This window comes from Streptomyces sp. NBC_01003 (assembly GCF_045162695.1).
Lineage (GTDB): Bacteria > Actinomycetota > Actinomycetes > Streptomycetales > Streptomycetaceae > Streptomyces.
Genome location: NZ_CP108707.1, coordinates 6,137,672 through 6,195,342 on the forward strand (window position 1 = coordinate 6,137,672; position 57,671 = coordinate 6,195,342).

A 57,671-nucleotide genomic window follows, 5' to 3' on the forward strand; every position below is an offset into this window, starting at 1 on the left:
CGACCCGTGGCCCTGTGGAGCACCGAGTGGTACGAGGCCCTGGCCCGCAGCCGCTACGTCGTCACCAACACGCAGTTGCCCGACTGGTTCGAGCGCGCCGAGGACCAGTACGTCGTACAGACCTGGCACGGCACCCCGCTCAAGCGCATCGGCCGCGACCTGGCGGACAGCCCGTCCGGCGACCAGCGTTACATCGCGACGCTGCCGGAGCGCGCCGCGCAGTGGAACCTGCTCGTCTCCCCGAACCGTTTCTCCACCCCCGTCCTGCGGGGCGCGTTCGGCTACCACGGCGAGGTCCTGGAGTCCGGCTATCCGCGCAACGACCTGCTGCACGCGGCGGACCGCGCGAAGGTCGCCGCCACGGTCCGCGAACGCCTCGGCATCCCCGAGGGCAGGCGCGTCGTCCTCTACGCCCCCACCTGGCGCGAGAACCAGCCGCGCAGGGGCGGCCGCTACGGGCTCGACCTCCGCCTCGACCTGGCGGCGGCCGAGCGGGCCCTCGGCGAGGACCACGTCCTCCTCGTGCGCCGCCACTACCTCGTCGGCGGCACCGTCCCGGGCGCCGCGTCCGGCTTCGTGCGCGACGTGACCCGTCACCCGGACGTAGGTGAACTCCTGCTGATCAGCGACGTGTTGGTGACCGACTACTCGTCGCTGATGTTCGACTTCGCGCAGACCGGCCGGCCGATGCTCTTCCACACCTACGACCTCGACCACTACCGGGACACGCTCCGAGGCTTCTACTTCGACTTCGTCGCGCAGGCGCCGGGACCGCTGCTCACCACCGGCGAGGAGGTCGTCGAGGCGCTGCGCGACCCGGCCGCCGCGACCGCCGGGCACCGGGACGCATACCGCCGCTTCCGCGAGGTGTTCTGCGACCTGGACGACGGACGCGCCGCCGCGCATGTCGCCGACGCCATGCTGCCGGGAGGCCGCCGATGAGCACGCCCGAGGTGTACGACATCAGCTGCGTCGTCGTCTGCGGCACGGACGCCGCCGCCCTGCGCGCCACCGTGCGGTCCGTGCTCGACCAGACCCTGGCCGCCACCGAGGCCGTCCTCGTCACGGCCGGGGCGGACGAGACGGCCGCGTCGCTCGCGGCCGGCGACCCGCACCGGATCCGGCTCGTCCACGCCGGTGCCGAGAGCCCGGCGTGCGTCCTGCGCGACCTGGGCCTCGCCGCCGCCCGCGGCCGGTACGTCATGGTCGCCGCCCCGGGCGAGCGGCTCGAACGGCACGCCTGCCGCAACCTCTTCGAGGCGGGCCGCCGCACGGACGCCGACCTCGTCGCGGGCCGCTGGGACAAGGCGCCCGCCTGGCACAGGGAGCTGCACGCCAGGTCCCGCGTCGTCGAGGACCTCGCGGACGCGCCCGAACTCGTCACGCGCGACAGCCTGAGCGCCGGGTTCTGCGTGCGGCGCGGCGCACTCGGCGCGCTGTCCGGCGCCGGACGGGCCTCCCTCGGCGTGCGGGCCGCCCTCGCCGCCCGGCGCATCGCGCTCGTCCCGAACCTGATCACCACCGGATGTGCCCCGGCCGACCCGGTACGGGACCTGCCCCGCGCCGCCGACGCCCAGCGCGGCACGCTGGAGCTCCTGGACGGCGACGCCCTGCGCGCGGCCCGCGAGAGCGCCTTCCTCACCGACCACGTCATCCCGTGCGTCCGCGCGTTCGTGGCGCTCGGCCCCGAAGACCGCCGGGAGGCGGCGGACTCTCTCGCCCCGAGCCTGCGGGGCCTCGTCACCCCGGACGCGCTGCGCGCTCTGCCGCCCGTCGAGCGCATCGGCGTACAACTCCTCGTCGACGGGGACGCCGACGGCGTGCAGGCCGCCGCGTACGCCCTGGCCCGGCCCGGCACCGTCGTCTCCCCGCTCGTCATGACGGGCGGCGGACGTGTCCGCTGGAGCGCGGAACACGCCGACGACGACACGTTCGACGTCACCGAACTCGGCCACCAGTACCGGCAGTTCACCGACCTCCGTCTCCTGAACCGCGTCACACACTGCCTGCGCCAGGGCGCGGTGCTTGCCGTCGAGGGGCGGCTCGTCGTGCCGCTCGGCCTCCTGGACGACCGGCCCGCGCTGGCCGCCCGCCTCGAGGTCTCGGTCCGCGACGGCCGTGCGCACACGCTCTCCGTGCCGGTGGCAGACGTACGCCAGGAGGACGGGGGTGTCGTGTGGCGGACCGAGCTGCCCCTCACCGGGGCGCTGCGCCCGCTCGGCATCGGCGACCGCGTATGGGACCCGCGGCTCGTCCTCACCGTGGACGGCGTTCCCGTCACCACCGACCTGGTCGCCGACAAGGCGTCCGTCCCCACCCGGGCCAGCGCTCTCCCGGCCCGCCCCCGCCTGACGCGCCTCACCGCCGACACCTGGCAGCCCTACGTCACGGCCAAGCACCACCTGGCCGTCTGCCTGTTGCCGCGCCGCCGCGCAGCCCGCACCGCCCAGACCGTCCTGCACTACGTCACCCACTTCAGGCCCGCCCGCAAGCTGAAGCCCGTACTGCGTGCCCTGGACAGGAAGCGCGAGGCGCTGCACTCCCAGCGGGTCAAGCTGCGCGTGTACCGGCGGATCCTGGCCAGGCTGCCCGTCAGCAAGGGCCTCGTCGTCTTCGAGAGCCACATGGGCAAGAGCTACGGGGACAGCCCGCGCGCCGTGCACGAGGAGCTCCTGGCGCGCGGCGCCCGGGTGCGCTGCGTCTGGTCGTACGCCACGTCCCCCGCCGGGTTCCCGGACGGCGCGCGGCTCGTGCGCCGCTGGTCCTGGCGCTATCTGTGGGCCCTGGCCCGCGCCGAGTGGTGGGTCGACAACCAGGGTTTCCCGCACGCCCTCGACAAGCCGCGCCACACCACGTATCTGCAGACCTGGCACGGATCCGCCTACAAGCGCATGGGGTTCGACGAGGCGCGGCACAGGACGCGGAACGCGCCCGAGCGCGAGAAGCTGCGGCGCGCGGTCGGCCGGTTCGACCACTTCATGGTCCGCTCGGAACACGACGTGCGGACTCTGGCCCACGCGTACCGCATCCCTGAGGAGCGGCTGCTGCGCGCCGGATACCCGCGCAACGACCGCCTCGTGGAGGCCCGCGGGCGCGACGAGCGCGAGGGCCGCTTCCCGCGCCCGGCGCCCGCCACGGAACTCGGCATCCCGGACCACCGCACGGTGGTGCTGTACGCCCCCACGTTCCGCGGCGTACCGAAGAAGGGGCGGGCCGTCCAACTGCCGCTCGATGTACGGGAATTCGCCGAGCGCTTCGGCGACACGCACGTCCTGCTCGTGCGCGCCCACTACACGGAGGCGGCGAGCCTGCCCGTCACCCCGCCCGGCACCGTCATCGACGTCTCCGGCCACCACGACGTGAGTGAACTCCTCGTCCTCGCCGACGTGTTGATCACCGACTACTCGTCGATCATGTTCGACTACGCCCTTCTCGACCGGCCCCTCGTCCACTTCGCGCCGGACCTCGATGCCTACGCGGCCGACCGCGGCACCTACTTCGACCTGCGGACGACCGCTGCCGGGCCCGTCGTCGAGACGCAGGAGGAGCTGCTGCGGACCCTCGACGGGCTCAAGGCGGCCGACGGCGAGTGGCAGGCCGCGCGCCGCGCGTTCGCCGCCGACTTCGGCTCCTACGACGACGGCGGCGCCGCCCGCGCGGCCGCCGACCTCATCCAAGGGAAGAAGGGCTGAGCATGACCGCATCGACCACCGCGACCGCCCCGCGCACGGGCCGCGACCTCTTCCTCGTCGCCAACACCGTCGACGAACTGGGCGGCGTCACCGCCTGGACCCACCAGATGGCCCGCCTCTTCCAGCGCGCGGGCCACCGCGTCCACGTCATCGGCGTCCACGAGGCGGAGCTCAAGCTCACCCTCCCCGCCGACCTCGGCTACGACGTGACAAGCCTCTACCGCGCCCACCCCCCGACCCCGCGCCCCGTGCGCGGCCTCGCCCGCCTCAACCCCGCCGCGCACCGCCGCGAAGCCGCACGCCTCGCGGAGAGGGGGCGCGCCGTCGCCCGCCTCTCGGAGCTCTTCCGCGCCGCCCGCCCCGGCGCCGTAGCCGTCGTGACCCAGGTGTGGCCCATGGAATGGCTGCGCGAGGCGGACACCGCGGGCCTGCGGATCATCGGCATGAGCCACGAGTCGTACGCCTATACGCGGGCCTGCCACCGCTACCGGTCCGTCAAGCGGAACTACCCGTCCGCCGACCGCTGGCTCGCCCTCACCCAGGAGGACGCCGACGACTGGATCGCCGACGGCATGCACAACGTCGGCGCCATGCCGAACGCCCTCGCCCACCTGCCCGAGATCCCCTCGCCGCGCACCGCGAAGGTCGTGTGCAGCATCGGCCGCCTCGCCGACCAGAAGGGCATCGACATGCTCGTCGACACCTGGGCCGAGGTCGCCCCGCGCCGGCCCGGCTGGACCCTGCGGATCTACGGTGCCGGGACCGACGAGCCGGACCTGCGGCGCCAGTGCACCGAGCTGGGCCTCGACGGCTCGGTGGAGTGGATGGGCCGCACGGACGACGTGGCGGGGGCGCTCGCCGGGAGCGCCGTGTTCGTCCAGTCGTCGCGCGGCGAGGGTTTCCCCCTCGCGCTGATGGAGGCCATGGCGAGCGCCGTGCCGTGCGCCGCGTTCGACTGCGCGCCCGGGGTGCGGGAGATCGTGCGCGACGGCGAGGACGGCCTCCTCGCGCCTCCCGGCGACACCGCCGCCCTCGCCGACCGCCTCCTGCGCCTCACCGGCAACCCGCGACTGCGGGACGCGATGGGGGAGCGGGCCAGGGTCAATGTGCAGCGGTTCTCCGAGGAGCGCGTCCTGGAACGCTGGGAGGAGCTGTTCGACCTGTTGGAGCGGTGAGGCCCGGCCCCGCGCCTTCCGTGCTCAGGCGCGCGGGCCGACCCGTTCACCCGCGGGCTCCTGGCGCGGCCCGGCGAGCGGCACCTCGCGCACGGACCGCGCCTCCTCGTCCTCGCCGAGCACGACGTGCCGCACGACCCGCTCGGCCGCCCGCCCGTCGTCGTACGGGCAGAAGCGCTCGCGGAACGCGGCCCGCAGCTGCGCCGAGCGCGAGCCGCGCCAGTGCCCCGTCGCGAAGATGTCGATCAGCTCGTCCTCGCTGCGGGCGACGGCGCCGGGCGGGGACGTGCGCAGGTCGAAGTACGTGCCGCGCGACGCCTCGTACGCCTCCCAGTCGTCGGCGTGGATCACGATGGGCCGGTCGAGGTTGGCGTAGTCGAACATCAGGGACGAGTAGTCGGTGACGAGCGCGTCCGCCGCAAGGCACAGCGACTCGACGCTCGGATGGCCGGAGACGTCGACGACACGGCCGGTGCCCTGCTCGAAAGGTGTCTGGTGCAGCGGGTGGGCGCGGGTCAGGACGACGAAGTCCGTGCCGAGCCGGCGCAGCACCCGCTCCAGGTCGAGAGCGCAGCGCTGGGTGCGGCGGTAGTCGCGGTGGGTGGGCGCGTACAGGATCGCCGTCGTGCCCTCCGGGATGCCGAGGCTCTCGCGGATGCGGGCCATGTCCCGCGAACTCGCCCGGTGGAAGGCGTCGTTGCGCGGATACCCGTACTCCAGCGTCGTGTACGCGGACGGGTAGACGCGCTCCCACACGAGGGTGGAGTGCCGGTTGGCGGACAGGACGTAGTCCCAGGTGTCGACGGAGCGCAGGAGCTGGTCGAAGTCCTGGCCGCGGGCCGCCGCCGGGTGGTCCTGGAGGTCGAGGCCCATCTTCTTCAGGGGCGTGCCGTGCTGCGTCTGGATCACGACCTGGCCGGGGCGCTTGACCAGCCTGCGGTCGAAGTCGACGTTGTTGACCAGGTACTTGGAGCGGGCCAGCGCCGTCCAGTAGGCGGCGGTCCCGGGACTCAGGGCGCGGGTGCCGGACGGCAGGGTGTGGTGGTGCTCGGGCCCGGCGATCCACGCGGTGGCGACATGCGGCGCGTACGCGCGGAACGCGGCTTCCAGGGCCCCCGGGTTGCAGCCGTAGCCGCGCCCCCAGTAGCTGGAGAACACGGCCCGGTCCGCGCGCACCGGGAGCCGCAGCTGCACGCGGTAGTGCGCCTGGAGGACGGCCGCCCGGGCCGTACGCCGCAGCCGGCCCGTGAACCCCCGGACCCGCCGCACGAGACGCATCGCCGCGGCCAGCGACCGGTACGTGCGGTGCGAACCGAGCCGCACCAGGCCGTGCCGGAGGCGGTCGCGGGCGGCGACGGACGCGCCCGGGACGCGGTAACGGCGGTAGTGCGCGCGGGCCCTGCGCAGGAAGTCGGGGCGGGCGCCGCGCGCCAGCCGGTCCGGGTTCGTGAACACCGTGGCGAAGTGCTCGACCATCCGCCGGAACAGCAACGGGCGCCACGCGTCCGCGAGGTCGGGGTGAGCGTCGAGGAACGCGAAGACACGGTCGTACTGGTCGAAGACGTCGAAGTGCTCGTGGGACGTGGTGCCCAGGATGTTGCCCCGGCGGCGCTGGCGGTAGTGGACGCAGACCCGGTCGAGGGTGGCGATCGTCCGCGCCGACATCAGGACCGGATAGGTCCAGGGGGTGTCCTCGTAGTAGCCGGGCGGGAAGGCGAAGCCCTGCTCCTCGATGAAGGCGCGCCGGTACGCCTTGTTCCAGACCACCATGAGGAGTTGGAGGATCTCGGGCCGGTCGGCGAGCGCGAACGGCGCCGGTCCGTCCTGTGTGAGACGGTCCGCGTACTGGTTGCGCACGGCCTCGCCCGTCCAGTACGTGCGGGCGTAGTCGTAGACCAGGACGTCGGGGCCGCCGGTCTCCTCGATGCGGTCCGTGATCGCCTGGAGCGCGCCCGGCGTGAGGGTGTCGTCGCTGTCGAGGAAGAGGACGTAGTCCCCGGTGGCGTGTTCGAGACCGGCGTTGCGGGCACGGCCAAGACCCACGTTCTCCGGCAGACGCACCGTCCGCACCCGCTTGTCCCGCGCCGCGAACTCGTCGGCGATCGCGCCGCTCGCGTCCGGCGAGCAGTCGTCGACCGCGATCACCTCAAGATCGGAACATGACTGTTCCAGGACGGATTCGAGGCACGCGTGCAGGTAGGCCTGCACCTTGTACACGGGGACGATGACACTGAACCGGGGCAAGACGCATCCATGGGTCGGCACGGGCATACTGCCCGGCAACGGCCGATGGAGTGATCCGGTTACGCCAGATGTGGCATACGAGGGACCCCTCGGTAGCCGAAGAGGGGCGAACCGTGACCGGTCCGCCCCTCAAATCGCCTGCGGATGCGGCTATTTCACCGCTCCTGCCATCACACCGGACACGAATTGCCGCTGGAAGGCGAAGAACACGGCCAGCGGGATCACCATCGAGATGAAGGCGCCGGGCGCCAGGATCTCGATGTTCCCGCTGAACTGCCGCACCTGCTGCTGGAGCGCGACCGTCAGCGGCTGCGAGCCGGAGTCGGAGAAGATCAGCGCGACCAGCATGTCGTTCCACACCCACAGGAACTGGAAGATGCCGAGCGACGCGATGGCCGGGCCGCCGAGCGGCAGGACCACCGTCGCGAAGAGCCGCGCCTCTCCCGCGCCGTCGAGCCGTGCCGCTTCCAGGAGTTCACGGGGGATCTCCGCGAAGAAGTTGCGCAGCAGGAAGATCGCGAACGGCAGCCCGAAGCCGACGTGGAACAGGATGACGCCGATGATGCTGCCGAAGATACCGATCTTCCCGAAGAGTTCGGACAGCGGGATCAGCGCCACCTGCACCGGCACCACGAGCAGCCCGACGACCGCCATGAACCAGCCGTCTCGGCCCTTGAAGTCCATGCAGGCGAAGGCGTATCCGGCCATCGACCCGATGATCACGACGAGGAGCGTCGCCGGGACCGTGATCCAGATCGTGTTGAACAGGGCGTGGGTGATCTCGTCCTTCTCCAGGAGCGTCTGATAGCTCTTGGTCGTCAGCTGGGCCGGGGCGGTGAAGACCTTCCACCAGCCCGACGCGGCGATGTCCGTCGGATCGCGGAACGAGGAGACCAGCAGCCCGAAGGTCGGCACCAGCCAGAACAGGCCGACCACGAGCAGGAAGGCACGCAGCGCCCCACCCGCCGCGCCGCTCGCGATCCGGGCGGCGAGCGAACGCTTGGCGCGCACGGACGTGTCGAGTGCGGTCACCGCTGACGCTCCTTCCGCAGCCGGCGGATGTTGACCCACATCACCGGGAGGACGAGCAGCAGGAGCAGCACGCCGATCGCGCTGCCCGCGCCGAAGTTCCCCTGGCCGCCGAACGCGGACAGGAACAGCTGGAGGGCCAGGACGTTGGCGTCGTCCTGGGAGGGCTGCGGCGCGATGATGTAGATCAGGTCGAAGATCTTCATCACGTTGATCATCAGCGTGACCAGGACGACGGTGAGGACCGGCGCGAGCAGCGGCACGGTGACCTTGCGGAACACCTGCCACTCGTTCGCCCCGTCGACGCGCGCCGCCTCCAGGAGGTTACGGTCGATGCCCGCGAGCCCGGCCGCGATCAGGACCATCGCGAAGCCGGCCCACATCCAGGCGTACGCGCCGATGATCGACGGCGTCACCAGGGTCGGTCCGAGCCACTCGACGCCGTTGTAGGCGGTCGCGAAGTTCGAGCCCGGGAGCCGGAGTTGGGCTCCGTCGGCCGACTTGGGCAGGGTGAAGGTGCCGTCGTCGCCGCTGGTGGCGGACGCGACGACCTTGCCGCCCTTCACCGCCTCCACCTTGACGCCCTTCAGGGCCTTCTCGCCCGCGTCGACCGCGCCCTTCTCGCCGCCTCCGCCGAGCTTGAAGTCCAGCCAGACCGTCCCGGTGACCTTGTCGCCCCCGGCGCTCGCCGGCTTGGCGTTCTGCGGGTTGCCGGGCACCTTGTCGGGTGCGATACCGACGAGCGGCAGGAACGCCGGGGTACCGGCCTGAGCTGTCTGCTTCGTCGTGAACGAACCGCCGCCGGACGCCTTGAGGTCGCTGCCGATGGCAGGGCGCGCCTTGGGGTACACGGAGGCGTCGGCGAACGCGTCGTGCACGGACGTCACGATCGCGTTGGCCGCGCCCTGGTTCGGGTCCTGCTCGTAGACCAGGCGGAAGATGATGCCCGCCGCCAGCATCGAGATCGCCATCGGCATGAAGACGATCAGCTTGAACGCGGTGCCCCAGCGCACCCGTTCGGTCAGCACCGCGAAGATCAGGCCGAGCGCCGTGCACAGGGCCGGCGCCACGGCCACCCAGATTGCCGTGTTCCTGACCGCGATCAGCGTCTGGTGGTCGCGGAAGATGTCGCTGTAGTTGTCGAGGCCGACGAATTCCGAGCCGCCGGAGTCGTAGAGGCTGCGCCAGACCGAGTACCCGATCGGGTAGACCACGAGCGCGCCGAGCAGGACGAGCGCGGGCAGCAGAAACAGCGCCGCCACCCACGGCCGGGTCCCGATCACGCTCTTGCGCGGTGTTCCGGACGGCGCCGGCGGCAGTGCGCCGGCGCCCCCCGCCTTCGCCACGGAGGACGACATACCGCGCCGTCAGCCGTTCTTGTACGCCTTGGCGGCGTCGGCCTCGAGTTGGCGCTGGGTCCCGGCGACGTCCTTCGGGTTCTTCAGGAAGTCCTGGAGGCCCTTCCACTCGCCGACGCCCTGCGTGCCGCCGAACGCCGCGGGCGCCTGGTCGGACATGTCGAAGCGGAAGTCGTCGCCCGCCGCGAGCAGCGCCTTCGCGATGTCCCGGGTGACCGCGTCCTTGTACTTGGCGGTGTCCATCTCCTTGTTGGGGGAGATGTAGCCGCCCTGCGCCGCCCAGATCTCGGCCGCGTCGGTCGAGGAGAGGAACGTGACGAGCGCCTGGGCGCCCTCGCCGCCCTTGAGCGCCACCGCCACGTCGCCGCCGCTGACCACGGGGGCCTTGTCGCCGACCGCCGGGAACGGGAAGACCTTGGCGTCCGTGCCGACCTTGGCCTTGGTGTCGGCGTTGATGTTGGCGGTCACGAAGTCGCCCTCGTAGACCATCGCCGCAGGGGTGTCACCGGAGAACGTCTGCGTGACGGACTTCGGGAACTCCGTGGCGAGCGCGCCCTTGCGGCCGCCCGCGATCAGGTCGTCCTTGCCCCACAGCTCGGCGAGCGTGGTCAGCGCCTCCTTCACGGAGGGGTCCGTCCACTTGATCTTGTGGGTGGCGAGCTGGTCGTACTTCTCCGGGCCCGCCTGGGAGAGATAGATGTTCTCGAACCAGTCGGTGAGCGTCCAGCCGTCCGCGCCGCCGATGGAGACGGCGGGGGAGCCGGCGTCGGACAGCGTCTGCGCGGTGGACAGGAAGTCGTCCCACGTCTTCGGGGTCTTGGAGATCCCGGCCGCCTCGAACGCGGCGGTGTTGTACCAGACCAGCGACTTGTTGGCGGCCTTCACATAGACGCCGTACTGCTTGCCCTTGTACGCCCCGAGGTTCTTCCACCCGGCCGAGAAGTTCTTGTCGACCTGGGCCTGCGCGTCACTGCCCAGCGGCTTGATCCAGCCCTTGTCGGCGAACTGGTGCAGCACGCCGACCTGCGGCAGGAACGCCACGTCCGGCGGCTTGCCGCCCTCGATCTTCGTACTGAGGAACGTGGCGGTGTTGTTGCCCGTCGGCACGAAGTTGACCTTGGCGCCGGTGCGCTTCTCGAACTCTTTGAGGACCTTGGTGAAGTTGTCCTGCTCCGGCCCGGTCCAGACGGCCGCGACCTCCAGGGTCTGCCCGTCGAGCTTGGGCAGCTTGACGGAGGCGCTGCTGCTCTCGCCGCCGCCGCTCGTGTCCTTGCCGCTCTTGTCCTTGCCGTCCCCGCCGCCACAGGCGGTCAGTGTCAGCGCGAGGGCGCCCGCGGTCAGAGCTGCCGCTGCGGCTTTCGCGGCCCCGGACGTCCTCGACGCCCTTGATGTCGTGCGTGTACGAATGCTGCGCATCGCTGCCCCGTTCTCGTCCCGAACGCTGAACGTACGCACCGAACGCTGAACGTACGTATGTGCGCTGTCCCGTGGCGTCTGGTTCTACGCCCGGCCAGGGAGGACAGGCAAGGGCGCCTGCGGTGTCAGCTCCAAGATCGTGACGGGGTCGTGATGTCGGCCTCGAACATGGGGAGTCGGAAATTTCCGGGCCGTCCTGCCGGAGGTCCCGTCACAGAAGCGACGGCACCTCCTGCGCCGCGACGGAACGGGCGGCCCGCTCCAGCGCGCTGGCCAGCAGGGCGAGATCGGTCGGCCCGTTCCCCAGCTCCCTCACGGGGCGCCGGGTCGGCGGGTCGCCCATCCGCGTCCAGTCGAGCTGCACCACCGTGGGCCGCTGCGTGGCCGTACGGGGGATGCGCCCCGTGACCCGGCCCGCCTGGAACGCCAGCTCGCGTCCGTCGGCGCCGGAGAGCCGGCCGCGGCCGGGCGCCGGGTCGTCGGGACCGGCCGACGGGGCGTCGAGCACGACCCGCAGCGCCACGCCCCACGCCGGCTCGGAAGCGGACGCGCGGGCCGCGACCAGATGCACCCCCAGGCGCTCACCGTCCCGGACGACGGCCTCCAGGGCCCGTACGACCGATCCCGCGGCGGGCCGCCCCGGCGAGCCGAGCGGGGGTGAGAGCAGCGCGTCCAGGTCGTCCACCAGGACCACGAGACGGGGCAGGGGCGGGGCCGGATCGGCCTCCTTGCGGGCGGCGGCGGGCCGCAGGCGCAGGGTCGAACTGGGCGGCGTGTCCAGGTCCCCGGCGCCCTGGTCGGCCGTGCGGGTCGGCGCGGGGCGCTGGGCGACCATCCGACCCGAGACCTCGCGCTGGGTGTGCCACTCGGCGAAGTGCCGGCGCCCGAGCAGCTCGGCGCGGCGCTTCAGCTCGGCGGCGAGCGACTGGGCGAACTCCCGCATGCGCACCGGATCGTTGGCGGCCAGATGGGTCGTGACGTGCGGCAGGTCCGTGCAGACGCGCAGTCCGTCGCCCCGGTCGGCGCCGCCGGTACCGTCCCGCCCGTCGACGAGGACGAGCCCGAGCCGGTCAGGACGCTCGGCCGCCGCGAGCGACGCGGCGATCGAGCGCAGCAGCTCCGTACGGCCACTGCCCGCCGGGCCCTCGATCAGCAGATGGGGGCCCTCGGCGGCCAGGTCCACGACGACCGGTCCGCGCGGTCCGGCGCCGAGCACGGCCCACGCGCGCCCGCCGAGCGCCTCCGTGTCGTCCCCGGCGGCGGCCCAGCGGGCCATCAGGGAAGCGGGCGTGGCCCGCGCGAGCCCCAACTCGTCCAGGAGGCGGGCGATTTGGGGCAGCGGTGCGGAGACTCTGGGGTGCGGCTCGCTGGGGCCGCTGTCGGTGCGCAAGGGGGCGAGGGCCCGCGCGAAGCGCTCGGCCCAGGCCACCGACACCGCGTCGATCGCGGCGACCGTGCCGTGCCCGACGACCTGGCCGTGCGACGTCCGCATCAGCCGCAGCGCCGTCGCCACATCACCGCTGAGCAGCGCGACGGCGCCGCACGACTTGAACGCGGGCGACACGGCGCACGCCATTTCATAGGTCTGCGTGACCGGCGACGCGGGCGAGGACGCGGGGGCCTCGGCGAGACAGATGACATGGATCCCGGCCCGGCCGCCTTCCGTCGCGAGCCGCACGGTGGCCTCGCGCAGCCCGGCCGATCCCGGGTCCCCGTCGACGACGAGGACGGTCAGCGGGCCGGTCCAGCGGTGCCCGGCGCCGGGGCCCTGGGGCGGCCAGGTCTCCTCGGCGGCGGGGTGCCCGGCGGGGTGGTCCGTCGTGCGGCCGTCCCGGTCGGCGGTGGGCCTGAAATCGGCGTGGCCGTCCGCCGGGGTGTCGCCCGGCCGGCTCCCCGCGCCCTCGTGCCCGTACGGCCCGGGCATCCGGCCACCGCGCTCGCCGGCGTCTGCGGCTTCACCCGAACGGGACCTCGGCACCATGGGGCCGAAGCCGGCCGGCTGCTGCCCGGCGCGGGCGGCCGTCGTCCCGGTGTCCGGGTGGCGTGACTCGTCGGCGATGTGGTCGTCGAGGCGGCGCAGGAGCTCGCCCGTGCGGGCCACGGCCTGCTCGCGGTCGTACGCCAGGAGGAGCCGGCAGTCCTGGCCGTGCGCGGGACGCAGATGGGGGAGCCAGCCGAGCCAGGACCACTCGGCGGCCCGGTCCTGGACGCTGCGCGACCGGTCCGTGCTGACCAGGACGATCTCCAGGGCGTCCGGCGAGTGCAGCGCCGCGAGCTGCGCGACGACGGAACGGGCCACGCCCGACAGCCGCGCCCGCGGCCCGGCGAGACCGAGCGCGCCCGCCTCCCGCAGCCCCACCGTCACCGGGACGCCGGGCAGCAGCCCTGTGCGGTCCGGGGCCGTCCGGTCGTCCGTGCCGAGCCGCACCGCGAGCGCCTCGGGGTGCTCGGGGCCGCGCTCCCAGAGCCGTGGCCCCGGGCCGAGCGCGGTGAGCAGCAGCGCGGCCGCGTCGGGCCAGGACTCGGAGGATCCCCTGGAGGAGGGGGCGAAGGTCTCGGGGACGTGCGGCGGCGGGCCGTGGTGGGCGCCGGTGTCGTACGGGGACACGTCCTCGCCCGTACGCCCGCCGGCCAGGCGCCGCGCCCAGGCGCCGAGCCCGCCGCGCCTGCGCTGCTCGCGCGGCACGGGTGTCCCGCGCGCGGGGGTGATGGTCGGCGTGCTCTCGGCGGCGGGCGGCCCGGCCTGCTCGGGCACGACGGGGCCGGATCCGGCGGCGAGCGCGGCGGGCCCGTACGCGTGCCGGGTCTCGCCCGCGAGACCGGGCTGGGAGGAGGGGGCTTCGGAGTCGCCCGCGTCCGGGGCCGTCACGCGCACGTGGCCCTCGCCGTCGGGCGCCGTCCGCAGCACGGGCCCCGGAGAACCTGAGGAACCAGTGAAAGACGAGGAACCCGCGGCGCCCTCGGGGGCCAGCCGCAGCGTGGACTCGCCGAGCCGCAGGAGCGCGCCGGGGGCGAGCCGCGCGGGGCGGTCGCCGACAGGGCTGCCGTCGACCGTCGTCCCGTTCGTCGAGCCCAGGTCCGTGACCGTCACCCGGCCGTCCGTGCCGAGCGTCACAGCGCAGTGCATCCGGGACACATCGGGGTCGTCGAGCGCGACATCGGCGTCCGCGGAGCGGCCCACGCGGATCTCGCCGCCGTGCAGCAGATGCACACCACCCGCGTCGGGCCCCGCCACCACATGGAGCTGCGCCGTCGCGCCCTCGATCTCGGGTCCCGGCTCGGCGGGAACACCCAGGGACAGCACGGCCCCGTCGGTCAGCGGCGGCTCGCCCAGCGTGCAGCGCTGCCCGTCGAGCCGCTCGGGTCCCGCATAGAGAATCGCCGTGCCCTCGCCGCCCGCGACGGCCGTCACCAGGGCGGAGGCCACCGCGGCGAGCGCGGTGCCCGCCGGGGCGGTCACCAGCACGTCGCACGACGCCGCGCGGTCTTGCGGGTCGGGGCGCGTCCCCAGGGGGTCTACGACGGTCAGCCGGATCTGCATCGCGTCAGCGGTCCCTTCTGCGCGGGCGCCCGGGAAGGGGCTGCACCGCGGTCACCCCACCGCAGATCCCCCACCGCACAACGGGCACGTAGGCCAGTACGAGAGGCATCCTCGCACTTGCCACCGACAACACGCCCGTCGGCCACCCGTAAGTGATCTTGATTGGTCGGCTCTGCCCGCAAAAGTGCCTGCATGATGCCGCTTGGGACCGCTCACCCCCTTGCCGGCGGCAACCAACAGCCCACCCCGAGCGTCTTTCCGTCGAACGCGGCTGTGGCGGGCGGGGAGTCGCGGAAGATCAACAGACAGTGGGTTGTTCGACGGCACTACAGTGGGTCGGAACACCCAAGAACGAGCAAGACCAAGCAGTACGCCAGTACGCAGCAAGCAGGGAGCGCATGACGTGCGGCCGGTAGGCAGTAAATACCTGCTCGAGGAGCCGCTCGGACGCGGCGCCACGGGCACCGTCTGGCGGGCCCGCCAGCGGGAGACCGCGGGGGCCGAGGCGGCCGTCGCCGGGCAGCCCGGCGAGACCGTGGCGATCAAGGTCCTCAAGGAGGAGCTCGCCAACGACGCGGATGTCGTGATGCGCTTCCTGCGCGAGCGCTCCGTGCTGCTCCGCCTGACGCACCCCAACATCGTGCGCACCCGCGACCTGGTCGTCGAGGGCGAGCTCCTCGCCCTCGTCATGGACCTGGTCGACGGCCCCGACCTGCACCGCTACCTCCGCGAGAACGGCCCCTTCTCCCCGGTGGCCGCGTCCTTGCTGACCGCCCAGGTCGCGGACGCGCTCGCGGCGAGCCACGCGGACGGCGTCGTGCACCGCGACCTGAAGCCGGCGAACGTCCTGCTGAAGCAGGACGGCGGTGAGATGCATCCCATGCTCACCGACTTCGGCATCGCCCGCCTCGCCGACTCCCCGGGCCTGACCCGCACCCACGAGTTCGTCGGCACGCCCGCGTACGTCGCGCCGGAGTCCGCCGAGGGCCGCCCGCAGACCAGCGCGGTGGACATCTACGGCGCCGGAATCCTGCTGTACGAGTTGGTCACCGGCCGGCCCCCGTTCTCCGGCGGCTCCGCGCTCGAGGTCCTGCACCAGCACCTGAGCGCCGAACCGCGCCGCCCGTCCACCGTGCCCGACCCGCTGTGGACGGTCATAGAGCGCTGCCTGCGCAAGAACCCCGAGGAGCGCCCCAGCGCCGAGAACCTCGCCCGCGGCCTGCGCGCCGTCGCCGAGGGCATCGGCGTGCACGCGAACTCCGCGCAGATCGCGGCGGCCGAGGGCGTCGGCGCCCTCCTGATGCCGGACCCGGCGCCCGCGCAGGTGCCGGGCGTGCCCGGCGCGGCCGACCCGACGCAGGTCCTGCCCAGCAACGCCGGCTCGTACGACCCGAACGCGGCGACGAGCGTCATGCAGTCCACCGGCACCGGCGACGCCGACCCCACCTCGGTCCTGCCGAACCGGGGCGCCGCCGACCCGACGGCCGTCATGCCGCCGGTCCCGCCGCACCAGCCGGGCGCGAACCCGGACGACCCGCACCCCTGGCAGAACCAGATGCGGGCGGCCCGCGACCGCAACGAGCAGACGCAGGTCCAGTACCTGAACCCGAACGAAGACCCGCTGCGCCGCCGGCCGCAGCGCCAGCAGGGGCGCCCGCAGCAGCCGCCCCAGCAGCCGCAGCAGCAGTACGCGCCCCAGCAGCCCCGCCGGCAGCAGCCGCACCCCCAGCAGCAGCAGTACGCGCCGCAGCCCCAGCAGCAGCAGTACGCGCCGCCGCAGCAGCCCCGCCAGCCGCAGCCGCAGGCGCCGCAGCGTGAGCCGCGGCAGCCGAGGCAGCGCAGTGCGAACCGGATGAAGATCCCGGGGCTCGGCTGCCTCAAGGGCTGCCTCTTCATGATCGTCATGCTGTTCGTGGTGAGCTGGCTCGTCTGGGAGTTCACCCCGCTCCAGGACTGGATCGGCACGGGCAAGTCCTACTGGGGCCAGCTCTCGTCCTGGTACCACACGGTCTCCGACTGGGTCGGCGACCTCGGTGGCGGGGGCTCGGGCAGCGGCGGGTCCGGCGCCTAGCGGGTTCCGGCAACTGAAAAACGCCCCACGGCCCCGCTTCAGCCGTGAGGTTGGAGATTTGTCGACTTCCGGGGGTGATTTCCCCCGTGGATGTGATGCTTGGCGTCCGAGCCGCGTAGCTTGGGCGCCAACACGCGTCTGTAGGAGCAGTCTTGGCACGGAAGATCGGCAGCCGGTACACCGCGAACCAGATCCTGGGACGCGGCAGCGCCGGCACGGTGTGGCTGGGCGAGGGACCCGAGGGGCCCGTCGCCATCAAGCTGTTGCGTGAGGACCTGGCCTCCGACCAGGAGCTCGTGGGCCGCTTCGTCCAGGAGCGCACGGCCCTGCTCAGCCTGGACCACCCGCGCGTGGTCGGCGTCCGTGACCTGGTGGTCGACGGGAACGACCTCGCCCTGGTCATGGACCTCGTACGCGGCACCGACCTGCGCACCCGCCTCGACCGCGAGCGGCGCCTGGCCCCCGAGGCCGCGGTCGCCATCGTCGCCGACATCGCGGACGGCCTCGCCGCCGCGCACGCCGCCGGGATCGTGCACCGCGACGTGAAGCCGGAGAACGTCCTCCTGGACATGCAGGGCCCCCTCGGCCCCGGCGGCTCCCACCCGGCGCTCCTGACCGACTTCGGCGTCGCCAAGCTCATCGACTCCCCGCGCCGCACCCGCGCCACGAAGATCATCGGCACCCCGGACTACCTCGCCCCCGAACTCATCGAGGGCCTCCCGCCGCGCGCCGCCGTCGACATCTACGCCCTGGCGACGGTCCTGTACGAGCTGCTCGCCGGCTTCACGCCCTTCGGCGGCGGCCACCCCGGCGCGATCCTGCGCCGGCACGTCACGGAGACGGTCGTCCCGCTGCCCGGCATCCCCGACGAGCTGTGGCAGCTCCTCGTCCAGTGCCTGGCGAAGGCGCCCGCGTCCCGTCTGCGCGCCTCGGAGCTGGGAGCCCGCCTGCGCGAGCAGCTGCCCCAGCTCGCCGGGATGGCGCCCCTCGACGTGGACGAGCCGGACACCGAGCCCGACCCGGAGCCGGAGGCCGCCCCGGCCGCGCCCGAGGCGCCCGCCGCCCGCCGCGGCGCCGTCCCCCTGGTCCCCGGCGCGACCCCGGCCGACTCGAACAGGGACACGCACACGTCGATGCGCGTCCCGGCCCCCGACGAGCTGGCGGGCGGCGCCCGCGGCACCGCCCGCGCCCCCGCGCGGCCGGCGCACCCCGCCCCGGCTCGGCCCGCCACCGCGCCTCCGCCCGCCGCCGCAGGATCACCCTCGGCGTCGCCGGAGCCGTCCTGGTGGCGGCGGCCGGCATCGGCACGTGGGCGGCCGTGGGCGGCGACGACGCGGACGCCACCCCCGGCAAGGACCCCGGACAGTCGGCCCCCGCCTCCCCCTGAGACGGCCCGGCAGAGCGCCCGGACCCGGCCCCGCGGCCACCAGGACCGGAGCACTTGCCCCAGCCGTTACGCTGGTGTCGTGGCAGTCGTCGACGTATCCGAAGAGCTCAAGTCCCTCTCCTCGACCATGGAGTCGATCGAGGCCGTCCTGGACCTCGACAAGCTGAGGGCAGATATCGCCGTGCTCGAGGAGCAGGCGGCCGCACCGTCCCTGTGGGACGACCCCGACGCGGCACAGAAGATCACCAGCAAGCTGAGTCACCTCCAGGCCGAGGTGCGCAAGGCGGAGACCCTGCGCGGCAGGATCGACGACCTGAGCGTGCTCTTCGAGATGGCCGAGGAGGAGGACGACCCGGACACCCGTGCCGAGGCCGAGTCCGAGATGACCTCCGTCAAGAAGGCGCTGGACGAGATGGAGGTCCGCACCCTCCTGTCCGGTGAGTACGACTCCCGTGAGGCGCTGGTCAACATTCGCGCCGAGGCGGGCGGCGTCGACGCCGCGGACTTCGCCGAGCAGCTCCAGCGCATGTACCTGCGCTGGGCCGAGCGCCACGGCTACAAGACCGAGGTCTACGAGACGTCGTACGCGGAAGAGGCCGGCATCAAGTCGACCACCTTCGCCGTGCAGATCCCGTACGCGTACGGGACGCTCTCGGTCGAGCAGGGCACGCACCGCCTGGTCCGTATCTCGCCCTTCGACAACCAGGGCCGCCGCCAGACGTCCTTCGCGGGCGTCGAGGTGCTCCCGGTCGTCGAGACGACCGACCACGTCGAGATCGACGAGTCGGAGCTGCGCGTGGACGTCTACCGCTCCTCGGGCCCCGGCGGCCAGGGCGTGAACACGACGGACTCCGCGGTCCGCCTGACCCACCTGCCCACCGGCATCGTGGTCTCCTGCCAGAACGAGCGCTCGCAGATCCAGAACAAGGCGACGGCCATGAACGTTCTGCAGGCCAAGCTCCTCGAGCGGCAGCGTCAGGAGGAGCGGGCCAAGATGGACGCCCTCAAGGGCGACGGCGGCAGCTCCTGGGGAAACCAGATGCGTTCGTACGTCCTGCACCCGTACCAGATGGTCAAGGACCTCCGGACGGAATTCGAGGTCGGTAATCCGCAGTCGGTGCTCGACGGCGAGATCGACGGTTTCCTCGAAGCGGGAATTCGCTGGCGCAAGCAGCAGGAGAAGTAACCTCAGGCCTTTTCCAGCTTTGTCGACAAGGCAACTGCCGCCCACCGGGCGGCAGTTGCCTTTTACGTCACAGTCACATGTCCGTACGTCGGTCAACTCCCTAGATTTCGGGCATCACGTACGCAACGACCTTGACGCTGACATGAAAACTGGGAAGGCTGACGCGTGGCATGCGTATCAGTGGGACGCGTGTGCACCGGGGGGCGGGTCAGCAGTGGCCGACCACCCCCGGGCAGCCCCCGTCCCGCGCGCTGCTCCATCAACGATTAGCTACTGGGGGTAGCAGGCAGATGACCAAGAAGACGCGCATCCGTGTCGCGCGGATAGCAGCCGGTGCGGTGATCGCGGCGGGTGCGTCGCTGACCGCCGCGGGCGCCGCTTCGGCCCTCGACATCGGCGTCAACCTTCCGGGCGCCGGCGTGAACGTGCACGCGGGCGAGGACGGTGTCGGGGTCGGCGTCGGTATCGGCGGCGACGAGGACCCGACGGACCCGCCCACCGACCTCCCGACGGACCCGCCCACCGACCCGACGGACCCGCCGACCGAGGACCCGACCGACCCGCCCACCTCGGAGCCGACGGACCCGACGGAGGAGCCCACCGAGCCGACCGAGGACCCGACCGCACCGACCGAGGACCCCACCGACCCGGGTAACGGGAACGGCGGCGGCAACGGTGGTGGCGGCGGCCACCACGGCGGCGGGAACGGCAACACCGACCCCGACGGCGGCAACAACCCGGTCGAGCAGGGCCAGGGCAAGGACAGCCTGCAGGACACCGGCTCCGTGCCGGCCGCCCAGCCGGCCCAGAACGGCAAGTCCGGCGGTGAGCTGGCCGAGACCGGCGCCGCCGAGACCACGTTCCTGCTGATCGGCGCCGCGACGATGATCGCCGGCGGCATCGGCTTCCGCCTGCTGCCCCGCCTCGTCGGCGGCGGCCGCACGGTTGCCTAAGCAGCCGTAGGCGCGTACGTCCTGTACGTCCGCACGTAACGCGAGAAGGGCCCGGAGCGTCGCTCCGGGCCCTTCCTCGTGTCCTAGACGGTCTGGTGCGCGAGGAGCGCCACCGCCGCGATGAGCACAGCCACCAGGGCTATCAGGGCCATCGGGTGAAGCCCCGCGAACGGGCTCTCCTGCTGAAGCCGCTCGCGGTTCGCCCGGCACACGGGGCAGCGGCCCTCGCTCACGGGCGCCGCGCAGTTCGCGCACACCAGCCGGTCATAGGTCATGCGCTCTTCCTCCTCCCGCGCGGCGGAGCCGCCACAGCGTAATTCTCTCCGCTCAACGCTCCGGGGACCGCAACCGTTCCCCCTACCACTGTGCCAGCTTCCAGGGATTTCGGCGCGCCTCCCCGAATGCTGCCCCTTTGGACCCGTTCCGTTCCCGCCATGACCCGGCCACGACCAGGCAATCAACGGGACAAAACGCTCATCCAAGGACGCCGACTGCGCCGCGGAGCCCGGTTCGCGTATGGTCACGCACACCTACCCCCGTCGCCCACGATGCACCGAGGCGCACCCGTGATCCGATTCGACAACGTCTCCAAGGCCTACCCCAAGCAGACCCGGCCCGCCCTCAGGGATGTGTCCCTCGAGGTCGAGCGCGGCGAATTCGTCTTCCTTGTGGGATCTTCCGGCTCCGGAAAGTCCACTTTCCTGCGGCTGATCCTGCGCGAGGAGCGCACCAGCCACGGCCAGGTGCACGTCCTGGGCAAGGACCTGGCACGACTGTCCAACTGGAAGGTGCCGCAGATGCGCCGCCAGCTCGGCACGGTCTTCCAGGACTTCCGGCTCCTGCCCAACAAGACCGTCGGCGAGAACGTCGCCTTCGCGCAGGAAGTCATCGGCAAGTCCCGAGGCGAGATCCGCAAGTCCGTGCCCCAGGTGCTCGACCTCGTCGGCCTGGGCGGCAAGGAGGACCGGATGCCCGGCGAGCTCTCCGGTGGTGAGCAGCAGCGCGTGGCCATCGCCCGCGCCTTCGTGAACCGCCCCAAGCTCCTGATCGCCGACGAGCCGACCGGCAACCTCGACCCGCAGACCTCGGTCGGCATCATGAAGCTGCTGGACCGGATCAACCGCACCGGGACGACCGTCGTGATGGCCACCCACGATCAGCAGATCGTGGACCAGATGCGCAAGCGCGTCATCGAGCTGGAGAAGGGCCGTCTCGTCCGCGACCAGTCGCGCGGCGTCTACGGCTACCAGCACTGAGCCCCGTGAGCACCAGAGCACTGAGAAAGGCCTGAGCAGACGCCATGCGCGCCCAATTCGTCCTGTCGGAGATCGGCGTCGGTCTCCGCCGAAATCTCACGATGACCTTCGCGGTCATCGTCTCGGTCGCCCTCTCACTCGCCCTGTTCGGCGGCTCGCTGCTCATGCGTGACCAGGTGAGCACGATGAAGGGCTACTGGTACGACAAGGTCAACGTCTCGATCTTCCTGTGCAACAAGGGCGACGCCGAGTCGGACCCGAAGTGCGCCAAGGGAGCCGTCACCGCCGAGCAGAAGCAGCAGATCGTCTCCGACCTGGACAAGATGCCGGTCGTCGAGAAGGTCTCCCACGAGTCGGCGGACCAGGCGTACAAGCACTACAAGGAGCAGTTCGGCGACTCCCCGCTGGCCAGCTCGCTGACGCCGGACCAGCTCCAGGAGTCGTACCGGATCAAGCTCAAGGACCCGGAGAAGTACCAGGTCGTCGCGACCGCCTTCGACGGGCGTGACGGGGTCCAGTCCGTGCAGGACCAGAAGGGCATCCTGGACAACCTCTTCGGACTCCTCAACGGCATGAACTGGGCGGCGCTCGCCGTGATGGCGCTGATGCTCGTCGTCGCGCTGATGCTGATCGTCAACACGGTGCGCGTCTCGGCGTTCAGCCGCCGCAGAGAGACCGGCATCATGCGCCTGGTCGGCGCGTCCAGCTTCTACATCCAGATGCCGTTCATCATGGAGGCCGCCGTCGCCGGAGTCATCGGCGGTGTGGTCGCCTGCGGCATGCTCCTCGTGGGCCGCTACTTCATGATCGACCACGGTCTGGCGCTCTCCGAGAAGCTGAACCTGATCAACTTCATCGGCTGGGACGCGGTCCTGGCCAAGCTGCCGCTCGTCCTCGCGATCGGCCTGCTGATGCCCGCGATCGCCGCTTTCTTCGCGTTGCGCAAGTATCTGAAGGTGTGACAAGACTCCCCGGAGTTGCAGGGCGCCGTGCGGCTCAACGAGCCGTACGGCGCTTCGCGTTGTCCTAGACTCACCGTCATGTCAGGCCCCGAGTTGTTCTCCCGGCCCCGCCGCTTCGGCCGCGGGGCGGCCCTGACATTGGTCTTCGCGAGCGTCCTCGCGACCGGCGTCGCGACGGGTTCGTGGAGCGCCGACGGCCACAAGTCCGAGGAGCTTCCGGCCGGTTCGGCCGCCGGCGCCGGACACGAGGACGTGAGAGACGCGGCCGCCGGGGCGATGGCCGACGGCAAGTCCCCTACGCAGGCTGCCGAGGAGGCCGTCAGCCGCAGCGGCGACCGCTGGGGCGCGGTGTACTCGCAGGGTGAGTACAAGGAGTTCGAGCAGGAGCTCGACGGCCAGTACACGGGCGTCGGCCTCTGGGCCCGGCGCACGGCCGACGGCCGCATTGAGGTCTCCAAGGTCGGTTCCGGGTCCCCCGCGGCCCATGCGGGCGTGCGCCCCGGCGACCGGCTCCGCACCGTCGACGGCCGGCCCGTCGACGGCCGCCCCGTCACCGAGGTCGTCTCCCTGCTGCGCGGCGAGCACGCGGGGACGGCGGTCCGCCTCGGCCTGGCGCGCGGCACGCGCGCGTGGACCGAGACCCTGCGCCGGGCGAACCTCGCCACCGAGTCCGTCAGCGTCTCCCGCCTCCCGGGCGGCACCGTCCTGATCAAGGTCGCGGCCTTCACCAAGGGCTCGGGCGAGCGCGTACGGTCCGCCGTGCGCGACGCCCCCCACGGTGACGGCGTCCTCCTCGACCTGCGCGGCAATTCCGGCGGCCTGGTCACGGAGGCGGTCACCGCGGCGTCGGCGTTCTTCGACGGCGGGCTCGTGGCGACGTACGACGTACGCGGACGGCAGCGCGCCCTGCACGCCGAGCGCGGCGGCGACACCTCCAGACCTGTGGTCGTGCTCGTCGACAGCGGCACGATGAGTGCGGCCGAGCTGCTCACCGGGGCCCTCCAGGACCGCGGCCGCGCGGTCGTCGTGGGCTCGAAGACCTTCGGCAAGGGTTCGGTCCAGATGCCCAGCCGGCTCCCCGACGGCTCCGTCGCCGAGCTGACCGTCGGCCACTACCGCACCCCCACCGGCCGCGGTGTCGACGGCCGGGGCATCACCCCCGACCTCGAGGCCGACGAGGGCGCTCGACAGCGGGCCGAGACAGTATTGAGTGGCCTCGGGGACCCCTCGTAGTGCGAAAATGGCTGCACTATGGCTAAGGGAATGTTCGTACCGAAGGAATCACAGCCCAAGCAGGGCGCGTCCGGGAAGTCCGGCAAGGACAAGGACGGCAAGCGCAAGATCGTCGCGCAGAACAAGAAGGCCCGGCACGACTACGCCATCGTCGACACGTACGAGGCGGGCATCGTCCTGACCGGCACCGAGGTGAAGTCGCTGCGGCAGGGCCGCGCCTCGCTGGTCGACGGCTTCGTCCAGATCGACGGGAACGAGGCGTGGCTGCACAACGCCCACATCCCCGAGTACAGCCAGGGCACCTGGACCAACCACTCCGTGCGCCGCAAGCGCAAGCTGCTCCTGCACCGCGAGGAGATCGACAAGCTGGAGTCGAAGTCCCAGGAGACCGGGCACACGATCGTGCCGCTGGCGATCTACTTCAAGGACGGCCGGGCGAAGGCCGAGATCGCGCTCGCCAAGGGCAAGAAGGAGTACGACAAGCGGCAGACGCTGCGCGAGCAGCAGGACCGCCGGGAGTCGGACCGCGCCATCGCGGCGGCGAAGCGGAAGCAGCGGGGCGCGTAGGTGGTCGGCCCGCGGGAATAGGCTGGCACCGTCGTGTGTTGGTCACGTACGATGGCATCAGCACCTCACAGCGGGTGTGTGGGTCGGAAGACCTGATTTGAAAAATCAACATGGGGATGATCGGTTTCGACAGCGGCTGTCGAAGCAGGGGAAGCGAGCCGAGGAAGCGGCAATGATCTCGTAAACCATATGTCGCAACCAATAATCGCCAATTCCAAGAGCGATTCCCAGTCCTTCGCCCTCGCTGCCTAATAAGCAGTGACTGAAGGACCCTAAAAGGGTGTCAGCCCGGGGGTGTTCCCGACCCGGATCCTGGCATAATCTAGGGAACTAAACCGCCGAGCCCGGTCACGGGGTTCGGTGGGAAATCAAACAGTGGCTGAGCCCGTCGGAGACTTGTTCGCGTGATCTCCGGGGCTGAGAAAATCGAAGCGAACTGCGCTCGGAGAAGCCCTGATTCTGCACCGTTGGACGCGGGTTCGATTCCCGCCATCTCCACAAACCCCATGTGAGACAAAGGCCCGGCTGACACACAGCCGGGCCTTTGTCGTTGTGTGGCCCGGCTCCATATCGGGGGTCCCGGCCCGGCTCTACGGTCCCTCCCCATGACACCGACCAGAGCCGCAACACCCCCACGTCTCATGTTCGTGGCCCTCATCGCCGCTCTACTCGCCACCCTCCTTTCCGTCTTCCTGCCCGCGCCCCGCGCCGACGCCGCTGCGGCGATCCAGGAAGTCACCGGCTTCGGGACCAACCCCGGCGCCCTCAAGATGTACCGCTACGTGCCCGATGGGCTGCCCGCCGGGCGACCGGTCGTCGTCGCCCTGCACGGATGCACGCAGAACGCCTCCGGCTACGGCACCGGCAGCGGCTGGACCGAGCTCGCCGACCGGTGGGGCTTCTCCGTCGTGCTGCCGCAGCAGCAGTCCGGGAACAACGCGTCCTCCTGCTTCAACTGGTTCCAGGCCGGCGACATCGAACGCGGCCAGGGCGAGGCCGCCTCCGTCGCGCAGATGGTCGACCGCCAGCTCACCGACGCCTCGGGCGACCCCGCGAAGGTCTACGTCACCGGGCTGAGCGCCGGCGGCGGCATGACCTCCGTGATGATGGCCGCGTACCCCGAGAAGTTCGCCGCCGGAGGTGTCGTCGCCGGGCTGCCCTACGGGTGCGCGGCCGCCGCCGGGTCGCCGTATGTGTGCATGTACGTGGGTGCCACGCAGACCGCACAGCAGTGGGGCGACCGCGTGCGAGCGGCGCGGCCCGGGTATGCCGGGCCCTGGCCGCGGCTGACCGTCTTCCAGGGCAGTGCCGACTACACCGTGAAGCCCGTGAACATGACCGACCTGATGAAGCAGTGGACCGACGTCCAGGGCACCGATCAGGTCGCCGACGTCAGCGACAGCGTGGCCGGGTATCCGCACCAGGTCTTCCGCCGGGCCGACGGGAGCGCGGCCGTGGAGACGTACAGCATCACGGGGATGGGGCACGGGCAGCCCGTCGATCCGGGGAGCGGGGCCGCGCAGTGCGGGACCGCGGGCGCCTACATCCTCGACGTGAACCTGTGCGCGGCCTACGCGATGGGCCGCTCGTGGGGACTCGGCTGACGCACCCTGTCCCCGGGCGCCGCGATCGGGGATGCTCCTGAGGCATGAGTAGACCCGACGGACCTGTGAGACGACTCCTCAATCCCCTTGCGCGTCAACGGCGTTACCTCGTCTGGCCCGCCCTCGTCGCCCTCGCGGCGGGCCTCACCTGGGGCTCACCGGCCGGTGCCGACGGCGACAGCACCGGCCTCCCCGAGGCCATCGACACCATCCTCGGCGACCCGTCCATGGAGGGCGGCGCGGCGAGCGTCGTCGTCGCCGACGCCAAGAGCGGCGACATCATCTACCAGCACAATCCGACCGGACGCCTGATGCCCGCGTCCAACACCAAGCTCCTCACCTCGACCGCCGCGACGGAACTCCTCGGCACCGGCTACCGGTTCACCACCGACGTGCTGGGCGACGGGCGGCGGCGGGGGAGCGTCCTCGACGGCGATCTGTATCTGCGCGGCACCGGCGACCCGACCGCCCTGGCCAAGGACTACGACGAACTCGCCGCCGAGGTCGCCGCTTCGGGCGTGAGGTCGGTCAGCGGTCGCCTCGTCGCCGACGACACCGCGTTCGACCGTCAGCGGATCGGCCGCTCCTGGGCCGCCGACGACGAGTCCTCGTACTACTCGGCGCAGATCTCCGCCCTGAGCGTCGCGCCCGACACCGACTACGACACCGGGACGGTGATCGTCGAGGCCACGCCGGGCGCGAAGGCGGGGGACAAGCCGAAGATCACCGTCACGCCGAGCACTCATTACGTGGACATCGACGTGCGGGCCACGACCGTCGCGGCCGGCGGTGACGACAGCCTCACCGTCGAGCGGCAGCACGGCACGAACACCGTCACCGTCAGCGGCACGGTTCCCGTCGACGGGGGTGCCACGAAGGAGTGGGTCACCGTCTGGGAGCCCACCGGTTACGCGGCCTCCGTCTTCCGTGACGCGCTCGCCGCGCACGGCGTGAAGGTGTCGGGCGGCACGAAGCTCGGGCGTGCCACCCCGAAGGGCGCCGTGCGGCTCGCCACGCACGACTCCATGCCCCTGAAGGACCTGCTGATCCCGTTCATGAAGCTGAGCAACAACATGCACGCCGAGATCCTCACCAAGGCCATGGGCGCGAAGGCGACCGGCCGCGCGGGAACCTGGGACGACGGGCTCGCGGCGATCAGCGGCTATCTGAAGGGCGTCGGCGTCGACACCGGGCGGCTGCGCCAGGCCGACGGGTCCGGGCTCTCCCGGATGGACAACATCCCGGCGGGCCAGCTCGCGAAGCTGCTGCTCGCGGTGCGCGCCGAGCCGTGGTTCGGCGACTGGTACAAGGCGCTGCCGGTGGCCTGCGACCCGGACCGGTTCGTCGGCGGGACGCTGCGCTCGCGGATGTGCAGGACACCGGCCGCGCTCAACGCCCGCGGCAAGACCGGCTCCCTGACCGGCGCGTCCGCGCTCTCCGGCTACGTGAAGGACGCCGGGGGACGTGAACTCGTCTACAGCATCGTCCAGAACAACTACCTGGTCGACTCGGTGAAGCCCCTTGAGGACGCGATCGTGGTGACGCTCGCGAAGTCCGGCGCGGACGCGGCGGTGGCGGTGAAGCCGCGCTCCCTGCGCTCCGTGCCGGTCTCCGAACGCAAGGGCGACCTGGAGTGCTCGTGGCGCAAACCGGCGGTGTGCTGACGGCTGCGGGTGACTACGTACGGTCGCGTGCGCCGCTGCGTACGTAACCGATGAGCGCGAGTACGAGTGCGCACGCCGACGCGGCGGCCGGGACCGCGTAACCCGCGGTGGGGCCGAGGCGCTCCACCGCGGAGCCGCCCGCCGCCGCGCCGCAGGCGATGCCCCCGAGCAGGCCGGTCACGGCGAGGGTCATGCCCTCGTTCAACTGGCCCTCGGGGGTGCGGGCCTGGACCAGCGTCATGCCCGTGACCATCGTCGGGGCCGTCGCCATGCCGGCCACAAGGAGAGCTCCGGCGACCACGAGGAGAGAACCGGTGAGCGCCGCGAGCAGGGGGAGGGTCAGCAGGACGGTCATCGCGGCGACGCACCACGGGTGGCGCCGCGCCGCGGGACCTGCGGGCCGTACGGCCCCGTAGACCAGCCCCGCCACACAGGAACCGGCGGCCTGGAGCGCGAGGACCGCGCCGGCCGCCGCCTTGTGGCCGCCCTCGTCCGCGAACGCGATCGTGACCACCTCCATCGAGCCGAACACGGCGCCGGTGGCGAGGAAGGACGTCAGGAGAACGGGCATCCCGCGCGCGCGGAGGGGCGATTTCGTGGCCGTGCGCCCATGGGTGGGCGGTTCCGTGGCGCGCTGCGCGGCGAAGACCAGTACACCGGTGAGCAGCAGGACCGCGCCGATCAGGGTGCCGGCCTCCGGGAACAGCGAGCCGCACAGGAAGGCGGCGAGCACCGGGCCGAGCATGAAACACAGCTCGTCCGCCGCCTGTTCGAAGGAGTTCGCGGTGTGCAGGGCGGCCGGGTCGCCCTTGAGGAGATGGGCCCAGCGGGCCCGTGACATGCCGCCCGTGTTGGGCGTGGTGGCCGTCGCCGCGTAGGCGGCGAAGAGGGTCCAGCCGGGCGCTCCGTAGTGCACGCAGAGGAGGAGCGCGAGCGATCCGCAGACCGCGACCGCCGTGGCGGGCACGGCGACCCTGGCCTGCCCGTACCGGTCCACGAGGCGCGCCGTCCACGGGGCGACGACCGCGGTCGAGGCCATCCCGGTCGCGGTGACGGCCCCGGCGAGCGCGTACGAGCCGCGCGCCCCGGCGATCATGATGACGGCGCTGACGCTGAACATGCCCATGGGGAGCCGGGCGAGGAGGTTCCCGAGCGTGAAGGCGAGCGCGCCGGGGGTGGAGAGCAGTCGGACGTACGGGGAGCGGCTGGGCTGTGGCGGGGCGGTGGAGGCCGGGGGAGCGGTGGCGGGCTCGGATATGGCGTCGGGCATGTGATCAGCGTCGTCGTGGGCCGCGCGCCCGGTCCAACACCTTCTCCGTACCGATTCACGCGCCCGCGTTGTAAGTTCGCCGGATGCCCGACCAGCCAGCCGCGCCCGGCACGCCGGCCCCCGCCCACCTGGAGCCCCGGCTGCTGCGCGCCTTCCTCGCCGTCGCCGAGGAGCTGCACTTCACCCGCGCCGCCGCCCGGCTCTACGTCGCTCAGCAGGCCCTCAGCAGGGACATCCGCCGCCTCGAACGCGAGCTGGGCGCCGAGCTGTTCGCGCGGAGCACACGCCAGGTCGCCCTGACCGCGGACGGTGCGCGGCTGCTGCCGTACGCGCGGCGGGTCCTCGATGCGCAGGACGAACTGCTCGCTGCCTTCGCGCGCCGCCCGGCAGCGGGGACGCGGCCGCTGCTCGTCGACGTGAACAGCCCCGGCCTCGTCTTCGAGCGCATCCTGGAGCGGGCCCGCGAGTTCGCCCCGGAGTGCGAGCTGATGGCCCGCTACGAGAGCGGCCTGACCGGCGCCGCCGCCGAGATGACGGCGGGCCGCCTGGACGCGTCGTTCGGGCGGTACGCGGGGCTCGACCCGGCGGTGCGGGCGCGCCTCTCGCAGCAGCCCGTGCGGTACGAGCCGATGACGGTGGTCCTGCCCGAGGACCATCCCCTCGCCGCCCTGGACGCCGTGCCGCTCGCGCGGCTCGCGGGCGAGACGGTGTACGCGGGCGCGGGCAATCCCCGTACACCGGAGTGGACCGACCTGGCCGGGCGGCTCTTCGAGGGGCGCGGGATAGCGGTCGCGCCCCCCGTGCCGCTCGCCGTGGGCGTCGAGGAGTTCCGGCGGATCATGGCCAAAACGGGGACTCCAGTGCTCGCCGCGGGGGACTTTCCGGCCATGGCCGGCTCCGTCGTGCGGCCCCTGACCGACCCCGTACCGCTGTCACCTGTGTCGCTGGTGTGGCCGACGGGGCTCGTGCACCCGGGGATCGACGCGCTCCGTGCGGCGGCGGCCACGCTCGCGGAGGAGAACGACTGGCTCCGTAAGCCCTCAGGCGCCTGGATTCCCGGCATAGATGCACTCATCATGATGAGTCCGGACTGAGGATCGGGCGCGGCTGTCACCCGCGTGCGCTACATTCATCGTCCGAGCGCATTGTGATAAGGGGGCGCTCGGATCGGGTGGGGGCCCGGTCCGAACGACGAGTGCTCGGTACGTCGTGCGTGCACCCATGTTCATGTCCTTGGGGGGATGTGCGTACGGTGGAACATTGGCGAGAAAATGCCTTTTCTGGGCAGACTCACGATCCTAATGAAGTAACGGTCCAACTCGACGGCGCAGGACGCCAGTTGGACGAGCTCATCGCTGCGCGGCGCGAGGGCGCCGGCGCGGCCGACAAGGAAGTCCCGGTCTTCGTGGACGACTCGGGTCGGCGTAACCGCAGGTACCGCCGCTTCGGCGCGATCGTCGGGATGATCTGCGCGGTCTACGCCGTGGTCATCGTGGCGACGCTGCTCTCCGGAAACTCGAACGCTCCCTGGCTGCCCATCACGGGCCAGGACCGCGACAAGCCCGCGGGCAAGGTGGACACGCCGCCGCTGCCGGCCGACCCGGCGGCCGAGCCGTCCTCGTCGACGGGAGCCACGGCCGGTCCCAGCGCTTCCGGCACGGGAGCGGCGTCCAGCGAGCCGGGTGCCGGCTCGTCGACCGGGCCCGAGGGCAGCGAGAGCGCCAAGCCGGACGACAAGCCCGGCAAGTCGCCCGACCCGAAGCCGTCCGGCGGCCCCGGCAAGCCCGACCCAGGTCACTCGCCCGACCCGGGCCCCGGACCCTCGGAGGAGCCCAGCTCACCGGGCCCCGGCGAGCCGTCCCCGTCGGACAGCGGACCGCCCGTCGAGCCGACGGAGTCCCCGGCCCAGGGCGGCACCGAGATCGTCGCGGCGCCGCCCGTCGAGTCGCCGGTCGCGTCCGTCGACCCGAGCCAGAGTCCGGCCGGACCGTCATCGGCCTCGTCCCCGGAAAGCGGCATCCTGTAAATGTCCTCCCGCCCACGCAGCAGCCGCAGGGCGCCGCGTCGCCGCCGCCTGCCCATGCGCTATCTGCTTCCGTCGCTGCTCCTTGTCGCCCTGCTCGCGATGCTCATGCTCCGCGGGTACGTGCACAGCGAGATCCTCGCCGACCACCGCATCCAGCCGCCCGCCGCCACCGATCACGTCCCCGAGAAGATCCTCGAGGGCGGACCCGTCATCGACACGCGTGACGGGCGCGAGACCGGCATGAGCGTGCCCGAGCACCGGCTCGTCCTCACCTTCGACGACGGCCCCGACCCGCAGTGGACCCCCAAGGTCCTCGACGTCCTGAAGGAACACCACGCGCACGGCGTCTTCTTCGTCACCGGCACCATGGCCTCCCGCTACCCGGACCTGGTCAAACGCATGGTCGACGAGGGTCACGAGGTCGGCCTGCACACCTTCAACCACCCCGACCTCTCGTACCAGTCCAAGAGCCGCATCGACTGGGAACTCACCCAGAACCAGACGGCCCTGGCCGGTGCGGCCGGCATCCGCACCTCGCTGTTCCGGCCGCCGTACTCCTCGTTCGCCGACGCCATGGACAACAAGTCGTGGCCGGTCACCAAGTACATCGGCAGCCGCGGGTACATCACCGTCGTCAACAACACCGACAGTGAGGACTGGAAGCGCCCCGGCGTCGACGAGATCATCCGCCGCGCCACGCCCAAGGGCGGCAAAGGCGCGATCGTCCTGATGCACGACTCCGGTGGCGACCGCTCGCAGACCGTCGCCGCCCTCGACCGCTTCCTGCCCCAGCTCCAGGGCCAGGGATACGACTTCGTCAACCTCACCGAGGCGCTCGGGGCACCCAGCGCCCACACGCCCGTGCACGGTCTCGAACTGGCCAAGGGCAAGGCGTGGATCTACGCCGTCGACGCCTCGGACAACGTGACGGACGTCCTTGCCGTAGGACTCGCGATCATCGGCGTCCTCGTCTTCACCCGCTTCGGCCTGATGCTCCTCCTGTCCGGGGCGCACGCCCGGCGCGTGCGGCGCCGCGGATTCTCCTGGGGGCCGGCCGTCACCGAACCGGTGTCGGTCCTGGTCCCGGCGTTCAACGAGGCCAAGTGCATCGAGAACACGGTGCGTTCACTCATGTCGAGCGAGCACCCCATCGAGATCATCGTCATCGACGACGGCTCGACCGACGGCACGGCCCGCATCGTCGAGAATCTGCGCCTGCCGAACGTCCGGGTGGTCCGCCAGTACAACGCGGGCAAGCCGGCCGCGCTCAACAGGGGCCTGGCCAACGCCCGGTTCGACCTGATCGTGATGATGGACGGCGACACGGTCTTCGAGCCGTCCACCGTCCGCGAGCTCGTCCAGCCCTTCGGTGACCACCGCGTCGGCGCGGTCGCGGGCAACGCGAAGGTCGGCAACAAGGACTCCCTGATCGGGGCCTGGCAGCACATCGAGTACGTGATGGGCTTCAACCTCGACCGCCGCATGTACGACATGCTGCGCTGCATGCCCACGATCCCCGGGGCCGTGGGCGCCTTCCGCCGCAGCGCCCTGGAGCGCATCGGCGGCATGAGCGACGACACGCTCGCCGAGGACACCGACGTCACGATGGCGCTGCACCGGGACGGCTGGCGCGTGGTCTACGCCGAGAAGGCCCGCGCCTGGACCGAGGCCCCGGAGTCGGTCCAGCAGCTCTGGTCCCAGCGCTATCGGTGGTCGTACGGCACGATGCAGGCGATCTGGAAGCACCGCCGCTCCGTGATCGAGTCGGGCGCCTCCGGACGCTTCGGCCGCATCGGGCTGCCGCTCGTCGCCCTCTTCATGGTCCTCGCGCCGCTCCTGGCGCCCCTCATCGACGTCTTCCTGCTCTACGGCCTCGTGTTCGGCCCCACGGAGAAGACGATCGTCGCCTGGCTCGGCGTCCTCGTCATCCAGGCAGTCTGCGCGGCGTACGCCTTCCGGCTCGACCGCGAACGCATGACCCACCTCATCTCACTCCCGCTCCAGCAGGTCCTGTACCGGCAGCTGATGTACGTCGTGCTGCTCCAGTCCTGGATCACCGCGCTCACCGGCGGCCGGCTGCGCTGGCAGAAGCTGCGGCGCACCGGAGCGGTGGAGGCGCCGGGGGCGATTCCGCGCCAGCGGGCGTCGCGCGGCAACGATCGGAGGCCCGTCGCATGACGTATCCCACTCCCGCCACCGGCGGCCAGAGCGGGTTCCAGCAGACGCGGCGCCTGCCGCAAGTGCCGTTCCCGCAGGTGCCGTTCACACCGGAGCCGGCGCCGGCGCCCGCGCCCGTTCCGCCCGCCCCGCCCGCGCAGGCCGCCGCGCCCAAGAAGCCGGGCCGCGACCGCTATCTGGACCTGCTGCGCTCCATCGCGCTCGTCCGCGTCGTCGTCTACCACCTCTTCGGGTGGGCCTGGCTGACGGTCCTCTTCCCGTCCATGGGCGTGATGTTCGCGCTCGCCGGATCGCTGATGGCGCGCTCCCTGAGCCGGCCCGCGATCGGTGTGATCAGGGGCCGTATCCGCCGGCTCCTGCCGCCCATGTGGGCGTTCAGCGTCGTCGTCCTCGCCCTGCTCTTCCTGGGCGGCTGGAACCCCGGCAAGGACCCCGACAGCGGCGGGACCTGGGGCTGGATCAGCCTGTTCAACTACTTCGTGCCCGTCGGGGCGCCGTCGTTCCCCTGGCACCTCGGCGACAAGGCGGGCCTCCTGGAGGACACCTGGCCGTCGCAGGCCGCGGGCCCGCTCTGGTACCTGCGGGCCTACCTGTGGTTCGTCATCGCCTCGCCGCTGCTGCTCCGGGCGTTCCGCAAGGTGCCGTGGGCGACGCTGCTCGCGCCGCTCGCGCTGACGGCCGTCGTCGGTACGGGCATCGTCACCATCCCCGGCGAGACGGGGAACGCGGTCACCGACTTCGCGGTCTACGGCGGCTGCTGGGTCCTCGGCTTCGCCCATCACGAGGGCGTCCTCGCGAAGGTGCCGCGCTATCTCGCGGTGTCCTGCTCGGCGATCGTGATGGCGTTCGGACTGTGGTGGGCCTCGGGCCATCTCGGGCCGGACGGCTGGGACCTGAACGACATCCCGCTGGCGCAGGCGACCTGGTCCTTCGGGTTCGTCGTCATCCTGCTCCAGTACTCGCCGTCCTGGCAGGAGCTGCCGGGCCGGCTCGCCAAGTGGGACAAGCTCATCACGCTGTCCAACAACCGCGCGGTCACGATCTATCTCTGGCACAACATGCTGATCATGGCCACGGTGCCGATCATCGACCTCGCGTACAACCTGCCGTTCATGGAGGACGCGAGATGGAGTGGCGCCCTCGACTCCACGTACATGCTCTGGATGTTCGTGCTGACCTGGCCGCTGATAGCGCTCGCGGTCCTCGGCACGGGCTGGATCGAGGACCTGGCCGCCAAGCGGCGCCCGCGGCTCTGGCCGAACGGCGTCAAGAAGCGGGCACATAGTCGCTAGACGGGGTTGTGCGGCCGGTGGGGGTGGGGGAGGTTGGGGCGTGAGCGACCAGTGACCGTATGACCACGAGGGGAACCCGGACCGACATGACACAGCCTCCCGGCCAGCCGCCGCAGGACGGATCCGGGCACCACCCGGCGTACGGGCCGCCTCCCGGCCAGCCTCAGGCGCCGTCCGGCGGCGGGCAGGACAACCCCTACGCCGGCGCGCCGACCCCGCCACCGGCTCCGCCGCAGATACCGCAGACCCCGCCACCGGCACCGGCCCCTCAGGGCCGGCCCGGCTACGGGGACCAACCCGCTTACGGGGACCAGCCCGGCTACGGCGACCAGCCCGGATACGGCGCTCAGCCTCCCTACGGCCAGCCCCCGCAGGGCCAGCCCCCGCAGGGCCAGCCCCCGCAGGGCCAGCCCCCGCAGGGCCAACCCCCGCAGGGCCAACCCCCGTACGGCCAACCTCCGTACGGGCAGCCCCCGTACGGAGGGCAGCTGCCCTACGGCGGGGGTGCCTATCCGCCGCCCCCGCCACCGCCGGGCGGCAACACGCGCCGGACCGCCGTCATCGTCGGGTCCGCGGTCGTCGCGCTCGTCCTGATCGTCGGCGGGATCTTCCTCGCCACGAACCGCGGAGGCGACGACGACAAGCCGAAGGCGAAGGACTCCGTGTCCGCGGAGCCCACCGCGTCGGACGGGCCCTCCGACGAGCCCACGACCGAGGACCCCGCCACCGAGGACCCCGTCGAGGAGCCGAGCGATCCCTCGGGGACGGCGGAGGAGCGGCCCGCCGGGTCCACCGGCTATCAGGGCCAGTGGCAGGACGAGCAGGCCAGGACCCTCACGGTCGGCGACAAGGTCGCGACCGGCACGGCCAAGGGCAAGTACAGCGTGTCCTACATCGACGCGGGCGGTAAGGGCATCTGCACCGGCATCGGGGAGAACCGCAGCGGCGGGGCGTTCCGGATCGCCGTCAAGTGCATGGGCAAGGACACCGGCGACGAGGTCTTCGGCGCGAACCTGACGCAGGCCGACGACGTGGTCACGCTGAAGTGGGACAAGGGCGGCTCGGCCAGCCTCAAGTGGGCGGGCACCACGACCTGACCCACGCCCCACGACCTGATCCATGCCCACTACCTGACCCACGCCGTGGAGCGAAGCTCACCGCCGGGCCCCGCGCCCGGTGAGAGCAACGTTCCCCGGCGGTCACGGTGCGGCACAGCGCGGTAATCCCGCCTCCCTACGTTCGAGGTCATCAGCCGAGAACCGTGACCCTGGAGGCGTGTGATGGCAGCCCGGAGTTGGATCCAGAGGTGGGATCCGGAGGACGAGATGTTCTGGTCGCGCGAGGGCGGCGAGAAAGTCGCGCGGCGCAATCTCGCGTTCTCCATCCTGTCCGAGCACATCGGGTTCTCGATCTGGACCCTGTGGTCCGTGATGGTGCTGTTCATGGGGCCCGAGTACGGCATCGACCCGGCCGGCAAGTTCTTCCTGGTCTCGATGGCCACGATGGTCGGGGCGGTCGCACGCGTGCCCTACACCTTCGCCGTCGCCCGCTTCGGCGGCCGGAACTGGACGATCATCGCGGCGAGCCTGCTCCTCATCCCGACGGCCGCCGCGTTCGTCGTGATGGAGCCGGGGACCTCGTACACGACGTTCATGGTGTGCGCGCTGCTCACCGGCGTCGGCGGCGGCAACTTCGCCTCGTCGATGACCAACATCAACTCCTTCTTCCCGCTGCGGAAGAAGGGCTGGGCGCTCGGCCTGAACGCGGGTGGCGGCAACATCGGCGTCCCCGTCGTGCAGCTCGCCGGGCTCGCCGTGATCGGCGCGAGCGGCGGCCCGCGCGTGCTGCTGGGGATCTACCTCCCGCTCATCGCCGTGTCGGCGATCTGCGCCGCGCTGTTCATGGACAACCTCGCGACCGTGAAGAACGACACCGGCGCGGCCAAGGAGGCCGTGCGCGATCCACACACTTGGATCATGTCGTTCCTCTACATCGGGACGTTCGGGTCGTTCATCGGCTACAGCTTCGCGTTCGGGCTCGTCCTGCAGACGCAGTTCGGCAGGACGCCGCTCCAGGCCGCGTCGATCACGTTCATCGGGCCGCTGCTCGGCTCCCTGATCCGGCCTGTGGGCGGCCGGCTCGCCGACCGGTTCGGCGGCGCCCGCATCACGCTGTGGAACTTCGTCGCCATGGCCGCCGCCACCGGCGTGGTCGTCCTCGCGTCGACGCAGAAGTCGCTGCCGCTGTTCACCACGGCGTTCATCGCCCTGTTCGTGCTCACCGGGCTCGGCAACGGTTCGACGTACAAGATGATCCCCGGCATCTTCCAGGCCAAGGCAGCGGCCAGGGGGCTCGCGGGCGAGGAGGCCGCGGCGTACGGGCGGCGTCTGTCCGGGGCCTCGATGGGGCTGATCGGGGCGGTGGGCGCGCTTGGCGGGCTCGGCATCAACCTCGCCTTCCGCCAGTCCTTCCAGACCGCGGGCACCGGCACGGCCGCCTTCATCGGGTTCCTCCTCTTCTACGCGGTGTGCTTCGCCCTCACCTGGGCCGTATACCTTCGCCGCCCGGCCAGCGCGGAGGCTCCCGTGCAGGCCGCTGAGCCGGAGCCCCGGCTCAGCTACGCGGAGGTGTGACGTAACACCGCTGACATCATGGGGAACCGAGCCCGTCACGGGACGTTGACAGGCTCGGTCGACCCCGGCAGATCCACCCGAGCGGGACGAGAGCCACATGTACGACGCACAGCAGGGCCCCTCGGCGGGGCAGCACGGCCCCCTCGCGGGCTTCACGGTGGGCGTGACCGCCGCGCGCCGGGCCGACGAGCTCGGCGCGCTGCTCCAGCGGCGCGGCGCCGCCGTCCTGCACGCGCCCGCGCTGCGCATCGTCCCGCTCGCCGACGACAGCGAGCTCCTCGCGGCGACCAAGGAGATCGTCGACCACGCGCCCGACGTCGTCGTCGCGACCACCGCGATCGGGTTCCGCGGCTGGGTCGAGGCCGCCGACGGCTGGGGCCTGGGCGAGGCGCTCGTCGCCCGGCTGCGCGGCGTGGAACTGCTCGCCCGCGGGCCCAAGGTCAAGGGCGCCGTCAGGGCCGCCGGGCTCACCGAGGAGTGGTCCCCGTCGTCCGAGTCGATGGCCGAGGTCCTCGAACGGCTCCTCGACGAGGGCGTCGACGGCCGCCGGGTCGCCGTCCAGCTGCACGGCGAGCCGCTGCCCGGCTTCGTCGAGGCGCTGCGCGAGGCGGGCGCCGACGTCGTGGGGGTGCCGGTGTACCGGTGGATGCCGCCGGAGGACATCGGGCCTCTCGACCGGCTGCTCGACGCGACCCTCACGCGGGGCGTGGACGCGCTCACGTTCACCAGCGCGCCCGCCGCTGCGTCCCTGCTCTCCCGGGCCGAACTGCGGGGCCGGCTCCCGGAGTTGCTCGCGGCCCTGCGCCACGACGTCCTGCCCGCCTGCGTCGGCCCCGTCACCGCGCTGCCGCTCCAGGCCCACGGTGTGGACACGGTGCAGCCCGAACGTTTCCGCCTCGGGCCGCTCGTCCAGCTCCTGTGCACCGAACTCCCGGGCAGGGCCCGTACGTTGCCGGTCGCGGGCCACCGCGTGGAGATCCGCGGCCAGGCCGTCCTGGTCGACGGCGACCTGCACCCCGTACCGCCCGCCGGGATGTCGCTCCTGCGCTCCCTCTCGCGCCGCCCCGGCTGGGTGGTCCCCCGCGCCGAACTCCTGCGCGCGCTGCCCGGCGCGGGCAGCGACGAACACGCGGTGGAGACGGCGATGGCCAGACTCCGTACGGCCCTCGGCACCCCCAAGCTGATCCAGACGGTGGTCAAGCGCGGCTACCGCCTGGCCCTGGACCCGGCGGCGGACTCCAAGTACGGGACGGACTGAGTCAGTTCGGCGTGCGGTGAACGCTGTGCTCGTCGAGGTCCGCCAGCAGGCCCGCGGCGGCGGCGAAGTCCTTGTCGTCGTGGAGCACGACGAGGCCGTGGTGGGCCGCGGTGGCGCAGATGAGCCAGTCGACCGTCGACAGACTCCGGTGGCGGCCGCGCTGGGCGAGTCGGTACTGCGCCGTTTCGACCCACTGCCAGGCGTTCTTGGGGACCGGCGCGTCCGGGTAGAGGCTGCCGAACATGTCGGTCATCGCGTCGTACTCGTCGAGGTCGCGCGCGGAGCGGCGGAACTCGGTGCGCTGAGGATGGCAGGAGGCGATGGTGCCCTCCTCGATCTCACGGCTCCAGGCGTCGTTGAGCGACCGGTCACGCTGGAGCCGCCACACCGCCGTCGAGTCGATCAGGTACCGCAGCACGTCAGGCGGTGCCCTTCTCGGCGGCGTGCAGGCGCCAGAAGCTCTCGTCGTCCCAGTCCTGGGACGCCTTGAAGTGCCGGAGGCGCGCCTCGGCACGGCGCTGGCGCTCCACGTACTCGCGCAGCGCGAGGTTCACCGTCTCCTTCTTGGTGCGCGCGCCGGACAGTCGCATGGCCTCGGCGAGAGCCTCGTCGTCTATGTCGATCTGCGTCGCGGCCACCGGGCACCTCCATGGGAAATGTGGGTCACATACAAAGGTAGCCCATGCTCCATACATTGCGCGCCGGCGTCCCGGGCCGGCGCCGTCGGTGAACCCTTCGTGAGGGGCCCGGTACCAGGGGTTCCGGCGGTGCGTGCGTGCGGGCACTGTAGGGGGATGGCATCGCCATCGTCCTCGTCCTCGTACGAGCTGCGCTTCGACTCCGGGCGCAGTTCGCTGGATCTCCTGGCCACGGCGCACCCCGACGAACGGCTCGACTCGGTGGCGCGGTTGCGGGCCTGGCTGGTCGGCTCGGGGCTCGTGCCCGCGGACACGCCGCTGCGGGACGCCGACGCCGTCTGGCTCGCCGCGATGATCGAACTGCGCGGCCATATCGGCCAGTTGGTGCGCGGCGAACTCGACGGCAGGCCCGCGTCCGCCGCCCTGGAGCGGGTCAACGCCCTCGCCCGCGCGGCGCCGCCCGCACCCCGCGCGACCCGCGGCACCGACGGCACCCTCGCCAGGGCCCTGCACGCCGACCCCGGCTGCGGCGAGCTGCTCGCCGCCGTCGCCCGTGACGCCGTGGAGCTCCTCACGGATCCGGTCGCCCGCTCCTGCCTGCGCCGCTGCGAGGGCGACAGCTGCCCGATCATCTATCTCGACACGTCCCGGGGGCGGCGCCGCCGCTGGTGCTCCAGCGAGGTGTGCGGCAACCGGGAGCGGGTGGCGCGACACCGGCGCAGGGCGGCACTCGCCCGAGCCTGAAGATCACCCGAAGGCCTCCCCGAAACCCTTTTTGGCATGTCCCGGCAGATCGATTGAACACATCGCGGACCTCTTACGTACTGGGGTGCGTCCAGCCGAGCGGCGACACAGCCGGAACGCTCAACCAGGGGACAGCGGAGGTAGGCGTGCGCAAGGATTCCGCCGTGGCCGATGAACGCCCGCCGAGGGCACGACATCGCGCGCCGCAGCCTCCTGAGCCCGACGAGGAGCTGATGCGCGCGCTCTACCGCGAGCACGCGGGTCCACTTCTGGCCTATGTGCTCAGGCTGGTGGCGGGAGACCGGCAGCGCGCCGAAGATGTCGTACAGGAAACGCTCATCCGTGCCTGGAAGAACGCCGGTCAGCTCAACCGAGCGACCGGTTCGGTACGCCCCTGGCTGGTGACGGTCGCCCGGCGCATCGTCATCGACGGCCACCGCAGCCGGCAGGCCCGGCCGCAGGAGGTCGATCCGTCGCCGCTGGAGGTCATCCCCGCGGAGGACGAGATCGACAAGGCGCTGTGGCTGATGACTCTTTCGGACGCGCTCGAGGACCTGACGCCCGCCCACCGCGAGGTTCTGGTGGAGACGTACTTCAAGGGGCGTACGGTCAACGAGGCGGCCGAGACACTCGGTATTCCCAGCGGAACGGTGCGCTCACGGGTGTTCTACGCGCTGCGTTCCATGAAGCTGGCGCTGGAGGAGCGGGGGGTGACGGCATGAGTGCCTCGTACGACGACTACGGACCGCATGGGTCCGGTGACGTTCACGAGACGGTCGGCGCCTACGTGCTCGGTGTCCTCGACGACGCCGAGGCGAGCGCCTTCGAAGCACATCTGGCGGGCTGCGAGCTGTGCGCGCGCCAGCTGGAGGAGTTCTCCGGCATGGAGCCGATGCTCGCCGCCCTCGCGGACATCCCCGAACCGCAGGGCACCCCCGCCAGAGAACGCCTCGGCGCGCAGCTCGGAGCCCGCCCGAGCGACCAGCTCGCCGGCCGGCTCTTCGACGAGGTGGCGCAGAAGCGGGCCCGCAAGCGCCGCCGCGGGATGTACCTGGTGGCGGCCGCCGCCGCGCTGATCATCGGCGGCCCGCTGACCGTGCTCGCCGTGAACGACGGCGGGACGGACAACGTCGCCGAGGGGGCCCACCCCACCAGCCCCGCCGAGGACGCCTTCTTCAACCACATGGACGAGAAGGTCAAGGCGACCGACGCGATCACGAAGGTCACCGCCACCATCGGCATGGAGAAGAAGGCCTGGGGCACCCACACCGTCCTGGAGCTGAAGAACGTCAAGGGCCCGCTGAAGTGCTCCCTGATCGCGGTCGGGAAGAACGGCCAGCGCGAGACGGTCACCACCTGGTCCGTCCCGCAGTGGGGTTACGGCATTCCCAACAGCAAGCACGAGGTCTCGAAGGAACCCCTGTACGTGCACGGGGGCGCCGCGTTCGAGCGCAACGACATCGACCACTTCGAGGTCGAGACCCTCGACGGCAAACGCCTCGTGGAGGTCGACGCGTAGCCCCGGCAGCCGGATGCGTAGCCTCCCGGGCCTCCCTTCGCGTACCTTTGACGGCTGCCCAGCACGTCAGAAGGGGGCCCGGTGGCCGCTCAGGCTCATCAGCAAACCGCGCTCGACCAGGACCGCGATTCCGTACGGGATCGCGAGATCGGCGTCGAACAGGAACACCTCGACCAGGTGTACCGCCGGCTCGAGGAAAAGATCCACGAGGCCGAGTTCCTGATGAACGACGCGGCCAAGCGGGGGCAGGTCGGCACACCCGGCGCCCTCGCCGAACGCGACGCCCAGGTGTTCCGCGCGGGGATCCACCTCAACCGTCTCAACAACGAGTTCGAGGACTTCCTCTTCGGCCGGATCGACCTGCTGCTCGGCAAGGACGGCAAGAAGGGCCCCGACGGCGCGTACACGGCCGTGGAGCCCGCGGAGGGGTCCGTGCGCGAGGACGCGGACGGGAAGCGGACCGCCGACATCGCCGAGACGCTCCACATCGGCCGGATCGGCGTCCTGGACGCCGACTACTCGCCCCTGGTCATCGACTGGCGCGCGCCGGCCGCCGCGCCCTTCTACCGCTCGACCCCGGTCGATCCGGGACGGGTCGTACGCCGCCGGGTCATCCGCTCCAAGGGCCGCAAGGTGCTCGGTGTCGAGGACGACCTGATGCGCCCCGAGCTGACCGCGTCCCTCGACGGCGAGCAGCTGCCCGTCATCGGCGACGGCGCCCTGATGGCCGCCCTCGGCCAGGCCCGCAGCCACACCATGCGCGACATCGTGGCGTCCATCCAGGCCGAGCAGGACCTGGTGATCCGGGCGCCCGCCGCCTCGGTGACGTACGTGGAGGGCGGCCCCGGCACCGGCAAGACGGCCGTCGCCCTGCACCGCGCCGCGTATCTCCTCTACCAGGACCGGCGCCGGTACGCGGGCGGCATCCTGATCGTCTCCCCGACCCCGCTCCTCGTCGCCTACACCGAGGGCGTCCTGCCCTCGCTCGGCGAGGAGGGCCAGGTCGCGATCCGCGCGGTCGGCTCGCTGGTCGACGGCCCGGAGGCCGCGGTCTACGACTCCCCGGCGGTGGCCCGCGTCAAGGGCTCCTCGCGGATGCTGCGCGTCCTGCGCAAGGCCGCGCGCGGCGCGCTCGAAGCGGGCACGGCCGCGAAGGAACCGTCGCAGGGCACGGGCCAGCTGGCCTTCGGCGAGGAGCCCGACGACGACGCGGCGGCCCCCGCCGAGCAGCCCACCCGCCTGCGCGTCGTCGCCTTCGGCCGCCGCCTGGAGCTGGACGCCGCCGACCTGGCGAGGATCCGCCAGAACGCGCTGAGCGGCACCGCCCCCGTCAATATGCTCCGCCCGCGCGCCCGCAAGCTCCTCCTGGACGCCCTGTGGTCGCAGTCCGGCGCGGGCACCCGCCACAGCGACCCGGAACTCGCCGCGGAGCTGCGCTCGTCGTTCGACGACGACATCACCTCCGAGGACGACTTCATCCGTTTCCTCGACGCGTGGTGGCCCGAGCTGACCCCGCGCGGGGTCCTCGCCGCGATGGGCGACGAGCGCCGCCTCGGCCGCTGGGCGCGCCGGATCCTCAACCCCGGCGAGGTCCGCAAGGTCGCCCGCTCGCTGCGCCGCGACGCCCTGTCGGTGCACGACGTGGCGCTCCTGGACGAGCTGGACGCGGTACTCGGCACACCGTTGCGCCCGAAGAAGAAGCGTGAGTACGACCCCCTTGACCAGCTCACCGGCCTCGAGGAGCTGATGCCGGAGCGCCACGAGACCCAGCGCGAGCGCGCCGAGCGCCTGGCCCAGGAGCGCACGGAGTACGCGCACGTCATCGTCGACGAGGCGCAGGACCTCACGCCCATGCAGTGGCGGATGGTCGGCCGCCGCGGCCGGCACGCGACCTGGACGGTGGTCGGCGACCCCGCCCAGTCGTCCTGGTCGGACCCCGACGAGGCGGCCGAGGCCCGCGACGAGGCCCTCGGCTCCCGCCCGCGCCGCCGCTTCACGCTCACCGTGAACTACCGCAACCCGGCCGAGATCGCCGAGCTCGCCGCCAAGGTCCTCGCGCTCGCCATGCCGGGCTCCGAGTCCCCCTCGGCGGTCCGCTCGACGGGCGTGCGCCCGCGGTTCGCGGTCGTACGGGACGGCCTCGGGCACACCGTCCGCGAGGAAGCGGCGCGCCTGCTCGACCAGGTCGACGGCACGGTCGGGGTGGTCGTGGCGATGAACCGGCGGGACGAGGCGGCGCGTTGGCTGGCCGGGCTCGGCGACCGCGTGGTCGCGCTCGGCAGCCTGGAGGCCAAGGGCCTGGAGTACGACGCGACGGTCGTCGTGTCGCCCGCGGAGATCGCCGACGAGTCCCCGGCGGGTCTGCGCGTCCTGTACGTGGCGCTGACCCGCGCCACGCAGCAGCTCACGGTCGTCTCGGGCAGCCGCGACGAACCCGACGCGGACGGGGTGCCGGACCTGCTGCGTGAATGAGTTCGAGGGATGGGAATTGCCTTACGGGGATCCTTTGTTACCTTGGACGTGGCACCGGCTCGATCCAAGCCCCCGGGCCCAACCTTCGTCGCTACGAGCGACCACTTGCCGCGAGGCGAGCATGGCGGGCCGGTGTCATCAACGTAGGAAGAGGTCCACGTCACCTGACGTGGACCTCTTTCTGTTTCCCATCACTTCTCGTATGGTGGAAACAACTTTCCGAAAGTGCGCGACCGGGGTGCTGTCCTGGCGGTGAACAAAACGTTCGCAATCCGGGGCGGCTACCACGTACTCGGCGGTAGGTGCGACGATCGGACGGAAAAACAGCAGCAGCCACACGGTGAAAGCAGAGGAAGTCGGCCATGGCAACGGCGCCCAGCGTCTCCTACTCGATGACGGTCCGCCTTGAGGTGCCCGCCAGCGGAACAGCGGTATCCCAACTCACGACGGCCGTGGAGTCCCACGGAGGCTCGGTGACCGGTCTCGACGTGACGGCGTCCGGCCACGAGAAACTCCGGATCGACGTCACGATCGCCGCGAGCTCCACCTCGCACGCCGACGAGATCGTCGAGGGCCTGAACGGCATCGAGGGCGTCGTCCTCGGCAAGGTCTCCGACCGTACGTTCCTGATGCACCTCGGCGGCAAGATCGAGATGCAGTCGAAGCATCCCATCCGCAACCGTGACGACCTGTCCATGATCTACACGCCGGGTGTGGCCCGCGTGTGCATGGCGATCGCCGAGAACCCCGAGGACGCCCGGCGTCTGACGATCAAGCGGAACACCGTTGCGGTCGTGACGGACGGCTCCGCCGTGCTCGGCCTCGGCAACATCGGCCCGATGGCCGCCATGCCGGTCATGGAGGGCAAGGCGGCCCTCTTCAAGCGCTTCGCCGACATCGATGCCTGGCCGATCTGCCTGGACACCCAGGACACCGACGCGATCGTCGAGATCGTCAAGGCCATCGCCCCCGGTTTCGCCGGCATCAACCTCGAGGACATCTCCGCCCCGCGCTGCTTCGAGATCGAGGCCCGCCTGCGTGAGGCCCTCGACATCCCGGTCTTCCACGACGACCAGCACGGCACGGCCATCGTCGTCCTCGCCGCCCTGACGAACGCCCTGCGTGTCGCGGGTAAGGCCATCGGCGACATCCGCGTCGTCATGTCCGGCGCGGGCGCGGCCGGCACGGCGATTCTCAAGCTCCTGATCGCGGCCGGCGTCAAGAACTCGGTCGTCGCCGACATCCACGGTGTCGTGCACGCGGACCGCGCGGACCTCGTCGACGCGAAGGCCGATTCGCCGCTGCGCTGGATCGCCGACAACACCAACCCCGAGGGCCTCACGGGCACGCTCAAGGAGGCCGTGCGCGGCGCCGACGTGTTCATCGGAGTCTCCGCTCCGAACGTGCTCGACGGCGACGACGTGGCGGCCATGGCCGAGGGCGCGATCGTGTTCGCGCTCGCGAACCCCGACCCCGAGGTCGACCCCGCAATCGCCCGCCAGACGGCGGCAGTTGTGGCCACGGGCCGCTCGGACTTCCCGAACCAGATCAACAACGTCCTCGTGTTCCCGGGCGTCTTCCGTGGCCTCCTCGACGCCCAGTCGCGTACGGTCAACACGGAGATGATGCTGGCCGCCGCGGCCGCCCTGGCGGACGTGGTGAGTGAGGACGAGCTCAACCCGAACTACATCATTCCGAGCGTCTTCAACGACAAGGTCGCGGGCGCCGTCGCCGGAGCGGTGCGTAACGCCGCGAAGGCCGCCGGCGCCGCTGTGACAGGCGCCACGGCCCCCTGAGGCCCGGCGCGTCGCGGAATGCGGGGCCCCTGGCTGCCCTCTAGGGTGGCCGGGAAGCACGGCCCCGACCCCGCCCCAGTCCGGGACGGCGACGCATTTCGGTGACCCCCGAGGACGCCGGATTGGCTTTCCCGCCGCTGGTGGGGGCAGGATGCGTCTTCGGGCGCGAGGGTCTGAAGACGGACCCGGGTCCGGGGCCTGACCGAGGACCCTGGCAGCATCGGCTTCGCTGTGCCCAACATGCGGCTCCGCCGCGTGGCACGCCTCAACGGCAAGAAGAACACGGGAGTACAAACATGAACCGCAGTGAGCTGGTGGCCGCGCTGGCCGACCGCGCCGAGGTGACCCGCAAGGACGCCGACGCCGTGCTGGCCGCGTTCGCCGAGACGGTCGGCGAGATCGTTGCCAAGGGCGACGAGAAGGTCACCATCCCCGGCTTCCTGACCTTCGAGCGCACGCACCGTGCCGCTCGCACCGCCCGCAACCCGCAGACCGGCGAGCCGATCAACATCCCGGCCGGTTTCAGCGTGAAGGTGTCCGCGGGCTCCAAGCTCAAGGAAGCCGCCAAGGGCAAGTAAGCCAGGCAACAGAAGGGGCGGCCACCCGGTTCGGGTGGCCGCCCCTTCTGCGTTGTTGCGGCGCTCAGGAAGGCGTCAGGAGCCTCCTGTGGCTAGCCCAGTGCCTTGCCCGGGAGCTCGACCTTCGCGCCGAGCTCCACGAGCTTCTCCGTGCTGTGTCTGTCCGGGGGGTGCCCCCCGGACAGACAGCCGGCTTGTGGCTAGCCCAGTGCCTTGCCGGGCAGCTCGACCTTCGCGCCGAGCTCCACGAGCTTCTCCATGAAGTTCTCGTAGCCGCGGTTGATCAGGTCGATGCCGTGGACGCGGCTCGTGCCCTGGGCGGCCAGGGCCGCGATCAGGTACGAGAAGCCGCCGCGCAGGTCGGGGATGACCAGGTCGGCGCCCTGGAGCTTCGTCGGGCCCGACACGACCGCGGAGTGCAGGAAGTTGCGCTGGCCGAAGCGGCAGTCCGAGCCGCCCAGGCACTCGCGGTAGAGCTGGATGTGCGCGCCCATCTGGTTCAGCGCGGACGTGAAGCCCAGACGGGACTCGTAGACCGTCTCGTGGACGATGGACAGGCCCGAGGCCTGCGTCAGGGCCACGACGAGCGGCTGCTGCCAGTCGGTCTGGAAGCCGGGGTGGACGTCCGTCTCCAGGGCGATCGACTTCAGCGAGCCGCCCGGGTGCCAGAAGCGGATGCCCTCGTCGTCGATCTCGAAGGCGCCGCCGACCTTGCGGTACGTGTTCAGGAACGTCATCATCGAGCGCTGCTGGGCGCCGCGGACGTAGATGTTGCCCTCGGTCGCCAGCGCGGCCGACGCCCACGACGCGGCCTCCAGACGGTCCGAGAGGGCGCGGTGCGTGTAGCCGCCGAGCTTGTCGACACCCGTGACCCGGATGGTCCGGTCGGTGTCCATGGCGATGATCGCGCCCATCTTCTGCAGTACGCAGATGAGGTCCTCGATCTCGGGCTCCACGGCCGCGTTCGAGAGCTCGGTCACGCCCTCGGCCAGCACGGCCGTCAGGAGGACCTGCTCGGTCGCGCCGACCGACGGGTACGGCAGCCGGATCTTCGTGCCGCGCAGCCGCTGCGGGGCCTCCAGGTACTGGCCGTCGGCCCGCTTCTCGATGGTCGCGCCGAACTGGCGGAGCACCTCGAAGTGGAAGTCGATCGGCCGGCCGCCGATGTCGCAGCCGCCGAGGCCCGGGATGAACGCGTGGCCGAGCCGGTGCAGGAGCGGCCCGCACAGCAGGATCGGAATGCGCGAGGAGCCGGCGTGCGCGTCGATGTCGGCGACGTTGGCGCTCTCCACGTGCGACGGGTCCATGATCAGCTCGCCGGGTTCCTCACCCGGGCGGACCGTCACGCCGTGCAACTGGAGGAGGCCGCGTACGACCCGGACGTCACGGATGTCCGGGACGTTGCGCAGCCGGCTCGGCTCGCTGCCGAGCAGCGCGGCGACCATGGCCTTGGGCACGAGGTTCTTCGCGCCGCGGACACGGATCTCGCCCTCCAGCGGGGTTCCGCCGTGGACAAGCAGTACATCGTCGGTGACGGTCATGAATCTCGCGTTCCGATGAGATGGACAGGACAGATGGGCAGGACCGCAGGGCGGAGCCGTCGGGCGAGGCCTTTCGGGCCGGGCCGCTGGGCGGGCCAAGGCATAAGCCTAAGGGCCGCCTACCCTCCTTCTGTAGGCCCAAGTGCACAGGGCGGGCGTCATGACTTCGCTACAACACGAAATGTGGCTAAACGGGCGCGGAGGGTTACCCTCCGGGGGCGGTTCACGGCGCGCGCCCCGGGCGCGTGAGGCGTCTCTGAGCTGGGCGCACCCGGGAAGGGTCATTGACTCCCCGCTCGGCGGCAAGATGCGGGATCATGTCTGGCATGACCGAGGTGTCCTCGCTCACAGGGCGGCTGCTCGTGGCCACACCCGCCCTCGCGGACCCGAACTTCGACCGGGCGGTCGTGCTGCTCCTCGACCACGACGAGGAGGGCTCGCTCGGCGTCGTCCTCAACCGGCCCACGCCGGTCGGGGTCGGGGACATCCTGGAGGGCTGGGGCGAGCTCGCCGGGGATCCGGGCGTCGTCTTCCAGGGCGGCCCGGTCTCGCTCGACTCGGCACTCGGCGTAGCGGTGATCCCCGGCGACGAAGGGCCCCTCGGCTGGCGCCGCGTCCACGGCGCGATCGGCCTCGTCGACCTGGAGGCCCCTCCCGAGCTGCTCGCCTCCGCCCTCGGATCCCTGCGGATCTTCGCGGGGTACGCCGGCTGGGGCCCGCGCCAGCTGGAGTCCGAGCTGACCGACGGCGCCTGGTACGTCGTGGAGTCGGAGCCGGGAGACGTCTCGTCGACGGAGCCCGAGGGCCTGTGGCGCGCGGTACTGCGACGCCAGCGCAGCGACCTGGCGATGGTGGCGACGTACCCGGACGATCCCTCGCTCAACTGAGGCCGCCGGCCGGTGCCGTGATCGACGGAAATCGGGCGTGTGGGCCCTTCACCCCGAGGCCGCTGCCCCTTCTCCCGGCGCTTAAGTACCCTTGGCCTTTATGAGCACTCTTGAGCCCGAGCGCGGGACAGGTACGGGGACCCTCGTAGAGCCGACGCCGCAGACGTCGCACGGTGACGGCGACCACGAGCGCTACGCCCACTATGTCCAGAAGGACAAGATCATGGCGAGCGCCCTCGAGGGGACGCCGGTCGTCGCGCTCTGCGGCAAGGTCTGGGTGCCGGGCCGGGACCCGAAGAAGTACCCCGTGTGTCCCATGTGCAAGGAGATCTACGAGTCCATGGGCGCCGGCGGCGACAAGGACAAGGGCGGCAAGGACAAGAAGTAGAGGCAGGGAGCAACAGGGCGAGAGGCGGCGGTTCGCGCCGCTGCGGAAGGTTCCTGAGGCTGCTGCGAAAGGCCCCCGAGGTGCGCATCTGTCGCGCCATGGGGGCCTTTGTGCTGCCTGCGCGACCGTTGCGCTCAGTGGTCTGGACCTCCTAGCCTCCTCTGTGTTGTGCACAGCAAAACCGCCATTGCGTATGTTGCAACGACTCTTCGGAGGCTGCCCCCATGAAGCTCCCCGTCCGAATGGCCTTGCCCCTGGCCGCACTTGCCCTCGCCACCGCCTGCGCCCCCGGGACGTCGGACAACGGCTCCGCCGGGGACGACAAGAGCGGGACCCTGCGTGTCTGGCTCTTCCAGGAGGTCAACAACCAGCCGAAGCAGAAGGTCGTCGACGCGGCCGTCGCCGCCTTCGAGAAGTCCCACGAGGGCGCCGACGTCAAGGTCGAGTACATACCCGTCGAGACCCGCGCCGAGAAGATCAAGGCCGCCTTCAACGACCCGAAGAGCGCGCCCGACGTCATCGAGTACGGCAACACCGACACCGCCGGATACGTCAAGGACGGCGGCCTCGCCGACGTGACCGCCGAGTTCGGCGCCTGGTCCGAGGCCAAGGACACCGACCCGACGGCCAAGGAGTCCGTGACGGTCGACGGAAAGATCTACGGCGCCCCCTACTTCGTCGGCGTGCGCGCCCTCTACTACCGCACCGACGTCTTCAAGGACCTCAAGCTCGGTGTCCCGACGACGCAGGCCCAACTCGCCGCCACGGCCCGGAAGATCCACAAGGCGAAGCCGGACCTGTACGGCCTCGCGGTCGGCGGCGCGTACACGTACGGCGCGATGCCGTTCATCTGGTCCCAGGGCGGCGAACTCGCCGAGAAGAAGGGCGGATCGTACGAGTCGGCCATCGACAGCCCGGCCGCGCGCAAGGGCATCGAGGCCTACACGTCCCTCTTCGGCGGCGACAACTGTCCCGCGGCCAAGTGCGCCGGCATGGGCGGCAACGACACCGTCACCGCCTTCGCCTCCGGCAAGGCCGGCATGGCCATCGGTGGCGACTTCAGTCACCAGGCCATGGAGGACGGCAAGGTCAAGGGCAAGTACGCCGTCGTGCCGCTGCCGGGCGCGGACAAGGGCGACATCGCCCCGGCCTTCGCGGGCGGCAACAACATCGGCGTGCTCAAGAGCACCTCGCACCGCACGCTCGCCGTGGACCTCATGAAGAGCCTCGCCTCGAAGAAGACGCAGGGCGAACTCTTCGACGCGATGGGCTTCCTGCCCACGTACACGGACGTCCGCGAGAGCGTCGCGAAGAAGGAGCCCTTCGTCGCGCCCTTCATCAAGACCCTCGGCGCCGGCGCCAAGTTCGTGCCCGCCTCGCCCGCGTGGGGTCAGATAGACGCCTCGCTCGTCCTGCCGACCATGTTCCAGGAGATCGTCAGCGGACGTAAGGACGTGGCGACCGCCTCGCGGGACGCGGCGAAGAAGATGGACACCGCCTTCCGCACCGCGGGCTGACCGCGTGGCCACCACCACCGCCCGCCGCACCGGCGCCTGGACCCCCTGGCTCTATCTCGCCCCCGCCCTGCTCCTCCTCGGCGGGCTCCTCGTCTACCCCGTCTACCAACTCGGCCTGATCTCGTTCCTCGAATACACCCAGGCCCAGGTCAGCGGCGGCGAACCGACCACGTTCCAGGGGCTCGGGAACTACGCGACGCTCTTCGCCGACGAGCAGTTCTGGCAGGTGCTGCTCGCCACGGTCCTGTTCGCCGCCGCGTGCGTCGTCTCCACCCTCGCCGTCGGCTGCGCCCTCGCCGTCCTGCTCACCCGCGTACGTGCCCTGCCCCGGCTCGCCCTGATGCTGGCCGCGCTCGGCGCCTGGGCGACGCCCGCCGTCACCGGCTCGACGGTGTGGATGTTCCTCTTCGACCCGGACTTCGGCCCGGTCAACCGGGTGTTCGGGCTCGGCGACTTCTCGTGGACGTACGGCCGCTACAGCGCCTTCGCACTCGTCCTGCTCGAAGTGGTGTGGTGTTCCTTCCCGTTCGTGATGGTCACCGTGTACGCGGGTATCAGGACGATCCCGGAGGAGGTCGTCGAGGCGGCGGCGCTCGACGGGGCCTCGCAGTGGCGGATCTGGCGCTCGGTGCTCGCGCCGATGCTGCGGCCGATCCTCCTCGTCGTCACCGTCCAGTCGGTCATCTGGGACTTCAAGGTGTTCACCCAGATCTACGTCATGACGAACGGCGGCGGCATCGCGGGCCAGAACCTCGTGCTCAACGTGTACGCGTACCAGAAAGCCTTCGCGTCCAGCCAGTACAGCCTCGGCTCGGCGATCGGCGTCGTCATGCTGCTGATCCTGCTCGCCGTCACGCTCGGCTACCTGCGGATCCTGCGCCGCAGAGGGGAGGAGCTGTGAGCTCCGTACGTGCTGCGAGTCCCGTACGCGCGGTGAGCTCCGTACGGGTCCGGGTCCGGGTGAGGGTGCGGCGGCCGTGGCGGCTCGCCGCCGAGGCATCCGCTCTCCTGATCGCCCTCGTCGTCGCCTTCCCCCTCTACTGGATGGTGCTCGGCGCCTTCAAACCGGCCGGGGAGATCGAGTCGACCGAGCCGAGACCCTGGACGCTCGCACCCTCCCTCGACTCCTTCCGGCGCGTCTTCCAACAGCAGGAATTCGGCCGGTACTTCCTCAACAGCCTGATCGTCGCGGGCACCGTCGTCGTGCTCTCCGCCCTCGTCGCATTCCTCGCGGCGACCGCGGTGACAAGGTTCCGGTTCAGGTTCCGCACGACGCTTCTCATCATGTTCCTGGTGGCGCAGATGGTGCCCGTTGAGGCCCTCACCATTCCGCTCTTCTTCCTCATGCGGGATTTCGGGCAGCTCAACACGCTGGGTTCACTGATCCTGCCGCACCTGGCGTTCTCGCTGCCGTTCGCCGTGTGGATGCTCCGGGGCTTTGTGAAGGCCGTCCCTGAAGCGCTTGAGGAGGCGGCGTACATCGACGGCGCGAGCCGCACCAGGTTCCTCTGGCAGATCCTTTTCCCGCTGGTCTTTCCCGGCCTCGTGGCGACCAGCGTGTTCTCGTTCATCTCGACCTGGAACGACTTCCTGTTCGCGAAGTCCTTCATCATCAGCGACACCTCGCAGTCGACCCTGCCCATGGCCCTGCTCGTCTTCTTCAAACCCGACGAGAACGACTGGGGCGGCATCATGGCGGCGTCGACGGTAATGACCATTCCGGTACTGGTCTTCTTCGTACTCGTACAGCGGCGCCTGGTCTCCGGGCTCGGCGGCGCGGTTAAGGACTGATGTCAGTGACTTCGGCAGAACTCATTCCCGCACCCCGCCGGACGGCGCCCGGCGACGGCCTTCACGAACTCGGCGACGCCACCACGATCGACGCCGGCGCGGGCACCGAGGGCGTCGCTCGCTGGCTGCGCTCGGCCGTCGGAGCGGCCACCGGCCTCCCCCTGAACGACGCCGACAGCGGCACTGAGCTGCGCGACGGCGGCACCCGTATCGAACTGCGCGTCGACCCGGAACTCGGCCCGGAGGCCTATCGGATGACCGTCGACCGGCGCGCGATCCGCGTCGAAGGCGGCAGCGCGGCCGGTGTCTTCTGGGGAGCCCAGACGTTCCGTCAGCTCCTCGGCCCGGACGCATTCCGGCGCGCGCCCCTCGAAGCGGGCCGCACGTGGACCGTCCCCACCGGCACCGTCGAGGACGCCCCACGCTTCGCCTGGCGCGGTCTGATGCTGGACGTGTCACGCCACTTCATGCCCAAGGACGGAGTCCTGCGCTATCTCGACCTGCTCGCCGCGCACAAACTGAACGTCTTCCACTTCCACCTCACCGACGACCAGGGGTGGCGCGTCGAGATCAAGCGCCACCCCAAGCTGACGGAGCACGGAGCCTGGCGCGCACGCACGAAATTCGGCCACCGCGCCTCACCCCTGTGGGACGACCGTCCGCACGGCGGCTTCTACACGCAGGACGACATCCGCGAGATCGTCGCGTACGCCGCCGAACGGCATATCCGCGTCGTCCCCGAGATCGATGTCCCCGGCCACTCCCAGGCGGCCATCGCGGCCTATCCGGAACTCGGCAACACGGACGTCGTCGACACCGCCTCGCTCACCGTCTGGGACAACTGGGGAGTAACCCCGAACGTACTCGCACCGACCGACCACACCCTGCGCTTCTACGAGGGCGTATTCGAGGAACTCCTCGGCCTCTTCCCCGCCGACGTCTCGCCGTTCATTCACATCGGCGGCGACGAGTGCCCCAAGGACCAGTGGAAGCAGTCGCCCGCCGCGCAGGCCCGGATCGCCGAACTCGGCCTGAAGGACGAGGACGAGCTCCAGTCCTGGTTCATCCGGCACTTCGACACCTGGCTCACCGAACGCGGCCGTCGCCTGATCGGCTGGGACGAGATCCTGGAGGGCGGCCTCGCGCCCGGCGCCGCCGTGTCGTCCTGGCGCGGCTACCAGGGCGGCATCACCGCCGCCCGCGCCGGACACGACGTCGTCATGTGCCCCGAGCAGCAGGTGTACCTGGACCACCGTCAGGCGCCGGGCGACGACGAGCCGATGCCCATCGGATACGTCCGCACGCTTGAGGACGTCTACCGCTTCGAGCCCGTCCCCCCGCAGCTCACCGAGGACGAGGCGCGGCATGTCCTCGGCACCCAGGCCAACGTGTGGACCGAGGTGATGGACGGCCAGGACCGCGTCGACTACCAGGTGTTCCCGCGCCTGGCCGCCTTCGCCGAGGTCGCCTGGAGCGCCCTGCCCGCACCCGCCGAGCGCGACTACACGGACTTCCGGCGCCGGATGACCGCCCACTACGCCCGTCTTGACGCCCTCGGCGTCGGCTACCGCCCGCCCACAGGGCCCCTTCCGTGGCAGCAGCGACCGGGTGTGCTCGGACGCCCGATCGAGGGGGCGCCCCCGAACGTGTGAGACGCCCGCCGTACGCGTGCCCCGGGGCCCCGGCCCTGGGACCGTGGGACCGCACGAAAAAGCCTTACAAAAATCACCGAAGAGCGGCAATGCGCGCTGACCGGTGACCAGGGGCGAAATCTACCCATCTCCCTGGTCCTCGGGGCGAAAGCCTCCTAGCGGACCCCCTCGCCGGGCCCCCGGGAAGATGTGCCAGAGTTGCCACGTCCGGCCTGTCAGCACGTACCGTACGGCGGAACAGGCGTAACGGCGCGAACGACGGTTCACAAGCCGAAGCCGCCGGGCGAAGTGCCGGACATCGGGAAGGGGCAGCCGGTTTGACCACGCACGCTACGCAGGCCGTGACGCTCCCGGGCTCGCTGGACGAGGCCGTGGCAGCACTCTCCGCCATGCCCGCCGCGGTCCCGGTCGCGGGCGGCACCGATCTGATGGCCTCGGTCAACGCAGGACTGCTGCGCCCCGCCGCCCTCGTCGGCCTCGGCCGCATCAGCGAGATCCGCGGCTGGCAGTACCAGGACGGTCACGCCCTGCTCGGCGCCGGCCTCACCCACGCCCGCATCGGACGCCCCGACTTCGCCGCCCTGATCCCCGCCCTCGCGGCCGCGGCCCGCGCCGCCGGACCTCCCCAGATCCGTAACGCGGGCACCCTCGGCGGCAACATCGCCTCCGCCGCCGCGACCGGCGACACGCTGCCCGTCCTGGCCGCCCTCGAAGCGACCCTCATCATCGCGGGCCCCGGCGGCGTGCGGCGCGAGGTCCCCGTCTCCCACCTGCTCGCGGGTATGGAGATGCTCAGCCCGGGCGAGCTCATCGGCTTCGTGCGCGTGCCGCTCCTGCACGCCCCGCAGACCTTCCTCAAGGCCACCGGCCGCACCGGCCCCGGACGCGCCCTCGCGTCCGTCGCACTCGTCCTCGACCCCGCGAGGCGCGGCGTGCGGTGCGCGGTCGGCGCCATCGCGCCCATGCCGCTGCGGCCCCTGGAGGCCGAGCAGTGGGTGGCCTCGCTCATCGACTGGGACGGCGAGCGGATGCTCGTGCCCGAGGCGCTGACCGCGTTCGGCGAGTACGTCGCCGCGGCCTGCATCCCCGACGCCGCCCCGGCGCCGGACGGCACCCAGGAACAGCTGCCGCCCGCCGTACTGCACCTGCGGCGCACGGTCGCCGCGCTGGCCCGACGTGCACTTGGGAGGGCGCTGTCGTGACTGACGAGCACAACCATGGTGGCCACGGTGGTCACCAGGGCGGCGGCTGGGAGCCGCTGCCCCAGGGCGACTACGACGCGGACGCCACCGCCTTCGTGCAGCTCCCCGAGGGCGGCCTCCCCGACGTGCCGCTGGCCGCGCCGGGACACGGCTACGTACCGCCGCAGATCACCATCGCGCCCGGCGGCCCCGCGGCGACGGACCCGGCGGCGACCGGCGTGTGGGTGCTGCCACCCGACGTGACGGGGGCGCAGGCGGCGCCCACGGGGGCGGCTACGGGTGAGGTGCACTGGCCCGAACCTGCCGAACACGCCGAACCGGCCGCTCCGGAGGCGATGCCTTCGTACGGCCACGGGGCCGGGGCGACCGGGCAGTGGAACTTCTCGGACGTCGAGCAGCCGCCCGCCCACGAGCACCCGGTGGCCGAACCGGCCGGGCACACCGGGCAGACCGGGCAGTGGTCGATCCCGGTCATCGCCGAGGGGGATCTTCCGGACGAGTCGGGCGAGTTCACCACGTCGTCCATCGCCGCGCAGTGGGGCCGGACGCCTCCGGCGACGCTGCCGGGGGGTGCGGTTGCGCCCTGGGCGGCGGAGGAGTGGGCACGGGAGCCGGCGGGGGAGCTTGAGCCTGAGTTCGCGCCCGAGCCGGAGCCGGTGCCGGCGCAGGGGGACGCCAACGACGTACGCGACGCACATGACGTACACGACGCACATGATGAACGCGACATACGCGGCGAACGCGACGTGCACGGCGAACCCACGCCGGTCGGGACCGTGGCCGACGAAGCGCACGCGTTCGCGGACGTCGCCGCCGAGTCGGCGGAGGAGCCGGTGCGGGTGCCGGCCGCCGAGGCTTCTGAGGTCCGTGAGGCCCCGGAGGCTCCTGAGGTCGACGAGGCCCCTGTGGTCGCCGAAGCCCCCGCCCCCGAGGACGCCGTCCCCGACGAGCCCGACTCCGACGCCGTGGTCGCCCCCCTCCACGACGACCACCCCCTCGCCTCCTACGTCCTGCGGGTCAACGGCACCGACCGCCCCGTCACCGGCGCCTGGATCGGCGAGTCCCTGCTCTACGTCCTGCGCGAGCGCCTCGGCCTCGCCGGGGCCAAGGACGGCTGCTCGCAGGGCGAGTGCGGCGCCTGCAACGTGCAGGTCGACGGCCGCCTCGTAGCCTCCTGCCTCGTGCCCGGCGCCACCGCGGCCGGGAGCGAAGTACGCACGGTGGAGGGCCTGGCCGCCGACGGACAGCCCTCCGACGTGCAGCGCGCCCTCGCCGGCCGCTGCGCCGTCCAGTGCGGGTTCTGCGTGCCCGGCATGGCGATGACCGTGCACGACCTACTCGAGGGCAACCCGGCCCCCACCGAGCTGGAGACCCGGCAGGCGCTGTGCGGCAACCTGTGCCGCTGTTCCGGCTACCGCGGGATCCTGGACGCCGTACAGCAGGTCGTCACCGAACGCGAGGCGTCCGCGACGAGCGGAACCACCGCGACGGGCTCGACCACCGCGACGGGCTCGACGGGGTCGACGGCCTCCGCGGGTGACGCCGGGGGCGGGGCCCGCATCCCGCACCAGGCGGGACCCAGCGCGACCGAAGGTATTCAGGACGGAGGCCTGGCGTGAGTGACGAAGCAGCAGCCACCGCGCCCGCGGCCCCCGTGGCCGAGCCGCTCCCGCACGGCCTCGGGGCGTCCTTGCCGCCCGCCGAGGCGCGCGCCAAGACGGAGGGCACCTTCCCGTACGCCGCCGACCTGTGGGCCGAGGGCCTGCTGTGGGCGGCCGTCCTGCGCTCCCCGCACCCGCACGCGCGGATCCTCTCCATCGACACCACCCACGCGCGCGAGATGCCCGGTGTGCGGGCCGTCATCACGCACGAGGACGTCCCCGGAGCGCCCCTGCCCGGCCACCGTGCCGCGGACCGCCCGGTGTTCGCCTCCGACGTCGTACGCCACCACGGCGAGGCCATCGCGGCCGTCGCCGCCGATCACCCGGACACCGCGCGCATGGCGGCCGCGGCCGTCATCGTCGAGTACGAGGTGCTCGAACCGGTCACCGACCCCGAGCAGTCCTTCACCGCCGAGCCGCTGCACCCCGACGGCAACCTGATCCGCCACATCCCCCTGCGCCACGGCGACCAGGACGCGGTCGGCGAAATCGTCGTCGAGGGTCAGTACCGCATCGGCCGCCAGGACCCGGCCCCCATCGGCGCCGAGGCCGGCCTCGCCGTACCGCGCCCCGACGGGGGAGTGGAGCTCTACATCGCCTCCACCGACCCGCACGGCGACCGCGACCTCGCCGCCGCCCGCTACGGCCTCGAACCCGAGCGCGTGAAGGTCGTCGTCACGGGCGTGCCCGGCGCGACCGGCGACCGCGAGGACCAGAGCTTCCAACTCCCGCTCGGACTGCTCGCGTTGAGGACCGGCTGCCCGGTCAAACTCACCGCTACGCGCGAGGAGTCCTTCCTCGGCCACACCCACCGCCACCCCACCCTCCTGCGCTATCGCCACCACGCGGACGCCGAGGGCAAGCTCGTCAAGGTCGAGGCGCAGATCCTCCTCGACGCGGGCGCGTACGCCGACACGTCCTCGGAGGCGCTCGCCGCCGCGGTCTCCTTCGCCTGCGGCCCGTACGTCGTCCCGCACGCCTTCATCGAGGGCTGGGCGGTCCGCACGAACAACCCGCCCTCCGGCCACGTACGCGGAGAGGGCGCCCTCCAGGTCTGCGCCGCGTACGAGGCGCAGATGGACAAGCTCGCGAAGAAGCTCGGCATCGACCCCGCGGAGCTGCGCCTGCGCAACGCCATGGCGACGGGCGACGTGCTCCCGACCGGGCAGACGGTGACGTGCCCGGCGCCGGTCGCCGAACTGCTGGGCGCGGTACGGGACTTCCCGCTGCCGGAGCTGCCCAGGGACACCCCCGAGGACGAGTGGCTGCTGCCCGGCGGCCCCGAGGGCG

Annotated in this window: 43 protein-coding genes, 1 other RNA gene and 2 pseudogenes (2 of these 46 running past the window's edge); 36 read left to right on the top strand and 10 right to left on the bottom strand. The window is 71.6% G+C overall.

Annotated elements, in window-relative coordinates:
- The 3 genes in view from OG698_RS28045 to OG698_RS28055 are tightly spaced (at most 2 nt apart) and all read left to right on the top strand, a layout consistent with a single transcriptional unit that may run on beyond the window.
- Positions 1 to 942, top strand: the end of a protein-coding gene (locus tag OG698_RS28045) for a CDP-glycerol glycerophosphotransferase family protein (RefSeq protein WP_406106212.1). The gene continues 2,568 nt to the left of window position 1, outside the view; 942 of the gene's 3,510 nt are visible here — the last part of the coding sequence; its start codon lies off the left edge, out of view; it ends in the stop codon at positions 940 to 942.
- Positions 939 to 3,692, top strand: a complete 2,754-nt coding sequence (locus OG698_RS28050) for a CDP-glycerol glycerophosphotransferase family protein (RefSeq protein WP_406106214.1) — start codon at positions 939 to 941, stop codon at positions 3,690 to 3,692. Before OG698_RS28045 ends, OG698_RS28050 begins: the two co-directional genes overlap by 4 nt.
- Positions 3,693 to 3,694: 2 nt before the next feature.
- Positions 3,695 to 4,867: a glycosyltransferase gene (locus tag OG698_RS28055; RefSeq protein WP_406106216.1), complete on the top strand. Its 1,173-nt coding sequence runs from the start codon at positions 3,695 to 3,697 to the stop codon at positions 4,865 to 4,867.
- Between the two features lie 24 nt (positions 4,868 to 4,891).
- Here OG698_RS28055 and OG698_RS28060 read toward each other — a convergent pair whose 3' ends face one another.
- The 5 genes from OG698_RS28060 to OG698_RS28080 all read right to left on the bottom strand — a co-directional run bounded on the left by OG698_RS28060 (position 4,892) and on the right by OG698_RS28080 (position 14,455).
- Positions 4,892 to 7,111 (bottom strand): CDP-glycerol glycerophosphotransferase family protein, encoded by a 2,220-nt coding sequence (locus OG698_RS28060; RefSeq protein WP_406106218.1) that lies wholly within the window; start codon positions 7,109 to 7,111, stop codon positions 4,892 to 4,894.
- A 150-nt stretch (positions 7,112 to 7,261) separates the two neighbouring features.
- The gene (locus OG698_RS28065) at positions 7,262 to 8,143 is read right to left on the bottom strand and encodes a carbohydrate ABC transporter permease (protein WP_100598930.1); all 882 of its coding nucleotides are present in this window, start codon (positions 8,141 to 8,143) and stop codon (positions 7,262 to 7,264) included.
- Positions 8,140 to 9,498 carry a carbohydrate ABC transporter permease gene (locus OG698_RS28070; RefSeq protein WP_406106220.1) on the bottom strand — a complete coding sequence of 453 codons (1,359 nt, stop codon included), beginning with the start codon at positions 9,496 to 9,498 and terminating at the stop codon, positions 8,140 to 8,142. The genes OG698_RS28065 and OG698_RS28070 overlap by 4 nt, the downstream gene beginning before the upstream one ends.
- Positions 9,499 to 9,507: 9 nt before the next feature.
- Positions 9,508 to 10,914, bottom strand: coding sequence for an ABC transporter substrate-binding protein (locus tag OG698_RS28075; protein WP_406106222.1), 1,407 nt, complete (start codon positions 10,912 to 10,914; stop codon positions 9,508 to 9,510).
- 211 nt (positions 10,915 to 11,125) lie between these two features.
- Entirely contained in the window at positions 11,126 to 14,455 is a 3,330-nt protein-coding gene (locus tag OG698_RS28080; protein ID WP_406106224.1) for an FHA domain-containing protein, read from the bottom strand.
- Positions 14,456 to 14,858: 403 nt separating this feature from the next.
- On the opposite strand from OG698_RS28080, the gene OG698_RS28085 reads away from it, so the two are divergent.
- The 4 genes and pseudogenes from OG698_RS28085 (at position 14,859) to OG698_RS28100 (ending at position 20,052) form a co-directional block, all read left to right on the top strand.
- Entirely contained in the window at positions 14,859 to 16,526 is a 1,668-nt protein-coding gene (locus OG698_RS28085; protein WP_406106225.1) for a protein kinase domain-containing protein, read from the top strand.
- A 152-nt stretch (positions 16,527 to 16,678) separates the two neighbouring features.
- Positions 16,679 to 17,913, top strand: a pseudogene (locus OG698_RS28090) (serine/threonine-protein kinase).
- 79 nt (positions 17,914 to 17,992) lie between these two features.
- Positions 17,993 to 19,099, top strand: coding sequence for a peptide chain release factor 2 (prfB, locus tag OG698_RS28095; RefSeq protein ID WP_326775494.1), 1,107 nt, complete (start codon positions 17,993 to 17,995; stop codon positions 19,097 to 19,099).
- Between the two features lie 290 nt (positions 19,100 to 19,389).
- Positions 19,390 to 20,052 (top strand): hypothetical protein, encoded by a 663-nt coding sequence (locus OG698_RS28100; RefSeq protein WP_406106227.1) that lies wholly within the window; start codon positions 19,390 to 19,392, stop codon positions 20,050 to 20,052.
- Between the two features lie 83 nt (positions 20,053 to 20,135).
- Here OG698_RS28100 and OG698_RS28105 read toward each other — a convergent pair whose 3' ends face one another.
- A complete protein-coding gene (locus OG698_RS28105; protein WP_100593906.1) occupies positions 20,136 to 20,327 on the bottom strand; it encodes a hypothetical protein in 192 nt (63 codons plus the stop codon).
- Positions 20,328 to 20,618: 291 nt separating this feature from the next.
- Between OG698_RS28105 and ftsE the strand changes: the two genes are divergently transcribed.
- The 7 genes from ftsE to dacB all read left to right on the top strand — a co-directional run bounded on the left by ftsE (position 20,619) and on the right by dacB (position 27,338).
- The gene (gene ftsE, locus OG698_RS28110) at positions 20,619 to 21,308 is read left to right on the top strand and encodes a cell division ATP-binding protein FtsE (RefSeq protein ID WP_100593907.1); all 690 of its coding nucleotides are present in this window, start codon (positions 20,619 to 20,621) and stop codon (positions 21,306 to 21,308) included.
- A 44-nt stretch (positions 21,309 to 21,352) separates the two neighbouring features.
- Positions 21,353 to 22,270 (top strand): permease-like cell division protein FtsX, encoded by a 918-nt coding sequence (ftsX, locus tag OG698_RS28115; RefSeq protein WP_384264390.1) that lies wholly within the window; start codon positions 21,353 to 21,355, stop codon positions 22,268 to 22,270.
- A gap of 78 nt (positions 22,271 to 22,348) precedes the next feature.
- Positions 22,349 to 23,503 (top strand): S41 family peptidase, encoded by a 1,155-nt coding sequence (locus OG698_RS28120; RefSeq protein ID WP_406106229.1) that lies wholly within the window; start codon positions 22,349 to 22,351, stop codon positions 23,501 to 23,503.
- Positions 23,504 to 23,533: 30 nt separating this feature from the next.
- A complete protein-coding gene (gene smpB, locus OG698_RS28125; RefSeq protein WP_399973318.1) occupies positions 23,534 to 24,070 on the top strand; it encodes an SsrA-binding protein SmpB in 537 nt (178 codons plus the stop codon).
- A gap of 112 nt (positions 24,071 to 24,182) precedes the next feature.
- Positions 24,183 to 24,571: a transfer-messenger RNA gene (gene ssrA / locus OG698_RS28130) on the top strand.
- Positions 24,572 to 24,675: 104 nt separating this feature from the next.
- Complete coding sequence (locus tag OG698_RS28135) at positions 24,676 to 25,674, top strand: PHB depolymerase family esterase (protein WP_406106232.1); 999 nt, start codon at positions 24,676 to 24,678, stop codon at positions 25,672 to 25,674.
- 44 nt (positions 25,675 to 25,718) lie between these two features.
- Positions 25,719 to 27,338 (top strand): D-alanyl-D-alanine carboxypeptidase/D-alanyl-D-alanine-endopeptidase, encoded by a 1,620-nt coding sequence (gene dacB / locus OG698_RS28140; protein WP_406106234.1) that lies wholly within the window; start codon positions 25,719 to 25,721, stop codon positions 27,336 to 27,338.
- Between the two features lie 13 nt (positions 27,339 to 27,351).
- On the opposite strand, the gene OG698_RS28145 is transcribed toward dacB, so the two are convergent.
- Positions 27,352 to 28,608, bottom strand: a complete 1,257-nt coding sequence (locus tag OG698_RS28145) for an MFS transporter (protein ID WP_406106236.1) — start codon at positions 28,606 to 28,608, stop codon at positions 27,352 to 27,354.
- An 83-nt stretch (positions 28,609 to 28,691) separates the two neighbouring features.
- Between OG698_RS28145 and OG698_RS28150 the strand changes: the two genes are divergently transcribed.
- From OG698_RS28150 to OG698_RS28180, 7 genes are all read left to right on the top strand, one after another.
- A complete protein-coding gene (locus OG698_RS28150; RefSeq protein WP_406106238.1) occupies positions 28,692 to 29,702 on the top strand; it encodes a LysR family transcriptional regulator in 1,011 nt (336 codons plus the stop codon).
- A 245-nt stretch (positions 29,703 to 29,947) separates the two neighbouring features.
- Positions 29,948 to 30,634 (top strand): hypothetical protein, encoded by a 687-nt coding sequence (locus OG698_RS28155; protein ID WP_406106240.1) that lies wholly within the window; start codon positions 29,948 to 29,950, stop codon positions 30,632 to 30,634.
- The gene (locus tag OG698_RS28160; protein WP_406106242.1) at positions 30,635 to 32,812 is read left to right on the top strand and encodes a glycosyltransferase; all 2,178 of its coding nucleotides are present in this window, start codon (positions 30,635 to 30,637) and stop codon (positions 32,810 to 32,812) included.
- Positions 32,809 to 34,104: an acyltransferase gene (locus tag OG698_RS28165; protein WP_406106244.1), complete on the top strand. Its 1,296-nt coding sequence runs from the start codon at positions 32,809 to 32,811 to the stop codon at positions 34,102 to 34,104. Before OG698_RS28160 ends, OG698_RS28165 begins: the two co-directional genes overlap by 4 nt.
- 86 nt (positions 34,105 to 34,190) lie before the next feature.
- Positions 34,191 to 35,201 carry a hypothetical protein gene (locus OG698_RS28170; RefSeq protein ID WP_406106246.1) on the top strand — a complete coding sequence of 337 codons (1,011 nt, stop codon included), beginning with the start codon at positions 34,191 to 34,193 and terminating at the stop codon, positions 35,199 to 35,201.
- Between the two features lie 183 nt (positions 35,202 to 35,384).
- Complete coding sequence (locus OG698_RS28175; RefSeq protein ID WP_406106248.1) at positions 35,385 to 36,737, top strand: nitrate/nitrite transporter; 1,353 nt, start codon at positions 35,385 to 35,387, stop codon at positions 36,735 to 36,737.
- A gap of 97 nt (positions 36,738 to 36,834) precedes the next feature.
- Positions 36,835 to 37,995, top strand: coding sequence for a uroporphyrinogen-III synthase (locus tag OG698_RS28180; RefSeq protein WP_406106250.1), 1,161 nt, complete (start codon positions 36,835 to 36,837; stop codon positions 37,993 to 37,995).
- A 1-nt stretch (position 37,996) separates the two neighbouring features.
- On the opposite strand, the gene OG698_RS28185 is transcribed toward OG698_RS28180, so the two are convergent.
- Together OG698_RS28185 and OG698_RS28190 are read right to left on the bottom strand one after the other, a co-directional pair.
- Positions 37,997 to 38,413 (bottom strand): PIN domain-containing protein, encoded by a 417-nt coding sequence (locus tag OG698_RS28185; RefSeq protein ID WP_383095149.1) that lies wholly within the window; start codon positions 38,411 to 38,413, stop codon positions 37,997 to 37,999.
- Position 38,414: 1 nt separating this feature from the next.
- The gene (locus OG698_RS28190; RefSeq protein WP_326775508.1) at positions 38,415 to 38,633 is read right to left on the bottom strand and encodes a type II toxin-antitoxin system VapB family antitoxin; all 219 of its coding nucleotides are present in this window, start codon (positions 38,631 to 38,633) and stop codon (positions 38,415 to 38,417) included.
- Positions 38,634 to 38,789: 156 nt separating this feature from the next.
- Here OG698_RS28190 and OG698_RS28195 point away from each other — a divergent pair, with 156 nt between their 5' ends.
- The 6 genes from OG698_RS28195 to OG698_RS28220 all read left to right on the top strand — a co-directional run bounded on the left by OG698_RS28195 (position 38,790) and on the right by OG698_RS28220 (position 45,742).
- A complete protein-coding gene (locus OG698_RS28195; protein WP_406106253.1) occupies positions 38,790 to 39,377 on the top strand; it encodes a CGNR zinc finger domain-containing protein in 588 nt (195 codons plus the stop codon).
- Positions 39,378 to 39,523: 146 nt separating this feature from the next.
- On the top strand, positions 39,524 to 40,099 hold the full coding sequence (locus OG698_RS28200; protein WP_100593923.1) for a sigma-70 family RNA polymerase sigma factor: 576 nt from the start codon (positions 39,524 to 39,526) through the stop codon (positions 40,097 to 40,099).
- Positions 40,096 to 40,896: an anti-sigma factor family protein gene (locus tag OG698_RS28205; protein ID WP_406106255.1), complete on the top strand. Its 801-nt coding sequence runs from the start codon at positions 40,096 to 40,098 to the stop codon at positions 40,894 to 40,896. Before OG698_RS28200 ends, OG698_RS28205 begins: the two co-directional genes overlap by 4 nt.
- Positions 40,897 to 40,977: 81 nt before the next feature.
- The gene (locus OG698_RS28210) at positions 40,978 to 43,368 is read left to right on the top strand and encodes a HelD family protein (RefSeq protein ID WP_406106257.1); all 2,391 of its coding nucleotides are present in this window, start codon (positions 40,978 to 40,980) and stop codon (positions 43,366 to 43,368) included.
- Between the two features lie 362 nt (positions 43,369 to 43,730).
- On the top strand, positions 43,731 to 45,164 hold the full coding sequence (locus tag OG698_RS28215) for an NAD-dependent malic enzyme (RefSeq protein ID WP_406106259.1): 1,434 nt from the start codon (positions 43,731 to 43,733) through the stop codon (positions 45,162 to 45,164).
- Between the two features lie 296 nt (positions 45,165 to 45,460).
- Positions 45,461 to 45,742: an HU family DNA-binding protein gene (locus tag OG698_RS28220; protein ID WP_030680681.1), complete on the top strand. Its 282-nt coding sequence runs from the start codon at positions 45,461 to 45,463 to the stop codon at positions 45,740 to 45,742.
- 200 nt (positions 45,743 to 45,942) lie between these two features.
- Here the strand turns inward: OG698_RS28220 and murA are convergent, their stop codons facing one another.
- Positions 45,943 to 47,283 (bottom strand): UDP-N-acetylglucosamine 1-carboxyvinyltransferase, encoded by a 1,341-nt coding sequence (murA, locus tag OG698_RS28225; RefSeq protein ID WP_100593927.1) that lies wholly within the window; start codon positions 47,281 to 47,283, stop codon positions 45,943 to 45,945.
- Positions 47,284 to 47,609: 326 nt separating this feature from the next.
- Between murA and OG698_RS28230 the strand changes: the two genes are divergently transcribed.
- The 9 genes and pseudogenes from OG698_RS28230 to OG698_RS28270 form a co-directional block, all read left to right on the top strand.
- Positions 47,610 to 48,170: a YqgE/AlgH family protein gene (locus OG698_RS28230; protein ID WP_406106262.1), complete on the top strand. Its 561-nt coding sequence runs from the start codon at positions 47,610 to 47,612 to the stop codon at positions 48,168 to 48,170.
- A 100-nt stretch (positions 48,171 to 48,270) separates the two neighbouring features.
- Positions 48,271 to 48,558, top strand: coding sequence for a DUF3039 domain-containing protein (locus OG698_RS28235; RefSeq protein ID WP_100593929.1), 288 nt, complete (start codon positions 48,271 to 48,273; stop codon positions 48,556 to 48,558).
- A 224-nt stretch (positions 48,559 to 48,782) separates the two neighbouring features.
- Positions 48,783 to 50,075: an extracellular solute-binding protein gene (locus tag OG698_RS28240; RefSeq protein WP_406106264.1), complete on the top strand. Its 1,293-nt coding sequence runs from the start codon at positions 48,783 to 48,785 to the stop codon at positions 50,073 to 50,075.
- Positions 50,076 to 50,094: 19 nt separating this feature from the next.
- A pseudogene (locus OG698_RS28245) lies at positions 50,095 to 50,976 on the top strand (carbohydrate ABC transporter permease); the annotation flags it as partial.
- Between the two features lie 32 nt (positions 50,977 to 51,008).
- Positions 51,009 to 51,866 carry a carbohydrate ABC transporter permease gene (locus OG698_RS28250; RefSeq protein WP_100593931.1) on the top strand — a complete coding sequence of 286 codons (858 nt, stop codon included), beginning with the start codon at positions 51,009 to 51,011 and terminating at the stop codon, positions 51,864 to 51,866.
- Positions 51,866 to 53,518 carry a beta-N-acetylhexosaminidase gene (locus OG698_RS28255; protein WP_406106266.1) on the top strand — a complete coding sequence of 551 codons (1,653 nt, stop codon included), beginning with the start codon at positions 51,866 to 51,868 and terminating at the stop codon, positions 53,516 to 53,518. The genes OG698_RS28250 and OG698_RS28255 overlap by 1 nt, the downstream gene beginning before the upstream one ends.
- Positions 53,519 to 53,835: 317 nt before the next feature.
- On the top strand, positions 53,836 to 54,720 hold the full coding sequence (locus tag OG698_RS28260) for an FAD binding domain-containing protein (RefSeq protein WP_326775515.1): 885 nt from the start codon (positions 53,836 to 53,838) through the stop codon (positions 54,718 to 54,720).
- Positions 54,717 to 56,339, top strand: coding sequence for a 2Fe-2S iron-sulfur cluster-binding protein (locus tag OG698_RS28265; protein ID WP_406106269.1), 1,623 nt, complete (start codon positions 54,717 to 54,719; stop codon positions 56,337 to 56,339). Before OG698_RS28260 ends, OG698_RS28265 begins: the two co-directional genes overlap by 4 nt.
- Positions 56,336 to 57,671 carry the 5' portion of a xanthine dehydrogenase family protein molybdopterin-binding subunit gene (locus tag OG698_RS28270; protein WP_406106271.1) on the top strand. The gene runs 995 nt beyond the window's last position, so the window shows 1,336 of its 2,331 coding nt (coding positions 1-1,336); its start codon is at positions 56,336 to 56,338; its stop codon lies beyond the right edge, outside the window. The genes OG698_RS28265 and OG698_RS28270 overlap by 4 nt, the downstream gene beginning before the upstream one ends.

Bases quoted from the DNA above. Each gene is read 5' to 3' on its own strand.
- OG698_RS28205 (WP_406106255.1), top strand. From the start codon at position 40,096: ATGAGTGCCTCGTACGACGACTACGGACCGCATGGGTCCGGTGACGTT.
- OG698_RS28180 (WP_406106250.1), top strand. From the start codon at position 36,835: ATGTACGACGCACAGCAGGGCCCCTCGGCGGGGCAGCACGGCCCCCTC.
- OG698_RS28160 (WP_406106242.1), top strand. From the start codon at position 30,635: ATGTCCTCCCGCCCACGCAGCAGCCGCAGGGCGCCGCGTCGCCGCCGC.
- dacB (WP_406106234.1), top strand. From the start codon at position 25,719: ATGAGTAGACCCGACGGACCTGTGAGACGACTCCTCAATCCCCTTGCG.
- OG698_RS28255 (WP_406106266.1), top strand. From the start codon at position 51,866: ATGTCAGTGACTTCGGCAGAACTCATTCCCGCACCCCGCCGGACGGCG.
- smpB (WP_399973318.1), top strand. From the start codon at position 23,534: ATGTTCGTACCGAAGGAATCACAGCCCAAGCAGGGCGCGTCCGGGAAG.
- ftsX (WP_384264390.1), top strand. From the start codon at position 21,353: ATGCGCGCCCAATTCGTCCTGTCGGAGATCGGCGTCGGTCTCCGCCGA.
- OG698_RS28135 (WP_406106232.1), top strand. From the start codon at position 24,676: ATGACACCGACCAGAGCCGCAACACCCCCACGTCTCATGTTCGTGGCC.
- OG698_RS28235 (WP_100593929.1), top strand. From the start codon at position 48,271: ATGAGCACTCTTGAGCCCGAGCGCGGGACAGGTACGGGGACCCTCGTA.
- OG698_RS28100 (WP_406106227.1), top strand. From the start codon at position 19,390: ATGACCAAGAAGACGCGCATCCGTGTCGCGCGGATAGCAGCCGGTGCG.
- OG698_RS28080 (WP_406106224.1), bottom strand. From the start codon at position 14,455: ATGCAGATCCGGCTGACCGTCGTAGACCCCCTGGGGACGCGCCCCGAC.
- OG698_RS28070 (WP_406106220.1), bottom strand. From the start codon at position 9,498: ATGTCGTCCTCCGTGGCGAAGGCGGGGGGCGCCGGCGCACTGCCGCCG.
- OG698_RS28170 (WP_406106246.1), top strand. From the start codon at position 34,191: ATGACACAGCCTCCCGGCCAGCCGCCGCAGGACGGATCCGGGCACCAC.
- OG698_RS28230 (WP_406106262.1), top strand. From the start codon at position 47,610: ATGACCGAGGTGTCCTCGCTCACAGGGCGGCTGCTCGTGGCCACACCC.
- OG698_RS28105 (WP_100593906.1), bottom strand. From the start codon at position 20,327: ATGACCTATGACCGGCTGGTGTGCGCGAACTGCGCGGCGCCCGTGAGC.
- OG698_RS28220 (WP_030680681.1), top strand. From the start codon at position 45,461: ATGAACCGCAGTGAGCTGGTGGCCGCGCTGGCCGACCGCGCCGAGGTG.
- OG698_RS28175 (WP_406106248.1), top strand. From the start codon at position 35,385: ATGGCAGCCCGGAGTTGGATCCAGAGGTGGGATCCGGAGGACGAGATG.
- OG698_RS28165 (WP_406106244.1), top strand. From the start codon at position 32,809: ATGACGTATCCCACTCCCGCCACCGGCGGCCAGAGCGGGTTCCAGCAG.
- OG698_RS28055 (WP_406106216.1), top strand. From the start codon at position 3,695: ATGACCGCATCGACCACCGCGACCGCCCCGCGCACGGGCCGCGACCTC.
- OG698_RS28050 (WP_406106214.1), top strand. From the start codon at position 939: ATGAGCACGCCCGAGGTGTACGACATCAGCTGCGTCGTCGTCTGCGGC.
- OG698_RS28120 (WP_406106229.1), top strand. From the start codon at position 22,349: ATGTCAGGCCCCGAGTTGTTCTCCCGGCCCCGCCGCTTCGGCCGCGGG.
- OG698_RS28145 (WP_406106236.1), bottom strand. From the start codon at position 28,608: ATGCCCGACGCCATATCCGAGCCCGCCACCGCTCCCCCGGCCTCCACC.
- OG698_RS28215 (WP_406106259.1), top strand. From the start codon at position 43,731: ATGGCAACGGCGCCCAGCGTCTCCTACTCGATGACGGTCCGCCTTGAG.
- OG698_RS28075 (WP_406106222.1), bottom strand. From the start codon at position 10,914: ATGCGCAGCATTCGTACACGCACGACATCAAGGGCGTCGAGGACGTCC.
- OG698_RS28240 (WP_406106264.1), top strand. From the start codon at position 48,783: ATGAAGCTCCCCGTCCGAATGGCCTTGCCCCTGGCCGCACTTGCCCTC.
- murA (WP_100593927.1), bottom strand. From the start codon at position 47,283: ATGACCGTCACCGACGATGTACTGCTTGTCCACGGCGGAACCCCGCTG.
- OG698_RS28150 (WP_406106238.1), top strand. From the start codon at position 28,692: ATGCCCGACCAGCCAGCCGCGCCCGGCACGCCGGCCCCCGCCCACCTG.
- OG698_RS28195 (WP_406106253.1), top strand. From the start codon at position 38,790: ATGGCATCGCCATCGTCCTCGTCCTCGTACGAGCTGCGCTTCGACTCC.